Here is a 57,671-nt window from a genome sequence, read left to right as displayed (position 1 = left end):
AGCATTTTAGCAATTTTACTTCAATAATCTTTTAACTTTTTAATTTTATTCTTGTTGCTTTTTAAACTATATTTGCACTTATTTAGAACGAATCTATATTATTATGATACAGGTATCTGATATAGCCAAAAAGAAAGTCATTGAATTGATGCAAGAAGAAGGATTTGATACTGCTACTGATTATGTAAGAGTTGGTGTTAAAAGCGGTGGTTGTTCTGGTTTATCATATGAATTAAAATTTGACAAAGAACAAAGCGAAAATGACAAGGTTTTTGAAGCCAATTCTATCAAAATAATTGTAGATAAAAAAAGCTTCTTATATCTAGTTGGCACTACCCTAGATTATTCAGGAGGACTTAATGGTACAGGGTTTGTATTTAAAAACCCCAATGCAAATAGAACATGTGGATGTGGCGAAAGTTTTTCACTTTAAAAAATAATGATGAGTAAATACACAGAAGACGATTTAAAAAAAGAACTAGAAACCAAAGAATATGAATATGGATTTTATACGGATATTGAATCTGATAAATTCCCTATTGGATTAAATGAAGAAGTGGTTAGAGCTATTTCTAAAAAGAAAAACGAGCCTGAATGGATGACAGAATGGCGTTTAGAATCTTTTAGAATTTGGCAAAGTATGACAGAACCAGATTGGGCTAATGTTACTTATCAAAAACCAGATTTTCAAAATATTAGCTATTATGCAGCTCCTAAGAAAAAGCCAGAACTTGAAAGTTTAGATCAAGTTGACCCTGAATTATTAAAAACTTTTGACAAATTAGGAATATCTATTGACGAACAGAAAAGACTTTCTGGTGTTGCGGTTGATATAGTAATGGATTCTGTATCTGTAGCCACTACTTTCAAGAAAACTTTGGAAGAAAAAGGCATTATATTTTGCCCTATTTCTGAAGCAATTCAAAAACATCCTGAATTGGTAAAAAAATATATCGGTTCAGTTGTACCTCAAACGGATAATTTTTATGCAGCCTTAAATAGTGCTGTATTTAGTGATGGTTCTTTTTGCTACATTCCAAAAGGTGTTAAGTGCCCTATGGAGCTTTCTACTTATTTTAGAATAAACGAAGGTGGCACAGGTCAGTTTGAAAGAACATTAGTAATTGCAGACAAAGGAAGCTATGTTAGCTATTTAGAAGGTTGTACCGCACCTCAACGTGACGAAAACCAACTGCATGCAGCTGTAGTAGAATTAATAGCACTTGATGATGCTGAAATAAAATATTCAACAGTACAAAACTGGTTTCCTGGTGATAAAAATGGAAAAGGAGGTGTTTTTAACTTTGTTACCAAACGTGGGCTTTGTGAAACCAACGCAAAAATATCATGGACTCAGGTTGAAACAGGTTCGGCAATTACATGGAAATATCCGAGTTGTGTACTAAAAGGAGATAACTCTATTGGCGAGTTTTTCTCTGTTGCTGTAACCAACAATCATCAACAAGCTGATACAGGAACCAAAATGGTGCACTTAGGAAAAAATACGAAGAGCACCATAATTTCTAAAGGAATTTCTGCAGGAAAATCGCAAAACTCTTATCGAGGTTTAGTACAAATACATGCCCGTGCAGATAATGCCAGAAATTTCTCTCAATGTGACTCTTTATTAATGGGTAATGATTGTGGTGCTCATACGTTTCCATACATAGAAGCAAAAAACAAAACTGCCAAAATAGAACACGAAGCTACTACTTCAAAAATTGGAGAAGATCAGTTATTTTATTGTAACCAACGTGGCATTGACATGGATAAAGCAATTGCTTTAATAGTTAATGGATTTAGTAAAGAAGTTTTAAATAAATTGCCGATGGAATTTGCCGTTGAAGCACAAAAATTGTTAGAGATTAGTTTAGAAGGTTCTGTAGGATAAAAAACGGTAATAGAACAATAAATTACATTTAAAACAGTATACCAAACTAGTTTTTAACTAATTACAAAAAACATTAAACAATAGAAATACATATAATAAATAATAATGTTAAAAATAAAAAATTTACACGCCAATATAAATGATAAAGAAATTCTTAAAGGAATTGATTTAGACATAAAAGCAGGAGAAGTACATGCTATAATGGGACCAAATGGATCTGGTAAAAGTACATTAGCTTCTGTGATTGCTGGTAAAGAAGAATATGAAGTTACTAAAGGCAATGTTATTTTAAACGGAGAAGATTTAGATGATATGGCCCCAGATGAAAGAGCTCATAAAGGTATTTTCTTATCTTTTCAATATCCAGTAGAAATTCCTGGTGTTTCGGTTACAAATTTTATTAAAACAGCCATTAATGAAACACGTAAAGCCAATAAACAAGAAGAAATATCTGCTAAAGATTTATTGAAAAAAATTCGTGAAAAAGCAGAGTTATTAGAAATTGATAGAAAATTTTTATCTCGTTCATTAAATGAAGGGTTTTCAGGTGGTGAAAAAAAGAGAAACGAAATTTTTCAAATGGCTATGTTAGAACCCAAATTGGCTATCTTAGACGAAACCGATTCTGGTTTAGATATAGATGCTTTAAAAATTGTTGCTAACGGAGTTAATAAATTAAAAAACAAGGATAATGCCATTATTGTAATTACGCATTATCAACGTCTATTAGACTATATCATTCCTGATTATGTACACGTTTTACATCAAGGAAAAATTGTAAAATCTGGAGGAAAAGAACTTGCCTTAGAGTTAGAAGAAAAAGGGTACGATTGGTTAAAATAAAATTATAAACTCTTTAAAAACAACACTAAAGGCCATTATTAATGGCTTTTAAGAATAGTGAAATAAAGATAATTTATAAAATTTCTTGTAACAAACCAATCTCAAAATTATACCGATCTTTTGATACAGAAAGCGACTTAACTCTCTCACAAAAGGTAACCGTATAAAATAAAAAAATCCTAATTAGGATTTATTAAAATAAAAAATCTAAATATACAAGGAGATAAGTTTTGAGAAAACTCTTAAAATTTTAAATCCTAAATTTAAATCTTAAATTTTCATGAGTTTAACCGAACATTTAACAGCTGCTTTTCTCGCTTTTGAGAATAAATTTAGTGCAGAGCATAACGAAAAGGTAAACGAAATTAGATCAAACGCTTTTACCCATTTTGAAAAGATGGGTTTTCCCTCAAAAAAAGATGAAGAATGGAAATACACCTCTTTAAAATCTCTATTAAAACATGATTTTAAAGTTTTTCCAAAAGTTCAAAACACCACCGAATTTAAAGAAGTAAAAAAGTATTTTTTACATGAAATAGATACATACAAAATAGTATTTATTGATGGTGTTTACAGCTCATTTTTATCTGAAACAACTCATGACGGATTTGATATTTGCTTACTTTCAGCAGCACTTGCAAAACCAAAATATAAAATGGTTATCGACCATTATTTTAATAAAATTGCTAAAAAAGAAGACAGTATTACTTCTTTAAATACGGCTTTTTCTAAAGAAGGTGCTTACATTAACATTCCAAAAAACACTGTTGTTCCAAAGCCTGTTCAAATTTTACATTTTACAACAGGAACAGTATCTGAAGTATTAACACAGCCACGTAATTTAATAGTTGTAGGAGAAAATGCTCATGTACAAATTGTTGAACGTCACCAAAGTTTGACCGACAATGTGGTTTTGACGAATTCTGTTACCGAAATTTTTGCCAATAAACGTTCTATTATTGATTATTATAAGATTCAAAATGATCTAAAATCAGCATCTATAATTGATAATACTTACATTAAACAAGCTCAACAAAGTGTTGCTTCTGTTAATACATTCTCTTTCGGCGGTAATTTAACACGTAACAATTTAGAATTTTATCATGAGGGAGAATACATAACCTCAAACCTTAATGGAATTACCATAATTAAAGACAAACAATTAGTTGATAATCACACCCTTGTAAATCATAAGTTTCCAAATTGTGAAAGTCACGAGTTATATAAAGGAATTTATTTTGATGCATCAACAGGTGTATTTAATGGAAAAGTAATTGTAGAAAAAGAAGCTCAAAAAACCAATGCTTTTCAACAAAATGACAGTATTTTAATTGACGATAAAGCTTCGGTAAATTCTAAACCTCAATTGGAAATTTTTGCTGATGATGTAAAGTGTTCTCATGGATGTACGATTGGCCAACTTGATGAAGATGCCTTATTTTATATGCGTTCTCGTGGTATTCCTAAAAAAGAAGCAAAGGCTTTATTATTATATGCTTTCGCTAATGATGCTTTGGAAAAAATTAAAATTCCAGAGTTAAAAACAAGAATTACAAAAATTATCTCAAACAAACTGGACGTTAATTTAGGGTTTGACATATAACAAAAATTTGAATTAAATAAACAAGATTTTAATATCAAAATGTCTTTTATTTATGTTTCTTCTCTAGAGAAGAAACATAAATTTTACTAACCTACATTGAAGTGACTTGGTTTAATTTATAGCTACCAACACTTCTTTTAAAAACGTGTTAAAATCAAACGCATTATCATTATTAGTCAACCCCATTCTTACAATAACCAAATCTTTTGAAGGCACAATAAAAACTCGCTGCCCTTGATAACCATTAGCTGAATAAATATCTTTTGGTACGTCAGGATATTTACCCCCAGCATTTAACCAAAAATGTCCTCCATATTCCCCATTTGATCCATTTGTAGGTGTTTTAACATAATCAACCCATGTGGTATCAAAAATTTGTTCTCCATTCCAATTGCCTTTGTGCAAATAAAGCAATCCAAATTTAGCCCAATCGCGTGTGGTTGCCCAACCATAAGACGAACCTACATAGTTACCAGACATATCAGTTTCTATAAGCATAGAATGCATGCCTATTTTGTCAATTAGGGCTGCATACCAAAAATCTAAATATTCTTGATGTGTATCAAATTGCTTTCTTAAAATTCCAGATAATAAATTAGTTGTTCCTGAAGAATAATTCCAACTTTCATTGGGTTTCCCCACCAACGGTTTTTCTTCTTGAATTTTAGTCATATCATCTGTTAAAAACAACATCCTTGTAACATCAGATATGTTTTTATAATCCTCTTCCCACGCCAACCCACTATTCATGTGTAATAGATCATTGATTGTTATAGCAGCTCTATCATCATTTTTCCAACTCTCTATTGGAGCTTTATCATTGATATTTATTTTTCCTTGTTTTTGTAAAATGCCAAATAACGTTGCGGTAATACTTTTAGTCATTGACCACCCTAAAAGTTTAGAATCTTTATCAAATCCATTGGCATATTTTTCTGCAATTATTTGATCTTTATAAATTACAAGAACTGACCTAGTTTGTTTTATCTTGTTATTATTAAACATACTGTCCACAGCAGTTTCTAATAGGTTATAATTTACATTTTCAAAAACAGTATCCTTTTGAGGTAAATTTCCATAAGGAAAAGGTAGTTTATTTTCAGTAATATTACGTTTTGGAACTAAAAATTCTGAATTCTCATCTGCATTTTTTGGAACCAAAACAGCCCCTAATCCTTCTCTATAAATAGCCTTTCTAGTTAACAACCCAAATACAGAAGCTGTAGAAAATTTCTCTTCTTTATTTACCTTATCAGTTGCCAAATTAATCGGTGTAAACGAATTATCTACTTCATCTGTATATTGAATATCTCTATTTGCTAAAAAAACAGATGATGCCATATTTTTAGAAGAATATCCCGCAATAATATTTAATTTAGGGTAATTGGTATAAACAGCGTAAATGGCCACCAACAACGCAACTAAAAAGAGGTATTTAAGAACTTTTTTCATTTATAATTTTTTATTTCGCCTTAAAAATAGCACTTATTTTGTTGGTTAAAAAAATAAATTATACTTTTGTTAACCATTTAGTTAAATCGTTTGGTTAATTATGACTATAAAAACAAAAAACACGAATACTGAAACAGACATATTAAATGCAGCTAAAAACGTTTTTCAACGAAAAGGAATGGATGGAGCAAGAATGCAAGAAATTGCAGATGAAGCAGGTATAAACAAAGCTCTGTTACATTACTATTATAGAAGCAAAAAATTACTCTTCGAAGCTGTTTTTAAAAATGCTTTTAAACTTCTTGCTCCACAATTAAACAATGTACTAAATGACGACTCCGATATTTTTGAAAAAATAAAAAACTTTACAGATAGCTACATTTCATTTGTATTAAAACATCCCTATTTGCCTAATTTTATTATTAATGAGCTAAATAGAAATCCTGAATTTGCACAAAAACTAACCGAAGACAAACACTTTCCAAGCTTTGAAAAATTTAAAAAACAAATAAACGACTGTATTACTGCCAAAATAATTAGACCTCTCACTCCTGAGCAATTATTTATAAATATAATTTCTTTAAATGCCTTCCCTTTTATTGCTGCTCCACTACTTAAAGGTTTAGCAGACATAAGTGATAAGGAATACAACGTATTAATTGAGAAACGAAAAAATGAAGTGGCTGAGTTTATTATCAATGCTATAAAACTATAATTATGAAAAAAATAAACCTAATTATTATTTTACTAGTACATGTAAACATAACGGCTCAAGACCTATTACTGGAAGACTGTTACAAATCGGCAAACATAAACTATCCCTTGGCAAAACAACATGATTTATTAGCTAAACAAAGTGCATTAGCTATTGAAGCAATAAAAACTGAAAAATTACCAAGTATTGATTTTGCAGGACAGGCTACATATCAATCAGACGTTATTGAATTCCCTTTTAGCCTTCCTAATACTAATGTTGACCCTCTTAATAAAGATCAATATAAGGCTACCATTACAATGAATCAACTTATTTATGCTGGTGGATTAATAGATACAAATACGGAGCTTAAATCTATTAATTTAAAAACCAAACAGAAACAAATTGATGTCAATTTATACCAATTGAAACAACAAATAAATCAACTCTATTTTTCAATTTTATTATTACAAGCAAAAGAAACCTTATTAATTGCTAAGCTTAATCAATTAGAAATAAAAATAAAGGAGGTAAAAGCAGGAATTAAATATGGAACTTTATTGCCAGCATCTGATCAAATATTAGAAGCAGAAATTTTAAAAATAAAACAATTAATAACAGAAAATAGTCTTAACAGAGCTTCATTAACATCAACTCTTTCCTCTTTAATTGGAACAGAAATTGCCAATTCAGTTAATTTTAAAAATCCAGAAATTGAAATAGATCTTACATCAGAAATAACGAGACCGGAATTAGAGGTATTTGAACTTCAAAAAGAACAAATAACTAAAACGGAACAACTTACTAAAAGACAAAAGTCACCGAAAATAATAGGGTTTGCACAAGGCGGTTATGGCAACCCCGGATTAAATATGTTAGACAACTCTTTTCAACCGTATTATATTATTGGCTTAAAATTAAATTGGAATGTATTTGATTGGAATGCCAATAAAAAACAACGACAATCTTTAAAAATTAATAAAGATATAATAGACACCGAAGCCGAAGTTTTTACTTTAAACACAACTATTGAATTAAATAAACAACTTTCAGAAATTAAAAAAATTACACAATTTATTGATGATGATAAAACAATAATCAAATTGAGAAAAAAAGTATTAAAAGCCGCAGATTCTCAATTAAAAAATGGTGTAATAACCTCATCAACTTACATCACTGAATTAACAAATTTATACGAAGCTGAAAATAATTTAAGTACACATCAAATTCAATTACTACTAGCAAAAGCCAATTACTTAGTCATTAAGGGTAAATGACACTATTATGATTAAAAAAACATTTAGCAAAATAAAGAGTATAGCTCAAAATAACGAGCCATAACTATTAAACAAAAATAACATGAAATTTATAAAATTAATAACCGCCTTCTTCTTAATTTCAACACTGTTAACCTCTTGTAATGGTGAGGATAACGCCGATGGTTATGGCAATTTTGAAGCAACAGAAATCACAATCTCAGCTGAAAACAATGGTAAGCTAATGCAGTTTGATATTAATGAAGGTGAATTGCTTCAAAAAGATGAATTTATAGGTTACATAGATACCATACCATTACATTTAAAACGAGAACAATTGCTAGTTTCAAAATCAGTTATAGCCTCAAAATCTAAAGGTGTTTTGTCGCAAATTAATGTATTAAAAGCCCAACTAAATACCGCAAATACTAATAAAAAAAGAATTGAAAACTTAATTAAAGACAATGCTGGCACTCAAAAACAACTGGATGATGTATTAGGACAAATAGACGTTATTAAAAATCAAATTAGAAGCGTAGAAATTCAAAATGCACCTGTTGTAAATGAAATTAAAAGTGTTGATACTCAAATACAACAAATTGAAGATCAAATTTCTAAATGTAAAATTATTAACCCAATAACAGGAACAGTTTTAACCAAATATGCCGAACCCAATGAAATAACAACTTTTGGAAAACCTTTATACAAAATTGCAGATTTAAAAACTATGCAGTTGCGTGTTTACATTAGTGAAACACAACTATCCAACCTTAAAATAGGTCAAAAAGTTACGGTAAAAATTGATAGTGACAATACAATGAAATCATACGAAGGCACTATTAGTTGGGTTTCCTCTGAAGCAGAATTCACACCAAAAATAATTCAGACTAAAGAAGAGCGTGTTGCTTTAGTATACGCTATAAAAGTAGATGTAGCAAATGATGGAAATTTAAAAATTGGTATGCCTGCAGAAATGTGGTTAACAAACAACTAATGGGTTTAAAAGTAAATAACATATCAAAATCTTTTAAAAAAGTAAACGCATTAGAGCAGGTAACTTTTCATATAAAACCAGGGGAATTATTTGGTCTTATTGGTCCAGACGGAGCTGGCAAAACAACTTTATTTAGAATTTTAACTACTCTTTTAATTGCAGATAAAGGTAGTGCAACAGTTGCAGGATACGATGTGTTAAAGGATTATAAAAGCATTAGAAATAATGTGGGATATATGCCTGGAAAATTCTCTTTATATCAAGATTTAACCATTGAAGAAAATCTAACATTTTTCGCGACAATATTTGGTACCACTATTGAAGAAAATTACAATTTAATCGAAGATATATATGTTCAAATTGAACCTTTTAAAAACCGTAGAGCTGGAAAACTTTCAGGAGGAATGAAACAAAAATTAGCTCTATGCTGTGCTTTAATTCACAAACCAAAAGTATTATTTTTAGATGAACCCACCACAGGCGTAGACCCAGTTTCTCGTAAAGAATTTTGGGACATGCTAAAACGACTTCAAACAAAAGGAATTACCATGCTTGTTTCTACACCTTATATGGATGAAGCCGCTTTGTGTGATAGAATAGCTTTAATTCAAGAAGGAAAAATATTAGAAATTGACACTCCAAAATCCATTGTAAAACATTATCCAAAACCTATTTACAATGTTACCGCTAACAACACGTATAAAGTGATTACTAGTTTAAATATGTACCCATTTAATCATAGTGTGTATCCTTTTGGAGAACATGTTCATTACACTGATAAAAGAGACTCTTTTAATATAAAAGAACTACATAATTATCTTGAGCAAAACGGATTAAAAAACATAACCATACAAAAAACTAAAGCTACCATAGAAGATACTTTTATGGAATTAGCCAGATAAATTAGCCTTAAAAAACAAGACATTAAAACGAATATAGTTTTTACAAAATGAGCAATAACAATGTCATAAAAGTAAAAGATTTAACCAAAATGTTTGGTGATTTTATTGCTGTAAATGCCATAAATTTTGAAGTAAAAAAAGGTGAAATTTTTGGCTTTTTAGGAGCTAATGGAGCAGGAAAAACCACAGCAATAAAAATGCTCATCGGAATTTCACATCCAACTTCTGGAAACGCAACTATTGCAGGATTTGATATTTATAAAAACACAGAAGACATTAAGAAAAACATTGGTTATATGAGTCAAAAATTTGCCCTTTATGACGATTTAACCGTTAGAGAAAATATTACTTTTTTTGGTGGTATTTATGGCCTTTCTAGAAAACGCATTAAAGAAAAATCAACTACTTTAATTAAAGAATTAGGTTTAGAAGATGTTTCCAAAAATTTAGTGGGTTCACTTCCCTTAGGTTGGAAACAAAAAATAGCTTTTTCAGTAGCATTGTTACACGATCCTAAAATTGTTTTTTTAGATGAACCTACTGGTGGTGTTGACCCAATTACACGCCGTCAATTTTGGGAAATGATTTACAAAGCAGCACACCAAGGCACCACCATTTTTGTAACTACTCATTATATGGATGAGGCCGAATATTGTGATCGTGTTTCAATTATGGTAAATGGTAAAATTGAAGCTTTAAACACACCTAAGAAGTTAAAATCTCAATTTAATGTAGAAAGTATGAATGATGTCTTTTTAAATCTAGCAAGAGGATGAAAAGGTTTATAGGTTTTGTAAAAAAAGAATTCTACCATATTTTTAGAGATAAACGCTCTTTGTTTATTCTATTTGGAATGCCTATTGCTCAAATATTACTGTTTGGTTTTGCTATTACTAACGAAATTAATAATGTTGATATCGCTATATTAGACCATTCTAAAGATGCAACAACAAAAGAAATAATTAATAAAATTTCAGCTTCTCACTATTTTAGCATCAATCAAATTATTGAAAAAGAATCAGATATTGAACCTATTTTTAAAAAAGGAAAAGTAAAAGCTGTTTTAAGTTTTGAAAAAGATTTTAGCAAAAAATTAATTACACAAAATCACTCAAACATACAAGTAATTACTGACGCTACAGACCCAAATACGGCCAATACTATTAGTAATTATGTTAATGCAATTCTTCAAATTTATCTAAAAGAACAAAATAAAAACCACACATCAGCTTACCAAATAATAGCTCAAACACGCATGGTTTATAATCCTGAATTAAAAAGTGTCTATATGTTTGTTCCTGGTGTAATGACCATGATTTTAATGCTAGTTTCTGCCATGATGACTTCCATCTCTATTACACGAGAAAAAGAATTAGGCACCATGGAAATTCTATTAGTATCACCTATAAAACCATTTCAAGTAGTTATTGGAAAAGTGTTTCCTTATATTTTTCTATCCATAATTAATGCTATAACCATCATTTTATTAAGCCTTTTTATTTTTAAAATGCCCATACAAGGGAGTCTATTTTTATTAGGATTAGAAAGTGTTCTATTTATCATTACATCGTTGGCTTTAGGCATACTTATTTCTACCATTTCTGCAACCCAACAAACTGCAATGATGATATCGTTAATGGGACTTATGCTTCCTGTTATTTTATTGTCTGGATTTATTTTTCCTATTACAAGCATGCCAGTTCCAATGCAGATTATCAGCAACATAATACCTGCAAAATGGTTTATTATAATAATTAAAGGAATTATGTTAAAAGGTGTAGGACTGCAATTTATTTGGAAAGAAACCCTCATCTTATTGATAATGACAACATTCTTTATTGGGTTAAGTATCAAAAAATATAAAATTAGATTGGAATAATGAAGAAGCTAGGATACATCATTCAAAAAGAATTCAAGCAGATATTTAGAAATAAAGCCATGTTGCCAATTATTTTTGTAATGCCTCTAATTCAACTTTTAATTTTGGCAAATGCAGCAACTTTTGATGTAAAAAATATTAAGTTTGGATATATAGATAATGATCGTTCTTCAACATCAAGAGCATTAATTGAAAAGTTTAATGCATCTTCTTATTTTAATATAGTTGCAAATTATCCTGCACAAAAATTAGCAAAAGAATCCATGCAAAAAGGACATGTTGATGTACTCTTAGAAATTCCAATCCATTTTGAACGCGATTTACAGAATCAAAAATACAATTCGCTTGGCGTAACCGTAAACGCTATTGATGGTGCTGCAGCAGGTGTTGAAAACGTATATATTACCCAAATAATTCAAAGCTTCAACAAAAAACTAAAGATAGATGTAACACAAGCATCTGACCATTTACAAGTTCAACCTTTTAACATTACCACAATACCTTCTTTTTGGTATAATAAAACCTTAAACTATAAAACCTTTATGGTTCCAGGTATATTGGTTCTATTAGTTACTATGATTACCTTATTTCTGTCGGGAATGAATATTGTTAGAGAAAAAGAAATTGGCACTTTAGAGCAAATAAATGTTACTCCAATTAATAAAAGTCAGTTTATTATTGGTAAACTATTTCCTTTTTGGATAATAGGTTTGGGCTTACTTACCATAGGTTTACTCATTGCAAAACTTGTTTTTAATGTACCCATGGTTGGTAGTTTAGCGTTAATGTATTTTTACACGTCTATTTACATTCTAGTAGTTTTAGGTATCGGGTTATTTATTTCTAACTTTACCGACACCCAGCAACAAGCCATGTTTATTGCTTGGTTTTTTATGGTTATTTTTATTCTAATGAGTGGTCTTTTTACACCTATAGAAAGTATGCCAAAATGGGCACAATACATCACTGAATTTAACCCTATAAAATATTTTGTAGAAGTAATGCGTATGGTAATGTTAAAAGGAGCTGGCTTTAACGATATTTTACCTCAATTTTTAAAAACCTTAGCTTATGCAACTATTATGAATACTTTAGCGGTTTACAGTTATAAAAAAACCAATTAATCCCAATTGATTTTGTAGTTTTGTATTTAGAATCATTCTAAAAAACAAACATGTTAGACATTCAAAAAGTAAGAACTGATTTTCCTATTCTAAAACGAGAAGTTAACGGATATCCATTGGTATATTTAGATAATGCTGCCACCTCTCAAACTCCGCAAGTTGTTATTGATGCTATTGTTGATTATTATAGCAATTACAATGCAAACATCCATCGTGGCGTGCATACCTTGAGCCAAGAAGCTACTGATGCCTATGAGCAAGCCCGACAAAAAATACAACTTCATTTTAATGCCAAGCATGCTCATGAAATTATTTTTACTTCAGGTACAACACACGGTATAAATTTAGTTGCTAACGGATTTTCATCCTTACTGAAAAAGGGAGATGAAATCATTGTTTCTGCATTAGAACACCATTCTAACATTGTACCTTGGCAAATGCTTTGCGAACGTACTGGAGCAGTTTTAAAGGTAATTCCAATGAATGATAATGGCGAGTTGATAATGGATGTTTACAAAGATTTACTCTCTAACAAAACAAAATTGGTATTTGTAAATCATATTTCTAATGCTTTAGGAACCATAAACCCAATACAAAAAATTATTGATTTAGCCCATAATAAAGGTGCTGCTGTTTTAATAGACGGAGCACAAGCCTCTCCGCATATAAAAGTAAATTTACAACAATTAAATGCCGATTTTTATGTTGCTTCAGCCCACAAAATGTGCGGACCAACAGGCGTTGGAATTCTATACGGAAAAGAAGCATGGCTTAACAAACTACCACCTTACCAAGGAGGTGGTGAAATGATTGCCGAAGTTACTTTTGAAAAAACTACCTATGCAGATTTACCGCATAAATTTGAAGCAGGAACACCTAACATTTGTGGTGGAATTGCTTTTGGTGTTGCCATTGATTACATGAACAACATTGGTTTTAATAACATTGCCAATTATGAAAACGAATTGCTAAAATACGCTACCGAAAAATTATTAGAAATTGAAGGTTTAAAAATTTATGGTCCTGATGTTTTGGGAGCTAAAACATCTGTAATTTCTTTTAATATTGAAGGCATTCATCCTTATGATATTGGGTCAATTATAGACAAACTGGGTATCGCTGTACGTACTGGACACCACTGTGCCCAACCTATAATGGATTACTTTAAAATTCCAGGAACCGTTAGAGCATCTATTGCTTTTTATAACACCAAAGAAGAAATTGATAAACTGGTAGTGGCGGTAAAAAGAGCGAAAGAGATGTTGAGTTAAACTTAGTAATTAAACTCCTCTTTTACCTGAAACTTATTTAACTTAAAAGTATTTATAGAATTTATAAACCTCAAATAATTACGGTTTAAACCGTAATTATTTGAGGTTTTTTATTCAATATTTTGCGGTTAATTTTTCTTTTTTTTTTTAATAAAAAATTAAATTGCCTAAGAATTACTTGTTTCTTTTTGATTTAAAGAAAAATACAAAATCATAAAAAACAATTATAAAAACCTCCAGTTGAGGTAAATAAATAAAGATACGCTTAAATATGTTTAATTTAAAACCAGTTGCCTATGTAAGTTAACCAGCCCCACTGGAGAAAGTACGAATTTATATTTTTTTGGTCAGAAAATGCCTCCTCAAATGTTAAAAAAGATTTTCATTAAAAACCCAGAAAAATTTAATTTAAAAATCTTATTAAGATGAAAAAAATAATGCTAGTAACAATATGTGCTATTAGTGCTTTTACTTTACAAGCTCAAACTACACAAACGGAAAATATTGATGCCTGTGCGGAACAGGCATTAAGTCTTTTAGAGACTTATGAATATGAAATAGGTGAAGAAGTTGATGATGACACCGCGACAGATATTTTAAACGCAATGTATGCCGTATGCTGGTGTGAAACTAGTGATATTCCTGATCCAAATTGTCCTGGCTTATAATTTAAAATAGGGATTATCTTTTCTCTAAACGATAATCCCTTTAAAAACAATTAATATGAGAATATTATATATAACTATTATTTTTTTATTATGCTTTTCTAGTGGATTTAGTCAAATAGAACAAGCTGTGATTAATTATGGCGTAAAATTTTCAAATAATAAAAAGGACTCCCTTAATAAAAAAAATTCATTGGCTTATGAAAAGTTTAATAAAATTGTGAAGCAAGCCGAAAATATTGAGATGGAATTAATTTACAAAAATGGTTCATCATCTTTTGAAAATGCAAAGGCAATGTACGTTGATGATAATCAAAATTTACTTATGAAATTAGCAATTTTATTCTCAAAACTAAGAGGTAATTATTACGCAAAAGTAAAAGATAAAAATGTAATATTAGAAAAAGAATTTAATGGGACAAATTATTTGATTTTATCTAATTTTAACAAATATCAATGGAAGTTGGGTACAGACGTTAGAAAAATTAGCGGATTTTCTTGCTACAAAGCGACTACAATTAAAACCTATATATCTCGTAAAGGAAATATCGTTGAAGTCCCAATTACAGCTTGGTATACACCAGAAATACCTATTGCATTAGGGCCTAAGGATTATGTTGGACTACCTGGTTTAATTTTATCTATATCCGAAGGTAAGATTACTTATTATGCCACTAAAATCGATTTAAAAGCTAACAAAGTAAATGTGCAATTTCCAAAAAAAGGAATAAAAATTACTGAAAAAGAATTCGAAAAATTAACTGATGGTACCACTAAGGCATGGATAAAAGAAAGACAATAAATGAAGTAACTTCCTTAATCTATGATATTTGTGAAGCTAATTAATTAAAACTTAGTAAGAGATGAGATAATTATCTCATCTCTTTTGAATAAAATTATAATTATGAAAATATATAAATTGGTATTGCTTTTATTGTTTGTCAATCAAACTTTCTGTCAAGTTGATCATGGATCAATAAATTATAAATTTACTGTTATTGATAATATATTAGATAGTACTACTATCTCAAAAAAGGATAATAGTGCAATGTTAAAGTTTGTAAATAATAGTATAAAAAAAAATTCTGACAAAATAAACTTCAAATTAGAGTTCAATAAGAATGAATCATACTATGAAATGATTGATGAATTAATTGATGAAAGTGACAAGAGTTATAAAATTGCCTTAGCATTAAGTCAATCAAAATGGAGTTACTATATCAATGTAGCAGATAATGAAAAACTAGAACAAAAAAATGCTTTTGGGCAAAACTTTATCGTTAAGTATAATTTATCTGATTTAAAATGGAAATTATTAAAAGATACTAAAAAAATAGATGGCTATAATTGCTATAAAGCAACATCGGTAAAAATTACGAAAAACAGTAAAGGCACTTTTGAAAAACCAGTAATTGCATGGTATGCTCCTGAAATACCAATTAAGTTTGGACCAAAAGGTTATGGTAATTTACCAGGATTAATTATGGAGTTACAAGAAGGAAATTTGAATTATTACGCATCAAAGTTAGTGTTTAATCCGAAGAAAAAAACTACTGTTAAAAAACCTAATAAAGGCAAACTAGTTACAAAAGACGAATTTGACAAAATAAGTGAAAGATCTGGTAATTGGGATAAATAATCATTAATACTTCAAAAACGGTAAATACAATTATTATTTCAATATAAATGTTCAAAATAAGAATAATATTATATCTCTTTTTTTTATTGTGTACAGTTTCTATCTATGCACAGACTATTTTTGGAAAAATTACTGATACTATACAAGCCCCCTTACCTTACACCAACATAATCGCTAAACCGTCATCAGAAAATGTAGCCATGGCATTTGCTATAACTGATGAAAAAGGCAGGTATAAATTAGAGTTGCAAGCAAATGAAAGCTATACAATTACAGTTAGTTATTTGGGGTTTCAGCCTTTTAGTTTTGAAGCTAACCTTACTAACGATAGTACAAAAAACATTCAGTTAAAACCATCTACAAACGAACTTGATGAGGTAATTGTAATACAGGATATTCCTGTGCGGGTTAAAGAGGATACAATTACCTATAAAACGGATGCCTTTACTACTGGTACTGAACGCAAATTAAAACAAGTGCTTAAAAAATTACCCGGTGTAGAAGTGGATAAAAACGGTGGGGTAACCGTAATGGGTAAGAAGGTAAATAAACTATTAGTAGATGATAAACCTTTTTTTGGTGGTGGTACAAAATTAGGTGTAGAGAACATTCCCGCCGATGCCGTAGATGGTGTTGAAGTAATTGATAATTATAATGAGGTAGCCATGCTGAAAGGACTTTCGGATAGTGATAAAATGGCAATGAATATCAAATTGAAGAAAGATAAAAAACGATTTCTTTTTGGTGATGTTGAAACTGGTGCTGGTACAGAAGAACATTATTTGGTTCACCCCAATGTATTTTATTACAGTCCAAAAACCAATGTAAATTTTATTGGTGACTTAAATGATATTGGTGTAAAATCATTTACCATAAAGGATTATTTAGATTTTGAAGGGGGCATCGGCAAAATGATGAGTGATCCAAGTTCTTATTTTCAACTCTCAAACAATGCCTTTTCAAATTTTTTAAGCAATCAAGATATAAAAAGTGGTATTAATAAATTCGGTGCTGCAAATATTAGTCAAGAAATTGGTTCTAATTGGAATATTTCTGGATATAGTATTTATTCAAATACCAAAAACCAAACTCAAGTTGAAACTCAAAATCAATATTTGATCGAAAATGAAGAAACCATTGAGAATAAAATTGTCAATGGGAGTACGGATAATTCATTTTTTTTAGGAAAGCTGTCCTTGGACTATGCTCCTAGCTATAACGATGATGTATCTTATTCTGGTTTTTTCAAATCATCTAACAATAATGATTTTGATGGAATATCTTCAGTTACTCCAAATTTAAGTACAAATCTGGATTCTAGAACAGAAAACAAAACCATTACCGTTAAACAAAATGCAGAATGGCATAAAAAACTATCTAGAAAACATACCACTTCGTTAACGGTAAACTATCAATATGATAAAAGTAACCCGAATACCAATTGGCTAACCAACCAACCCATTTTACAAGGGCTGATTCCTATACAAAATGATAATGAATATAATATCAATCAAATAAAAAGTTTAAAACTACACAACCTTAGTTTACTGTTTAAACATTATTGGGTACTCAACAGAAGCAATCATATTTACACAACAATTGGTAATAATATTTTGGATGAAGAGTATATTACTAATGAATTTCAAGAATTAACCAATGGCTCAATTAACAACTTTAATACTGCTGACTTTGGTAATGATTTAAATTATAGAATTAACGACTTTTATATGGCAATGCAACACAAGTTTAAAGTTGGAATTGTCGAGGTAAAGTATGGTACTTCGGCACATTATTACCATTGGAAAGCCAATCAATCCACAAATACTCATAAAAATAAGTGGGTTGTACTACCTAATTTTTTGACTAAAGTTGAATTTAGCAGTTCTGAAAAAATAAGGTTCAATTACAATCTAAAAAGTAGGTTTTCTGATGCTCCAAAATATGCTAATAAATTTCAGTTGGTAGGTTATAATGCAATAACAAGTGGTAATGAAAACTTAGAAAACGAACTCTACCATTCCGCAAGTTTATTATATACCAAATTTAGTTTGTATAGAGGAATAATTATAACTGGTTCGGCAACATTTAATAAAAAAGTTAAAAGTATCAGAAATCAACTGCAGTTGCAAGGAATTAATCAATCTTCTACGCCTATTTTAACAGACAACCCTGAAACTAGATGGATGTTTTTAGGTGGAGCTAGAAAAACGATAGGAAAATTTACTGTCAAGGCAAATACTAATATAATGCTCTCCGAATATTTTCAAGAGGTAAATAGTGTATTATCAAAAAATAAATCAAATTCAACAGGTTTTGGTTTGGAATTGGGTACAAACTTTAAAGAGTGGCCGAATGTTGAAATAGGTTTTAAAAAGAATTATAGTAACTTTTCTTCTGAAAATTTAACTTCAAAATTTACAAATGAAAATCCTTATATTAATCTTGAATATGATTTTTTAAATGGGTTTATCTTTGAAGCAGATTATTCAAGCAATACGTATAAAGACAATAACAATCAAAAAAATAATTACGAAATTGCCAATGCTTCGCTATTTTATCAAAAAGAAGATAGTGCTTGGGGTTTTAAAATTAGTGGCACCAATATTTTAGGAGCAAATTATAAAAATAAAAATTCATTCTCTGAATATATTATTTCCGACCAAAGAACCTATATTTTACCTAGAATTTGGTTGTTTTCAATTACTTATAAATTATAACTACTTCCTCCCAAAATCTGCAGGAATTTCGCCCCACGCTTTGGTTTCCCATTTTAAAACAGGTGTGGAATAGGTATTTTCTTTTAACCACTTTTCGGCACGTTTTACAAGTTCAAACAACGGTTTGTTTTCATCCGTAATTTGTAAGTTGGTTTGGCATTGTCCCTTCTTTACCCAACTTATAGCAATTCTAGAATCGGAATAGATAGGTAAATCAATCTTTTTTTGTTTTAAATAACCCAATCCGTGTACTAAAGCTAAAAATTCACCAATATTATTAGTACCTTTTTCAAAGGGGCCTTGAATAAATAATTGTGATCCTGAATGCGTTTCTACACCTCTATACTCCATTTTACCAGGATTACCACTACATGCAGCATCTACAGAAATAGATGGTACTATTGGCTTTCCTATTTTTTTTAACTCTGCTTCTGAAAGTTTTATTTTTTTTGTGTCTTTTCCTTTATAGTCTTCGTAATTTCCTTTTATGGCTTTCTCTGCCTCCTCTTTTGAAGCAAAAGATTTATATTGAGCTCCTGCAAAACCATCAATCTGCTTCTTACAAGTATTCCAAGAAGAAAAAACACCAGTTTTCTTCCCTTTCCACACTACATAGAATTTCTTTTTTGCCATTGTTAATTACAAATTAAATTAGAGTATAAACACCTAAGAGCTACACTCCGTATTTTCAACACAAAATATATTTTGTTTCTTGTTAATCTCTCAAAGAGACAATTCCATTATTGAACTTGGTTGTTAAGAATTACTTTCTCAATTACTCTAGGAAAATGTTCGTATTCCAATTGATGTACTTTTTTAGCAACATCTTCAAAAGTATCTTGTGCATCAACCTTAACTTTTGCCTGAAATATAATTGCTCCTTCATCATAATTTTCATTTACATAATGTATAGTAATTCCTGTTTCTTTCTCTTTATTGTTAATAACAGCCTTGTGTACAAAATCTCCATACATTCCCTTTCCACCATATTTTGGTAATAATGCAGGATGAATATTAATAATTTTACCCTCAAAAGCATTAATTATTTTTTCAGGAATTTTCCATAAAAAGCCAGCTAAGACAATTAAATCTGCATTATTCTTTAAGACATTTAACACCTTGTCAGTATTAAAAAAATCGTCTCTATTAAAACTAAAGTTACTGATATTCAACCTTTCACATCGCTCTAAAACTTTGGCATCTTTCTTGTTTGAAAGCACTTGTGTAACAATAACCTCTTTACTTTTTTGAAAATATTTAATTATATTCTCTGCGTTAGTTCCAGAGCCTGAGGCTAAAATAACAATTCGTTTCATGCTGTAATTTGTTTTTTGTCACACAAAAAAAAGAATTATTATTAACAATTACTGAGGAATAATCTAAAAGTTAAACAAATTTTTTTAAATTAGTCCTCATATTTTAGTGGCAAATAGGATATTTCAATTAAAGTTTTATATTTTTGCCCAAATTAAATTAAAAATTAGAAAATTATGTCAGACATTGCATCAAGAGTAAAGGCTATTATCGTTGACAAACTAGGCGTTGACGAGAATGAAGTAACTAATGAAGCTAACTTTACTAACGATTTAGGAGCAGATTCTTTGGATACTGTAGAGCTAATTATGGAATTTGAAAAAGAATTTGATATTCAAATCCCGGACGATCAAGCAGAAAATATTGGAACTGTAGGTCAAGCAATCAGCTATATAGAAGAAGCTAAAAAGTAATCAAAAGATACTTAACTTATAAATTACGAGCAAAACACCTAACAGTGTTGCTCGTAATTTTATCATCATCAATCATCGAACCTTTCTTATTCATATGGAATTAAAACGAGTAGTTGTAACTGGACTAGGGGCTTTAACACCAATTGGTAATACTGTTGACGAATACTGGAAAAATCTAGTAAGCGGCGTAAGCGGAGCTGCACCAATAACCCATTTTGACGCAACTAAATTTAAAACTCAGTTTGCATGTGAAATTAAAAACTTTAATCCCACAGATTTTTTTGATAGAAAAGAGGCACGTAAAATGGATAAATTTACGCAGTATGCCATGGTTGCCTCTGACGAAGCTATATTAGATTCTGGATTGGATTTAGATACCATTAACAAAGAGCGTGTTGGCGTAATTTGGGGAGCCGGTATTGGAGGTCTTGAAACTTTTCAAGACGAAGTTTTAAATTTTGGAAAAGGAGATGGTACTCCTAGATTTAATCCTTTCTTTATCCCTAAAATGATTGCTGATATTGCCCCTGGTAATATTTCAATCAAAAATGGATTTATGGGACCAAATTACACCACAGTTTCTGCTTGTGCATCATCCGCAAATGCGATATTTGATGCTCTAAACTATATCCGTTTAGGACATTGTGATGTCATTGTAACTGGTGGTAGTGAAGCTGCCGTAACCATGGCAGGCATGGGAGGTTTTAATGCCATGCATGCATTGTCTACAAGAAATGAAAGTCCAGAAACTGCTTCTAGACCTTTTGATGCTACCAGAGATGGATTTGTATTAGGAGAAGGTGCCGGAGCTATTGTTTTGGAAGAATATGAATATGCCAAAGCACGAGGAGCGAAAATCTACGCCGAAGTTATCGGGGGTGGATTATCTTCAGACGCTCATCATATGACAGCACCACACCCAGAAGGTAAAGGTGTAATAGTAGTGATGAAAAATTGCTTAAATAATGCAGGGTTAAAGCCCGAAGAAGTTGATGCCATTAATACACATGGTACTTCCACACCATTAGGTGATGTAGCTGAGCTAAAAGCTATTAAAGAAGTTTTTGGAGATCATGCAAAAGATATCAACATCAACTCTACAAAATCTATGACAGGGCATTTATTAGGTGCTGCTGGGGCAATTGAAGCCATAGCATCAATTTTATCAATTGAACATGGTATTGTACCTCCTACAATTAACCATGCAACGGTTGACGAAAATATAGATCCAAGTCTAAATTTAACACTTAATAAGGCTCAAAAAAGAGATGTTAAAGTTGCCATGAGTAATACTTTTGGTTTCGGTGGTCATAATGCTTGCATAGTTTTCAAAAAGCTAGACGCTTAATAATTAAAATGAGTTTTATTAGTAACATCTTAAAATCTCGATCTGAACAAGACGAGAAATTTTTGGCTTCAATTCGAAAAATAATAGGATTTAGACCTAACAACTTAAAATACTATAAAAGTGCATTTACGCATAGCTCTGTAAAAAAAACTACTGAGACAGGAGCTCCTTTAAATTACGAAAGATTAGAATTTCTTGGCGATGCCATTTTAAGTTCTACCATAGCAGTCTATTTATATAAAGAAATACCAAATGGTTCTGAAGGAGATTTAACTCAATTACGTTCTAAAATTGTAAGTAGAGAACATTTAAATGAAATTGGAAAAGACTTAGCTTTAATTAACTTGATAGATAGCAATGTACCAAAGAAAAATTTTGGCAACAACGTACATGGTAATATGTTTGAAGCATTGGTTGGAGCTGTTTATCTAGACAAAGGCCATGATGTTTGTGATAAATTTATAAATAGAAAAGTTATTGAACCTTATGTAGACCTTGAACGTTTAGAAGGTAAAATAACCAGCTATAAAAGCGTATTAATAGAATGGTGTCAGAAAGTAAAAAAACACATTAATTACGAAGTTTACGAAGACACAGGAAACGATACAATAAAACACTTTAGTGTAAAATTATTTATAGATAATAAAATATTATCTAAAGGACGTGCTACTTCTAAGAAAAAAGCAGAAGAAATAGCATCTAAACGTGCTTATTACAGATTACAAGATGTGATATCCATATAACTTACACTATAACGATTTCGTTAAAACATTCTCTTAATTATAAAACAATCGTTATTTTCGCATAAATAGTTTTACTTATGTCTAAAATACTATCATTAGGATTTGAATTTGAACATGATTACATCCTAATAGGCATTAATAGTACTCTAGAAGATTATCGATTGGCTTATTTCTTAAATCGAGAGTTTAACATAAAATTAAATTGCAAACCAGAAGGGCTGTGCTTTAATGATAAAGATTGTTCTTTTAGTTTTTATGATTATGAATGTAATACTAGCTTTAGTTCATGGTCGTTATTAGCGAATAAGCAAATACATACATCAGCAAATGCAAATGCAAATAATTTGTTTCATGAAGATACTAAAACAAATTATTTAATTAATGAAAAAAAGGAAGTAGATTTTTTTCTAAAAATAGATGGAGACATTGATTTGGAAGAATCTGAACTTACCAAAAAAATAAAAAATATAAAAGGAGTAATAACCTCATACATTATTAATCCACAAAACTTAAAATCAAAAGATTATTTAATTTTTTAACCTATGCGAAAACGTAAAAAAACAAAAATTGTAGCAACATTAGGTCCTGCCTGTGATACTTACGAGATTATTGAAGAAATGATGACCGTTGGTGTTAATGTTTTTAGAGTAAATTTTTCTCATGCAAATTATGAAAATGTTGCTGAGAAAATAAAAATGATAAGAGAAATAAATAAAAAATTAGGTTATAATGTAGCTGTTTTAGCGGATTTACAAGGTCCAAAATTACGAGTTGGTGTTATGGCTGAAAAAGTAAAATTAAATAAAGGCGATAAATTTATTTTTACTACTGATGAGTGTGAAGGAACTAAAGAAAGAGCCTACATGACCTATCAACAATTTCCTAAAGACGTAAAACCTGGTGAAAAAATATTAGTAGATGACGGTAAATTATTATTTAAAGTTATTAGTACTAATGGTGAAAATGAAGTAGTAACTGAAGTTTTACGAGGTGGTAAATTAAAATCTAAAAAAGGTGTTAACTTACCAAATACCGCAATTTCACAACCTGCACTTACTGAAAAAGATAAAAAAGATGCTCTTTTTGCTATAAAAATGGAAGTAGATTGGATTGCCCTTTCTTTTGTAAGACATGCTGAAGATTTAATTGAATTAAGAGAGTTAATTACTAAACATTCCGATTTTAGAATTCCTATCATGGCTAAAATTGAAAAACCTGAAGCTGTTGCTAGAATTGGTGGTATTACACCTTATTGTGATGGTTTAATGGTTGCTAGAGGCGATTTAGGTGTAGAAGTTGAAATGGAAAAGGTACCTTTAATTCAGAAAAAATTAGTGCTACAAGCTAAAAAAGCAAGAATTCCTGTAATTATTGCTACTCAAATGATGGAAAGTATGATTACAAGTCAGGTTCCTACTAGAGCTGAAGTAAATGACGTTGCCAATTCAATTATGGATGGTGCTGATGCAGTAATGTTATCAGGAGAAACATCAGTAGGTGAATTCCCTATTGAAGTTATTCGTAAAATAAGATCTATTATTGAAAATGTAGAAGACTCACCATTAATTACGAGATCTGAATCATTTATTAGAAGTGTAAACGAACGCTTTATCTCTAAAACAATCTGTTATCAAGCGGCTAAAATGGCTGATGATATTGGTGCTTCTGTTGTTACTACATTAACAAATAGTGGGTATACTGCATTTCAAATTTCTGCATGGAGACCAAAATCACATATCTTAGCTTTCTCAAATAATAGAAGAATATTAGCAATGCTAAATCTACTTTGGGGTGTAAAAGCTCATTATTATGATGAGATGAAATCTACTGATGATACCATAGACGACATTAATACAGTTGCTGTAAACAAAGGTTATGCAAAGCAAGGTGATTACCTTATTAACATCACTTCTATGCCAGTAAAAGCACACGGAATGGCAAATACTATGAGAGTTAGCCAAATAGAATAACTACATCTTAACCCTCCCTATAAAAAGGGAGGGTATAAATACACAATGCTATAAAATAAGGATAATCTCTAATATTTAGAATTTGTTTTAATGAAAAGAGTATTACTTGGAATTGGTATTGCATTTGTCGCTTTCTTTATCCTTAGATATTTTGAAAATAAAAAAGACGACAAAGCAATTTTGTATGAAAACTCTATGTTACTTCAAGAGCAGATTAAAAATGTAGGGAAACTTATTGTAACAGAAGGGCATTTTAGTGAAGTTTTTAATTATAAAAATTCTAAAGCTCTATTTACAGATTATTTTACCGCTGACAAAAAAGCCTTAGTAGTTGTTAATGCAGATGTTACTATTTCTTACGATTTAAGTAAAATTGAATACCAAATTGATGAAGAAACAAAAACACTACATATACTTAGTATTCCAAAAGAACAAATATCTATTAGTCCTGACTTAGAATACTACGACATACAAGCTGATTATTTTAATCCTTTTGGTGCTGACGACTACAATAAAATTAAGGAAACTATAAAATCTTCTCTGATTAAAAAGTTACAGAAATCAGACTTACAAAAAAATGCAAAAACACGTTTATTAGAAGAGCTTAGTGATTTCTATATCTTAACCAATCAATTGGGCTGGACATTGAAGTATGAGGAAAATACTATTTCGAATAAGGAAGAGCTTTTTGAGTTGGAACTTAAAAAATAAATTAGCAGTCTTCAGTCCACATTTTTTCAGCTCCTGTAAGGTTTGAGCGTTGGCTGAAAGTTTGAAAAACCTGACAGATAGATCTTACAGTCATTATTCATAAATTTCCTGCCAAAACTCACTATAAAAATTTACAGTTTCTAATAAATCTTTATGGTTGCCACTTGAGGTGATTTCTCCATTTTCCAACACGTAAATACGGTCGGCGGTGTTTTTTAGAGTGTGCAGACGGTGTAAAATAAACAATACGGCAATATCCTCTTTTAATTGAGATAATAGTTGGATCGTAAATTTTTCCGTATTTCTATCCATGGCAGACGTGGCTTCATCTAAAATTAAAAACTGGGGTTTTTTGTAAAGTACTCTTGCCAAGGCAATAATTTGTTTTTGTCCGCCCGAAAGATTGATACCTTCTTCGCCCAACAGCGTAGCGTAGCCCTGTGGCAGTTCAGCAATAAACTTTTCAAAACCGTTTTCTTGGCAGAATTTGATGACATCTTCGGGATTGTCTTCGCTTCCCAATAAAATATTGTCCAATACATTGCCGCTAAAAATATTTATTTCTTGTGGTATAACACCAACAATATTTCGCCAATGCTCTGTTGAAATATTTTTAAGCTCATATTCACTATTGACGATTATCGTCCCATTTTCAAAAGGATAAAATTGTTGTATAATTTGCCCCAACGTACTTTTACCACTACCACTTTCGCCTACTACTGCTACAAAATCACCTTTCTTGATTTATAAATTGATATTTTTTAGCAATTGGCTTCTTCCTGCAAAGCGAAATGAGAGGTTTTTGATTTCTAGGGATTGGAAAGACTCTATGTTGAAACCTTTTTTGCTATCCGATTCTAATGATGTAAATTCAAACATTCTGTCAATAGCAATTTTAGCCTCTTGAATTTGAATATTTGCCATAGCTAAATTAGAGGTTGAATTCATTAAAATTCCCACCAACTGTAAAATTGCAATGATAACGCCAGCCGTTATGCTACCTTCTATAATTAGATAAATGCTAAAAGTTATAGTACCAATAATAAAAATGCTTGAAATAAGGTCATTGACAACGCCGAAATTCAAACTTAATTTGCTCAAATTATAAACCGCTGTTTGAAAAAATTCGTAAACAGCATTTGTTTTGTTTGAAAAAACAGACTCCTTATTGTTGGCTTTTATCGTTTCAATTCCGTTGATTGTGTCAATGTAATTGCTTTCGTTTTTGGCGTAAGCCTGCATTGTTGAGCGTTGTGCTTTTATAATCTTTGGATTAAAATAAAAGACAATTATACCATAAATGGTAATCCATAATAACGTAATATAGCCGAGCCTTTTGTCATAACTAAATATCGCAATAGTCGTTACAAATATCATTAAAATATCAATCATTATATTTCCGATAATATTAGCAACGGTCCGTTGAATTCTACTTGTATCGTTCATTCTGGCAACCATATCGCCAATTTTACGAGTGTCAAAGAACAATTTTGGTAGTTTTAATAAATTACCATAGAAATATCCAATCACTCTTATATTAAAATCTCTGCTCTGTCTTATCAAAAACAAACTTCTAATATAACCTATAAAGGCAGTAATAAGGAAAAGGAAAAATAATAATGCAACACTTGAATATATTTTAAAACTGTCTTTAGAAGGTAGTAGAACATCAATTAGTTTTTGCGAATATACAGCCGTTGCCAAACTCAAAATAGCCAACAAAACACCTAATAGTAAAGCCATAGAAAGCAGATTCATATCTTCTTTAACATAGTGTAACAGCCATGCTGTTTTTTGCTTTCTTGTTTGCTTTTTCTTTGGTAAATTTTCGGTAGGCTTACATAGCAACAAGGCTTTGGATTGCCATATTATATCCAATTCTTCTGATGAGATATATTCTGTTTTTGCATTTGAAGGGTTACTGATTAAAAAAGCATCCTTTTTGTTGTTATAACCAAAACACACAATATAATGTTGTAATTCGTTTTCAATGAGTATGTGCAGTATGGTTATCTCTTTGGTTTCTTTTAAGATTTCTATGGTAGCCTCAAACCCTTTGGTTTCTAAACCAATTTTATTTGCACATTGCAACAAACCCAGCATGGTTGTGCCATTAGAGCTGGTACCACTATATTCTCTTAATCTTTCTAAAGAAGCATCACTATCAAAATAATTAAGTATGGTTTTTAAACAAACAACACCACAGTCGGATTGGTCTTGCTGTTGATTGTGGGATTTACTCATTGTACAGTGTAAGCTCTAGTTCAAGTGCTAAAAGAAAATCTCTTTTTTCATGCATTTTTTTTGCATCTAAAAGCACCCACTTTTCAGTTGATTTTGGTTTAGCAAATAATTTAGCAAGGCTAAAATCATCACTAGGGATATTAGAGAATACTAGCCCCGGTCTATTTACTTTTTTGACTATAACATTTCCGTTTGTATCAAGCTCGCCAACCATTTCAACTGCAATAAATAAACCTTCAACATCATAAATAATAAATTCTTCTGATAAGTCAACTTCAATATTCTTATCGGATTTTTCACTACAATTTATGATAATAGGTTTTGTTAAAAGCGGTTTGTTCGGTAAGTTGTCTTTTATGGAAAATAGCATTAGCTTAATGATACTGTTATAATTGGGTGTTTTTTTATGTTCTTTATAGTAAAAAGATAAACTTTTATTTGTGCGTATTGTAATTTTATTTACAAAAGCCTTTTCATTTTTTGCTGGTTTTAAAAGCATTCCAATTTGAAAATCCGCTTCTGGGTACCACATAAGTTTATTTTTTTTGAAGCCTACTTTTTTTATAACAGGTTTTTTTGTAGATAAGTTAATATCATCTAACTGCTCAAATTTGGGAGGTAAATAGATGGTATCTTTTAGGTTTTTAACTTTTTCAAGGATGGTTTTATATCCCAAGCAAGAAATGCTAATACTATCATTTAAACTAATGTTACTTAGTTTAAACAACCCTTGCTCATTACTGTAAAAACCACTATTGTCTTTAATCATTAATACGTTGACATATGCTATTGGTTCTTTTGACAAAGAATCAATGATGGTATAACTTTGAGAATAGCTAAAATTATAAATAACTAAAGCTAGATATAAACATAGTCTGTTAAGTTTTATTGATCTCAATAATTGCTTTTGAAGATTCATAATATAAGTATACATTAAAGGAGGGTAGTTATACCCTCCTTATTAAAAATTAGCACGCTGCCCCTTCAGTGACAGGAGTTTTATTGAACTTGATCCAAAACATTCTATAAGATTTGGTACAATTCCTATAACAACTTCCAGCAATTTCGTAGGTATCACCACAAGTCTTGTCATTCCCCCAAAACTTACCTCCCTCAAGGTTTTCTAATTTTTCTAAAGATAATTCTTTCATAATTTTTAAAAGTTTAAATTAATATTAAATTTTTCTTATTTTTTGTGAAGGTTATACAAGTAAACCTCTTCTATCTAGGCCTAAAATTGATAGCTAGTTAAAATTCATTTCCATTACCATGGCAAATGCAAACCAAATGACAACACCTACTCCATACGTTTTTGCTGTAAACAGCAAAGATTTTATGTAATTCTTTTTAATTACTGTTTTTATACCATAAGCCAATAATAAAATAAAGACAAGATGTGTTACACTTATTGTATCTAATGGCATTAACAAATAAGACGGTACATCCTGCTCATTAATATAATCGGTTATATATAGTTTATCTTCAATACTTTGTAAAGAGGCTACTGTAAATGTTAGATTGCTAAATTTTACCCAACAAATAACAACTATTTGTACAATAACAGTTACCAAAAAACTCAAGGTAACAGCCTTTAACACCTCTTTAATTTTTACTTTATAGTTAAAAAACAACAAACCTATATTTAAACATATAAAGCAACCAATAAATTGCAAAATGGTAAAAACCCCTTCTTGTAAAAATTTCATGTAAAAACTACTTCTTTGCTGGTTCAAAGCTTCTGTCCGTACTTCTTCATTAGTAAACCTATAAATCTCTTCCATATAACTTAGGGTCATAAAATATTGTAAAAGAAATACAAGTATTATCAGTATAGGTATTACCCAAAACCATTTTTGGTAATTCATTTTCAATAAAGGATGTTCTTAGAAAAGAAAACTAGAAATATTATTTTAAACTAGGTTTCCAATACATTACTTAATGTATTGAAGCTAAATTATAAAAAGGAATTTCAATAGAGCCATACAATTGGTAAGGTAAAACCGTCCAATTATATAAAACCTCTCTCTCGGGCAATTCTCAATAATTCTTTATTGCCATTGGTTTTAATGTTAAAAATCCTTTTAAGGTGTCTTTTTCTTTTTTCGATACCTGCCATTTCTAAAGGTAAAATATTGGGTAGCTCCTTTATCTGACAACCTAAAGAAAGTTGATAAAGCAATTGTCTATCAATTTTATCAATTACAAAATTGTCATAGTTATTATTGTTTAATAACTTTAATATAGAATTGCTATAGTAAAAATTGTCTGTAATTACGGACTTTATTGCTTCTGTAATCTCATTAGGGCCTGCTTCACTTTTAATCATTAAAGCCATAGGTTTTATATTTTTGAGAATAGTATAAAGGCGATAGTTGTCATTTAAGGAAGTATTTATTATTATTTTAGATTTGGGTAGCAATTGTTTTATTTTCACTCCTAAATTTTCTCCAGATAAAATTTGTCCATCTTTAGAAGCTGGTAATTGGATATCTAAAAAAATAATATCAATTGGCTTCTCATTACATGACTTAATTTTATGAAATGCCTCATCACAATTAGTTGCTACATCAATTTGAAATTTAAAATCGACATCGGCATTCTCTAAGATTAATTTGTAAGCATTGATAATTAGCTTATGATCTTCAATAATTAAAACTTTCAGGACTTTCTTCATCTTATGCTATTAAACATTGTAGACCAAGCAATTTAAGAAATTTAAAAGAAATTACATGTATGTTAACATTACTGGTAGTAGGGAAAATCCTTACTTTTTTAGTAAAAAAAGTAATAAAACTATTCTTCCTTCAATAAACTCGTAATAAAATACACTTCAAAAGCTAAAAAATAAAGATAATACTTTGCAGCTATTATTGTTCTGATAGTTCTTGTTTTTTTATGTAGAAAGGAAGGAGTGTAGTTTGTTACAAAATCTTTTTCATATCCTTTTCTAACAACGTTAACCCATCTTTTATTAAATGAGCAATGGATTTATTTCCCGCTAAGGTTTCAAGATAGTTAATGATGTTCTTTTTAAATTGAGTATTTTCTTTATACACCAATTCCACAATTTCTAATGGCAATAACCATTCATTAGGAAATTCTAATTTTAGAATAATAAAAATTTCTTCTAATCTTATGTAATTGAGTTTTCCTTTTTCTCTTATTTTACGAACTTCACCATATAAATCGTGTAATTTTTTATCCTTTTCAGTATATGATATTTTTTGTGTTTTTTCCTTTGGAGGCTCAAAAGATAAGCCAAAATTCTCTGCATCTGCCACTCCTGAATAAGCCGAAATTACTTCTTTGCCAACAGCCATATCATAAATACCCCAATCTGGATGAAACAATAAATTTTCTTTATGTTTTACCGTACAATTTTTAAAAGAAATTAGAATAATTTTACCTTGTAAATTTCGTTTTCCGGTAATAATCTCACCTGATACAGAAATTTGTCCTTCAAATTTTAGATGTACTACTTTTCCTTCATAGATACCATAAGCCTCCAAATCTGTTGGAGACATATCTTCTATAGCAATATTTATTCCTTTTAATTTACCAATAGGAGAACCGAAACCATCTGCATGTTGCGTTATTCCATGTCCAATCAGCTCTTTATTCTTATAAGCCAAAGCTGTTTTATCAATAGTTTTAACATAAACAGGGTTTTCATTTTCATCAGCAATTACTTCATTAAAATTACCTGAAATTTGAATGCCTGTACTCAACTCAATAGTTCCTAAGTTTTTAGAATCTATCAATTTTTTAATTCCTTTTAATCCTCCATTACGCAAGGCCATTTTATTGGCATATTCTTCTAATACCAAACTTAAATGAGCAAAATCTGGAGTTACAAACAATTGTGGTTGTGGTTTTGTAATATCAAAATCTGTATCTGCAGCTTCAATAGAATAAGGTACTTTCTTAACTTTTTTACTCATACACCATTGGCTTTCTCCAATAGATGACAACAAACCTGCTCCATAAATTTTAGGATTTTCTACGGTACCAATCAATCCATACTCTACCGTCCACCAATGTAAATTTCTGATTTTAGCCATCTCACTAAGCTCCGTCATACTTTTAGCAACTTCTGCAACCCTTTTGTCAGCTTTAATTATTTCATTTTTATCTGTATTTGGATTCTCTTTAATGATAGATAAATGACGAATAGCTTCATACAATTCATAATCTTTAGAAGAGGAAATTGCCTTGCTTCCTATTTCACCGAAACGCCTTAAGTATTCGGCATATTCCGGATTTGCAATAATTGGGGCATGCCCAGCAGCTTCATGAATAATATCAGGAGCTGGTGTATATTCTATATGATTAATTGTTCTGATATCAGCGGCTATTACTAAGGTATTATACGCTTGAAATTCCATAAAAGCATTGGGAGGAATAAAACCATCTACCGAAACTGCTGCCCAACCCAATTCTTTTAAAATACGATTCATTCCTTGCATTCTAGGAATGGTATTTACTGAAATACCTGCTTTTGCCAATCCAGGAATGTAAGATTTATGTGCAACTTTAGCCAAATAATCAATGTTTTTACGCATTACATACCGCCAAACTGCCTGATTTTGATACGTATACTCATTATACGGTTGGCGTATTACAAAAGCTTGTAAATGTTTGGGTAGTCTTGCAATTATTTTGTTGGACTTAAAGTTCATTACTCACATAACTAATTTTCTCCCGTAAAGTTAATCATTTTTAGAATGTATAATTTAAATCGCTTTTTAAATTAATTGTATCTTTAGTCCGACAAAATAAAAGTTAATTATTATGAGAGGTAGAAGTGGATTTAAAATTAGATTGCTTATTGGAGCTGGTATTATTTTGTTTACCCTATTTAATTACTACTCAAAACGTGAAACAAATCCTTATACAGGAAAAAAACAAAGTATTGCTTTAACTACCGAACAAGAAATTACATTAGGCTTAGAAAGTTTTCCACAATTAACAGAACAATATGGTGGGCTACATCCTAGTCAAAAAGATCAAAATATAGTAGATAGAGTAGGAAATACATTAGTAAATAGCAGTATTGCAAAAGAAACTCCTTATAATTTTGATTTTCATCTGTTGCGAGACCCTGAAACCATCAATGCTTTTGCATTGCCAGGTGGACAAATTTTTATAACCTATGCCTTGTACTCAAGATTACAAAACGAAGATCAATTGGCTGGCGTTTTAGGTCATGAAATAGGTCATGTTGTAGGTAGACATTCTGCAGAACGAATTGCCAAACAAGGATTAACCCAAGGAATAATTTCTGGTGTTTTAGTTGGCGGTGGTGATGGTACAGGACAAATGGCTGCTATGATTGGCAATGTTATTAACATGAAATATGAACGTGGTGATGAACTAGAAAGTGATGAGCTAGGAGTTAAATTTATGTTAGATGCTGGCTATCAACCTGAAGAAATGATAGGCGTTATGGAAATTTTAAAAGAAGCTGCTGGACCAAATAAAGTACCTGAAATGCAAAGTACACATCCAGATCCTGAAAATAGAATGGAGAAAATTAAAGAAGCTATTGAAAAGTATAGAAAATAAATTATGGGCTTTAGAGTGCTAAAAATAGCATTAAGCCACAACTCTAATTCCTATTAAAATTAAAACGTATAAAACAAAAAAAAGCGAAATGATACCATTTCGCTTAAAAGAAGTCTATTTTAACGAGTTAAGAATAACTGAAATCTATTTTCGTTTTGCCTTTCTCTCAGCTTTTTGAGATTTTAAAGCCTCTTCAATAATTTTATAAGTATCATGTGCCTTTGATATTTTAGCGTATTTTAAGGCTGTGTATCCTTTATCAGATTTAGCTTTTAAATTGGCTCCGTTAGCAATTAATAATTTTACAACATCAACTCTATTATACCTAGCGGCATACATTAATGGTGTCATTCCTACAGATTTTTTATCAATATCAACCCCTGCCTCTATCATACTTTTTACAGCTTTATAATCTCCTGTAGTAATTAATTTACAAAAAGCGTCTACATTGGTACTATAAACAATATTCAAATCCATATTGTTTGTTTTAATATGAGTTCGATACTTTTCAGAATTAACGTTTTTAGTAGTATCTTTGATAGGATTAGCATTTGCTGTTAATCCAAGAACAAGTGCTGATAATAAAATTAAATTTTTCATAATATATTTAGTTTTAAGTTACATAATAAAGACGACGTCATTCTCCATTTCGTTACTTTATTTGTTTCTAATTAACCAAAGTTTAACCGTTTCTTAAAAAAATGTTAGCACTTTTAATATAGTGTTAAATTAACTATAACGTTATTGTTATTAATTGGCTACTTGTACTTATTTCCCTTGAAAAATACTTAAATTTGTAGTTCATTTTAATGAACTGATTTAAACCAGTTCTAAACTAAATTTTAGATATCATGAACAAGAAAGTCATTTTAATTATCCTTGATGGATGGGGTAATACTCAAAATCCTGAAGTATCAGCAATAGCACAAGCAAATACACCTTTTATAGATTCACTTTTAAAAAAATATCCTCATGCTAGCTTAAGAACTGATGGGTTAAATGTTGGTTTACCAGAAGGGCAAATGGGAAACAGTGAAGTTGGTCATATGAATTTAGGAGCAGGACGTATTGTGTATCAAGATTTGGTTAAAATAAATAAAGCTGTAGAAAATGGAACAATGGCAGATGAAGAAGAACTTAAAAAAGCCTTTACCTATGCAAAACAAAATAATAAAAATGTACATTTTGTAGGATTGGTTTCTGATGGTGGTGTTCACTCTCACATAAATCATGTTAAAGGTCTAGTTACCGCTGCTAATAAATTTGGATTACACTCTTACGTCCATGCTTTTACAGATGGTAGAGATGTAGATCCTCATTCTGGTAAAGAATTTATTGGAGATTTAAACAATCATCTATCAAAAAACAATGCCCAATTGGCATCAATTATTGGTAGATATTATGGTATGGATAGAGACAAACGATGGGAACGAGTTAAACTAGCTTACGATGCCATGGTTAACGGTATTGGTAAAAAATCGCACAATGCAGTGGAGGCTATCCAAGAAAATTATGATGAAGGTGTTACTGATGAGTTTATTAACCCAATAGTTATGGTTGATACTAATGAGCAACCAATTGCTACCATTAATGAAGATGATGTTGTTATTCTATTTAATTTTAGAACAGACCGAGGAAGACAGATAACAGAAGCATTGTCACAAAAAGATTTTCCTGAATATAATATGAAAAAGCTAAATCTTTATTATGTAACAATGACCAATTATGATGATAAATTCAAAAATGTTCATGTCATTTACAATAAAGAAGATTTGTCAAATACTCTAGGGGAAGTATTAGAACAAAATAATAAAAAACAAATAAGAATAGCAGAAACAGAAAAATATCCTCATGTTACATTTTTCTTTTCAGGAGGTAGAGAAGATGAATTTGTTGGTGAAAAACGATTAATGTGTCCATCGCCAAAAGTAGCTACTTATGATTTGCAACCTGAAATGAGTGCAAATGATATTACTGCTGCAATTTTACCTGAATTAGATAAACAAGAAGCTGATTTTATCTGTTTAAATTTTGCTAACACAGATATGGTAGGTCATACCGGTGTTATGTCTGCAGCAATTAAAGCTGCCGAAACAGTTGATAAATGTACAGGACAAATTATTGAAAGTGTTTTAAAGAATAATTATACTGCCATTATTATTGCAGATCATGGAAATAGTGAAACTATGATTAATGAAGATGGCTCTCCAAACACAGCTCATACTACTAATCCTGTTCCAATTATAGTAGTTGATAAAGATATTAAATCCGTTAAAGATGGTATTTTAGCAGATATTGCTCCTACCGTTTTAAAATTGATAGGTATCGAAAAACCAGAAGTAATGGATAGAGAATCATTAGTTTAAACCTAGTAAATGAAGAAAATAATTTTTATTGTTGTTTGCATTTTTACCTTTAATTTAAATGCTATTGCACAACAAAAAGTAACTATTTCTAAACCAAATTATTTAGAAGGTATTATTACACAAAGTACTTTTAAACAAAAACCTTACGCAAATTGGTTCAATAGAAATTATGACAGTTATAAACCAGATGAAACAATAGTTAAAAAAATAAAAAAACATCTGAAAGGTGTAACTATAAAAGCATTTATGGGGACTTGGTGTGCGGATAGCAGACGCGAAGTTCCCCATTTTTTTAAATTAATGAATGAAGCTGGGCTAAACGAGAACAATTTAGTAATGATTGCAGTTGATTATAGAAAAAAAACAACAGACAATCTTCAAGAAGGGCTAAATATTATTAGAGTGCCTACCTTTATTTTTTATAAAAAAGGAAAAGAAATAGGAAGGTATGTAGAATATGCCAAAGAAAGTTTAGAAAAAGATATCTTAAAAATATTAAAAGAAGAACCTTATAAACATTCATACGACAGAAGTTAGTTCAAAATACTATAACACATTAAAAAACAGCATGTTTTAGTTTTGTTTTTATATCAAATAATATTGTTTTAGATTTGCACAAACTTTAATAATTTTAAATGATACCAAAGGATCCTCTAATAATTGCAGTTGACTTTGACGGTACAATAGTAGAAGATGCTTACCCGAAAATAGGGAAGCCAAAAATGTTTGCTATTGAAACCTTAAAAGAATTACAAAAAGATGGACATAGATTGATACTCTGGACTTATCGTTATGGAGAACGTCTTCAAGAAGCTGTTGACTTTTGTGAAGAGAATGGTATAAAGTTTTATGCGGTTAACAAAAATTACCCAGAAGAAAAATTTCAAGGAAAAGTAAGTCGTAAAATAAATGCCGACTTATTTATTGATGATAGAAATATCGGAGGTATGTTAGGCTGGGGCGAAATCTACAAAATAATTAAAAACAACCCTGATGCCAAAGTGCCAAAAAAGAAGAAAAAAAGCTTTTGGAGATTTTAAATAGATGCTATTATTTTACTGATTATACGTTATTCTTTTAAACAGATAAAAGAATAGAGTATCTTATGTCTTTTTACATTCTATTTTTTAATTTACCTTTGCACTTTATACTTATATAATGATTAAAATAAAAACCAGAGAAGAAATTGAATTGATGCGAGAAAGTGCATTAATTGTTTCTAAAACATTAGGCATGTTAGCCAAAGAAGTTAAGCCTGGCGTTACCACTTTACAATTAGATAAATTAGCAGAAGAATTTATTAGAGACCATGGAGCTATTCCTGGTTTTTTAGGACTTTATGATTTTCCAAACACCTTATGTATGAGTCCTAATGCACAAGTAGTTCACGGATTTCCAACAAATGAACCTTTAAAAGAAGGAGACATTATCTCTATAGATTGTGGTGCCTTAAAAAATGAATTTTATGGAGACCATGCATATACTTTTGAAGTTGGTGAAGTTAGTGACGACATAAAAAAGCTATTAAAAGTTACTAAAGAAAGTCTATATATTGGTATTCGTCAGTTTAGAGCAGGCAATCGGGTTGGAGATGTTGGTTATGCAATTCAAACCTATTGCGAAAACCATGGTTATGGTGTAGTACGCGAACTTGTAGGTCATGGTTTAGGGAAAAAAATGCATGAAGGTCCTGAAATGCCAAACTATGGAAAACGAGGTAGAGGAAAAAAATTTAAGGAAGGAATGACCGTAGCTATTGAGCCTATGATTAATATGGGAACTCACAGAATTAAGCAACTTAAAGATGGTTGGACAATATTGACTAGAGACGGACAACCCTCTGCACATTTTGAACATGATGTTGCCATTATTGATGGAAAACCTGAATTACTTTCTACATTTAAATATATTTATGAAGCTTTAGGTATTGAAAGTGATGAAGAAGACGAGTTTAGAGCTAAGAATTTAGTAGATTAATTGTAAAAAATTGTCTATTGTTGCTAGTCGTATTAACCTAGCAAATAAATAAAATTGATTTACTAGTAAAAAACTAAAATAGTTTTAGAACCTGACCGATATTGCAACTTTTTAAATATATACTCAACACTATTCCCAGACCCATATTAATTAAAATAAGCTATTGGGTTCGTCCTTTATTTGCTCTTTATTTAAAAGGTTCAACTTATACAGATCCTATAGACGGCAAAAGTTTTAGAAAATTTTTGCCTTACGGATATGGCACTCAACGCCCTAATGTACTTTCACCAAGTACACTATCTTTAGAACGTCATAGACTTCTCTGGTTATATTTGCAAAACGAAACGGATTTTTTTGACAATTCAAAACCTAAAAAGGTGTTGCACATGGCACCTGAACAATGCTTTTTAAAACGTTTTAAAAAATTAAAACATATAGAGCTTATCACGGCAGACCTCTACTCGCCTATTGTTGATGTTAAAGCTGATATCTGCGATCTTCCTTTTGACAATGATAGTTTTGATGTCATATTATGCAATCATGTCTTAGAACACATCCAAGACGATAAAAAGGCAATGCAAGAACTCTATAGAGTATTAAAACCTGGAGGAATGGGAATATTTCAAATTCCACAAGATTATTCACGTAAAACTACTTATGAAGATTTCAGTATTACCTCTCCTGAAGAACGAGCTAAACATTTTGGACAATATGATCACGTTCGCGTTTATGGAAGTGATTATTTTGATCGATTAAGAGCTGTTGGGTTTGGAGTAAAAGAAATTAATTATTCAGAAAAATTATCTACAGAACAAATAGATAAATACCGTTTGATGAAAGATGAGATATTGCCAGTGTGTATAAAGTAACCTATAACTCTTTAATATCATCTGCCACAATCCAGCCAATTTTACCGTCGGCTATTTTAATTTTTTTCCAGTTATCCAGACTTTCCAATACTTTTACTTTTGTACCTTCGTGCAATTCGAAACTAACTTCACTAGAAACCGTTGGTGCCGTTTTCACCTCTGTTTGTTGAGCAAAAACTATAGCTTCTTGATTTGACTTTACATACTTATAATTTTGATAAGCTATTGCAATCATTAAAACCGTCAGAAAAGCACTAATAAAGCTTGAGGCAAAATAAAAACGTTTGCTTGCTGTACTATACGAAAAGTGATATAATAAAAATAATACGGCAAATAAAAAAGATAAGCTAACCGCTATCCACGCCCAAGTATTATAGCTAAATTTTAAAATAATACTATCGTTTATTTTTTGCCATATTGTTTTCGGTAATGGTTCTATATTATCTAAAGTCATACGTTGTGCAAAAGCCAAATTAAATTTAGCATCAGCATGATTAGGACTTTGTTGCAACACTTTCTCATAATAATAAATAGCAGGAGCCACTTTATTCATTTTATAATACGTGTTTGCAATATTATATAAGACGTCATCTGAAGTTATATTATGCTTTTCAATTTCTTTATAAAGTTCTAAAGCCTCACTATATTTTTCGTTCTGATATAATTTATTGGCTCGCATAAATAAGCTGTCTACTTGTGCTGCAAAAACACCTGTAGAAGATAATAACAATATAACTAAAACAATATTTTTCATCTTATAATTGTTTATCTATTTTAACAATCACCTTTCTAGCGGTTTCATATTCTTGCTGCATCATAACATTAGTTGTTGGTGTATAACGAGCATAATCACAACTGTCAAATACTTTTATAAACTCATTAATAGTACTTTCATCTACATTACGATCTAATAGAATTTCTCTAATTTTATCTTTACTAATATCAGTTGTTTCAACCTGTAATTTAGCTTTTAAATAATTATGCAAGGCTTTTTCTAAAGCTTCATAAAAATTCTCTTTATTACCTAGTTGTTTTTTAGCTTCTGATAAATACTTTTTAGCCAACCTGTCCGCTTTACGACGTTTATTTCCAACAATATCACTATCACGTTTTTGTTTTCTATATCCAATAAAAATTCCTAACGGAATAGACAATAGCGGAATAATCATCAACAGATAAAACAAGTTAGATTTAAAAAAATCTTTCGAAGTAATTCTTGGCGTTAAATCAGCACTTGTACTTATAAAATGAATATCTTGTGCGTTGCTAATAACATTTCTTTTAGTTGTAGTTACTACATTACCATCCGTTGCTTCTTTACCTTCTGGAGCATTAATAATTATAGCATCTGAAGTAATAGTTTTATACGCTTTATCTTTTAAACTAAAATAAGAAAAGGTTGTTGGCGGAATTTTATATTTACCTCTAAATTGAGGTACAACAGTATATTCATCAGAAATAGTTCCTGAAAACCCACTTAAAGAAGCCCTTATACTTTCTTTGTGTTCAGGTTCATACTTTTCGAGACCTGATGGTGTTTCAATTTTTGGCATCACCAGCATTTTAAGGTTTCCTTTACCTGAAATTTCTACTTTAATTTGAGCAACATCATTAGCCTTTAATTCATTTTTATTGGTAGAAACTCTAAAATTAAAATCTCCAACAGCTCCTGTAAAGTCAATAGGCTGATTTTCGGTAGGCAATGGCTTAACATTAATTATACGCTCTCCTGTTGTAGCTGTAAAATTAAAATTTCTAGTCATCATATTTCCAAATAAATCTCGTCTACCAGTAGGCACTCCAGCTCCAATTTCCATTTCTAAAGGACTTATGGTTAGTTTACCTGATTTCTGTGGAATTAACACTACCTTACGCAATATTGCATAACGATGTGTTCTTCCTTGAAACGTACCTTCTTTAGAGTCTGATTGATTTACTTCAATATTTTGACTCCAAAAACCATTAAAAGACGGTGACTCCGTTTCTCGGTAATTTCTAACATTAACCTTATTAACGTCAACATAAATTTTATACACCACAGATATACTTTCACCAACATAAGGATTAGAATTTGAAACCTCTGCAACCAAATGAATATTTTGTGAAGCTATATACTTAGGATCATTGGGATCTTTAGGAATTTCAACCGCATCGGTAACTGTTATTTTTACGGTATTGGTTTTTATAATAGTATCATCCAATTCAATACTAGCAGAAGGAATTACTATGGTTCCTTTTCTTTTCGGTTCAAGCGTATATGAATAGGCCATTTCAAAAGACTTTTTACCATTAAATGATGAAAAACTTGTGGATTGCATTGGCCCTGCTAATACCTTAAAATCTTTAAAATCTGGAGGTGTAAAATTATCCCCACCTTGTTTATTAATGGTAAAAGTAATACGCAAACGTTCATTTACACCCAATCTATCTTTACTTACAGTAGCCTTAAATGAAGTTTCTTGAGCAAGTATAGATTGACTTAGTGTAAGAAATACTACTAATATGTTTACTTTTTTAAACATTTACTTTTAATTTCATTAGAAAAGATAGCTTAGTACAAACAGTATTACCAATCTTTTTCTTGTTTTACTTTTTTCCCTTTAGATTTTTTTGCATTTATTTTTTTCTGCGTTTTGTTCTCTTCATTATTCATGGCTTCTAACAGTTGCTTAACTTGCTGTGGCGATAACTGACTAGGATTTGGTTTTGGTTGTTTTTCATCTTTATCATTATCGCCTTGGTCTTGGTTTTTATCCTTGTTCTGATCTTTATTATCGTCCTTTTTATCATCTTTGTTATCTCCTTTATTGTCTTTATCCTTATCTTTATTTTTATCGTTTTCGTCTTTATTATCCTTATTCTCTTTATCCTTGTCTTCATTTTTATCATTCTGCTTCTTATCCTTGTCTTTATTTTCGTTATCGTCTTCTTTCTGATTTTGCTCGTTTTTCAATAATTTCTGAGCCAATGCTAAATTATAACGTGTTTCATCATCTTTAGAGTTATTACGTAAAGCATTTTTATAAGCTTCAATGGCTTGTGCATATTGCTTTTCTTTTAATAATGCATTGCCTATATTATGAAAAGATTCTGCTTTGGTCAATTTATCTTTAGCGGTTTTTGAAACCAATTCATACATGGGTAAAGCTTCTTTATATTTATTTTGTTGATAAATAGCATTCCCTAAATTATAACTAGCTTTTTCATAATTTGGATTCTGTTCTAAGGCTTTTTTATAATTAGCTTCCGCTTCAACATAATTTTGTTGTTCATACAATTCATTACCAGATCTGATTAACTCCTTTACCTCTTTTTCAACCTTTGGCTGTTCATCTTCTTTTTGAGCGAAAACAGCTATACTTTGTACTAGTATAATAATCATTAAAATCCTCTTCATCCTATTTTTCTTTTCGTTCGTTAAACAAATTAAGTTTTTGAATCCATTTTGTTTTTTTATTAAACATTAAGGCATCAAAGACTAAAAACAAAATACCTAAACCTAAAAACCATTGAAATTGGTCTTTAAAATCAGAAAACTGTTTGGTTTCAAATTCCTTTTTATCTGCTTTTAAGAGCAAATCGTTAATATAATCAACGGTTTCTGTAGTATTTCCTCCATAAATATATTCTCCATTTCCTTCAGTTGCAATCTTTTTCAAAGTTTCGTCATTCATCCTTGTAATTACTACTTCTCCTTCCCTATCTTTTTTATACCCAACCAGAGTACCATTTCTTTTTACTGGAATTGGTCCTCCATCTGCATTTCCAATACCTATTGTAAATATTTTAACGCCTTCTTTAGTAGCCTCTTCAGCAATATAACTTACGTTTTCTTCATGATCTTCACCATCAGAAAGTAAAATTAGATACCTATTGGTTTGTTCATCATCATCAAAATAACTTTTACCTAGTTTTAAAGCTTCGTTGATAGCGGTTCCTTGCGAAGAAACCATATCTGGATCAGCATTTTGTAAAAACATTTTAGCAGCAGCCTGATCTGTAGTAATGGGCAATAAAGGATAAGCATTACCCGCATAAATAATTATTCCAACTCTATCACTACCCAACTTATCAATAATTCTTGAAATAATTTGTTTAGATTTTTCTAATCTATTCGGTGCTACATCTTCCGCCAACATACTCTTAGAAACATCTAATGCAAAAACAACATCTACTCCTTCTCTTGTAATTGTTTTAAGTTTTGTTCCCATTTTAGGATTTACCAAAGCAATAATTAAAAAAGACAATGCTAATGCAACCATTAATGTCTTAAAAAACGATTTAAATGGCGATATTTCTGGACTTAATTTCTCCAACAAACCACTATCAGCAAATAATCTTTGCTTGCGTTTTTTCCATAATGAAACAAACAAATACGCCAAGAAAAGCACTGCAATAACAGTGAAGTAATAAAAATATGTCTTTTCTTCTAATTGATACACTCTAATAATGGATTTAATAGTTGTTTAACCGTTTCTTTAATTATGTTTGGCCAATTTATATACTAAATAAAACTTCTAAATACTGTATAACGCAATAGCATTTCAAACAAAACCAAAAAGCCTCCCAATAAAACTAATGGACGATATTTCTCTTGGTAATTATAGTATTTAAACTCTTCTATTTCTGTTTTTTCTAATTTATTAATTTCATCATAAATTGACTCTAGCTTTTCATTATTTGTTGCTCTAAAATATTTTCCTTCCGTTTCATTTGCAATATATTTTAACAAAGCTTCATCAATTTCTACAGGTTGCATTCTAAAAATTAAGCGTCCATCAATATCTCTTGCTACCGGAAATTCTGCCGTTCCATTGGTTCCTATTCCAATCGTATACACTTTAATATTTAACTCTTTAGCAAGTTCTGTTGCTGTTTTCGGATCTATAAATCCTGAATTATTAACTCCATCTGTCAATAGAATAATAACCTTACTTGAAGATTTACTATCTTTTAATCTGTTTACTGCAGAACCTAATCCCATTCCTATAGCTGTACCTCCATCTAAATCTCCCCAATTTAATCTGTCAATAGAGTTGAGAACAATCCGTTTATCACTAGTAATAGGAGTTTGCGAAAAACTCTCACCAGCATAAACTACAATTCCAATTCTATCATTAGGTCTTTGATTTACAAAATCTTTAGCAACAACTTTTAGGGCTTCCAAACGATTTGGACGTAAATCTTTAGCCAACATACTTGCAGAAATATCAATTGCCATAACAATATCAATACCACTTGTAGTTTTTGTTTTTGTACTAACTTCAACATTTCTGGGTCTTGCCATTGCCAATATCAGTGCAGATAATGCTAACAATCGTAACACATACAACATTGGTTTTAATTTTGCCAAAACTGAAGTTTCTTTAAACCCTTTAACACTTGAAATGGTTAATGTTGCTTTGTCCTTTTTACGTACAAAAAAGTACCAAATTGCCAATAATGGTATCAGCAAGAATAACCACAAAAATTCAGGATTTGTAAGTTCTAAGTTATTCCACAGCTTCATCTTCTTTCTTTGTTTTAGGGTGTAAAACTTCAATCAATTCTCCTGCATCATTTCTATGCAACTCTATTTCATTTGATAAAGGAACGTACTTTGCAAACTTGACTAAATCAGCATCTTTTAGCAATTTTTGTAACTTTTTTAAAGTTGTATCAGGAATATCTAATGAACTCGATTTATTAAAATCAGTAATGGTTTCCATTAATTCATTAGTGGTTGATTCTAATGCTGGTATATTTAATTCACGTTCTATGTACGATCTAACAATATCCGTCAACTCTACATAATACTGTTTTATTTTATTTTTTTGCCATAGCTGTTTATTATCCAGTTCTTTTAGGCGTTTTAAAGCCAAATCGTAAGGTGGAATTTTAGCTTCAATCTCTTCTATTGTTTTTTTCTTTCTAAAGACAAAATACAACACAATTGCAAGCACAAGTAAAATGCCTAATAGCCACCATAAGTAATTTTTAAAATCGTCAAAAGTATACGGTTCATCTTGAACTGCCTTTATTGGATACATATTTTGTTTTAAGGTGTCTACCGCTACAGTAGCAACATCAACCTTAATTGAATCTGTCAAATACTCTTGACTCCAAACAGTAATTTTTTGCTGTGGAATAGTATAACTTCCACTATCAAAACTTGTTAATAGGTACTTTCTAACTAGTCTATTTTTTAATGTGTCTATGTTTAAATCTTCTACTACTTCAATTTTACCTGTAGGGTCTAATTTTAACTCAGGAAAAGTGACTCCTGTTTCAACATTTTCTACCGTAATTTGATAGTTAATTTGTTCTCCTATTCTAATTTTTGTAGTATCTGCTTTTACAGATACTTTAGGTTCTAAAGGCTCTTTAATTTGGGCATTAGTTATAAAAGTGACTAGTAAAAATAAGGTAAAAAATACCCCTTTTATTCCTTTTAAACCTGTGTTAAAAGATTCAGAAACATGCTTCAATAATGGAATTTTTTTTACAATTATGTTATCTTTTTTATTCACTAAGCTCCTTTACGTTTAAAATATCCTAATAATTTCTTTACATAACTTTCATCAATACGTGTATTGATGATTCCTGCACCACTTTTTCTAAAAGTATTTTCAAACTGATCAACAGCTTTTAAGTAATGTGATCTATAATTATTTCTTATTTTTTTTGAGGATGTATTTACCAAAAGTGTTTTTCCTGTTTCCGCATCTAACATAGGCACCATACCTAATGAAGGTAAATTCTCTTCAAAACGATCATAAACCCTTATTCCAGTTACATCATGTTTTCTAGCTACAATTTTTAAGGCATTATCATAATCATCATCCATAAAATCAGATAACATAAAAACGATAGCCTTTTTCTTCATTACATTAGATAAATATCTTAAAGCCTGATTAATATCTGTTTTTTTACTTTTTGGTGTAAACTCAATTAATTCTCTAATAATCCGTAAAACATGTGTTTTACCTTTTTTAGGAGGAATAAAAAGTTCTATTTCATCAGAAAATAAAAGTAACCCTACCTTATCGTTATTCTGTATTGCTGAAAAGGCTAAAGTTGCACTAATTTCTGTGATGGTTTCACGCTTAAACTGTTCTATTGTACCAAAAAACTCAGACCCACTAACATCAACCATCAATACCATGGTTAATTCTCTTTCTTCTTCAAAAACTTTAACAAAGGGTTCGTGATATCGAGCAGTTACATTCCAATCAATAGAGCGAATATCATCACCAAATTGGTATTGGCGTACTTCAGAAAAAGTCATACCTCTCCCTTTAAAGGAGCTATGGTATTCTCCTGAAAATATATGATCAGACAACCTACGTGTCTTAATCTCAATTTTTCGAACTTTTTTTAGTATTTCTTTAGTATCCACTTTTTTTCGGTCTGCAGTTGACAGTCTTCAGTCAGCAGCCATAAGTTGACAGTCAAAATAATTGATGACTGCAAACTGAAGACTTATTTTAAGGTACTTCTACTTCGTTTACAATTTTATTAATAACATCAATTGAGGTGATGTTTTCCGCTTCAGCTTCATAAGTAATACCAACTCTATGACGAAGTACATCATGTACAACAGCTCTAACATCTTCTGGAATTACATAACCTCTATGTTTAATAAAAGCGTAACATTTAGATGCCATAGCTAAGTTAATACTACCTCTTGGTGAAGCCCCATAGCTAATTAATTGTTTTAAGTCAGGTAGTCTAAAGTCTTCTGGAGAACGGGTTGCGAAAACAATATCAAGTATATATTTTTCAATTTTCTCATCCATATAAACCTCCTTAACAGCTTCTCTGGCTGTTAGTATTTCTTCTAAAGTAACAATGGGATTAACTTTTTCAAAGTTTCCACTTAAGTTATTCCGCATTATTAACTGTTCTTCCGCTTGTTTAGGATAGTCAATAACTGTTTTTAACATAAAACGATCCACTTGAGCTTCCGGTAAAGGATAGGTTCCTTCTTGTTCTATTGGGTTTTGAGTAGCCATTACCAAAAATGGCTCTGGAAGTTTAAATGAGGTTTCACCGATAGTAACTTGATGTTCTTGCATGGCTTCTAACAAAGCTGATTGAACTTTGGCTGGAGCTCTATTAATCTCATCTGCCAAAACAAAGTTTGCAAAAATTGGTCCTTTTTTGATAGAGAAATCATTCTCTTTCATGTTATAAATCATCGTACCAACAACATCGGCCGGCAACAAATCGGGTGTAAACTGAACCCTACTAAATGAACCTTTTACAGCTTTGGCTAGCGTATTAATTGCTAAGGTCTTGGCAAGTCCAGGAACACCTTCTAACAAAATGTGTCCATTCCCTAATAAACCAATCAATAAACGTTCCACCATGTGCTTCTGACCAACGATAACCTTTTTCATTTCTAGCGTTAACAAGTCAATAAAGGCACTTTGCTTTTCAATTTTATCGTTGATGGCTCTAATGTCAACAGTTGGGTTTAATTCTTCCATTCGCTAATTTAAAATTATAACTATTTTTTTCGATAACAAACTTAGCATTTCAACAAAGGCTAAGTTGTTAAAATTTGGTTAAAATAAAGGGATACAAAAGAAATTGGGAATAATTTAAGTTGATTATTCTAAAAATGTTAAAGTTTTGTTTAAGTATATAAAAACATTAATACTAATACTGTTCTTCATCATTTGGAAAATCACCCGATTTCACATCATTGATATAATTCTTTAATGCTCCATCCATTTCACTGTATAAATCTAAATATCTACGTAAAAAACGTGGGCTAAATTCATGATTCATGCCTAACATATCATGAGTTACTAAAACTTGACCATCAACACCGCCTCCTGCACCTATTCCTATAACTGGAATACTTATACTTTCAGCTACTTCTTTAGCTAATTTTGCAGGAACCTTCTCTAAAACCAAAGCAAAACATCCTAATTCTTCTAACAATTTAGCATCTTCTTTAAGTTTTTCTGCCTCTTCGTCTTCTTTTGCTCTTACACTATAGGTTCCAAATTTATAAATGGATTGTGGTGTTAACCCTAAATGCCCCATTACTGGAATACCAGCAGAAAGGATTCTAGTTATGGATTCAGAAATTTCTTTACCGCCTTCAATTTTTATTGAATGTGCACCAGATTCTTTCATTATTCTTATAGCGGATTCTAATGCATTTCTTGAGTTTCCTTGATAACTACCAAAAGGCAAATCTACAACTACTAAACACCGCTCAACAGCTCGTATTACTGAAGAAGCATGGTAAATCATCTGATCTAAAGTAATAGGCAATGTGGTTTCATGACCCGCCATAACGTTAGATGCAGAATCTCCAACTAAAATTACATCTATACCAGCGTTATCAATAATTTTTGCCATGGTATAATCATAAGCTGTAAGCATGGCAATTTTTCTATTGTTACGCTTCATCTCTACTAAAGATTTTGTTGTAACTCTCTTATAAACTTTTTTTGCTGTTGACATTTTTTAAGGTTTGATATCTATAAATAAATACGACAATTTTACAATTTATAGAGTATTGTTAATTCTGCATCAAAAATAAGTATAAAAAAAGATTTAAGATTTGAAATTTTTGAATAATAATAGCTAAAAGAGAAAAAATTAAGAATCCTAAAAACTAAAATTTTCACCAATCTGGTTTATTAGTTTAGTATAAGATACACCCATTGTTATAAAACAATAAACTACTGAATTTCAGCACTAAAAAAATAAGATTACTTTTTTTACATATAAACCTCTCAATACCGCTTCAAAACCGTACAAACTTTTGAAACTATTAAAAATTAAAAAAAGAGAAAAAATTATTATTTATATTCAGTCTAAATAATAATAAATTATATATTTGCACCTTATTTGTAATTAATCTAAATAAGAATTGAAAACATTACAACTACTATACCTGTCTATTTTTATCTGTTTAAACAGTTTTGGTCTTACAACAGACAATGATAATCTTATGAGCCTTTCAGGTAAAGTAACCTATAAAAGTGGAGCCCCAGTAGATATGGCTTTAATCTATATTAAAAAAATTAACAAAAGCACCTATACAGACGAAAACGGAAACTTTATCTTTTCTGACATACCTCCAGGAAAGTACTCAGTATTCATAAAAACATTTGAAGCTGAAGGCATCTACATAAATGTTGATTTAACTGTTAAATCTGATCATATCACAATAGTTCTAGAAAACGATCAGGGTGTTGCTCTTGATGATGTAACGGTGGTTAGTAAATCAAAAGGAAAAATAATTAAAGAAAAGGGATACGCCATAGATGTTGTAAATACTCAAGAAATGGCTATTCAAAATTTACAATCGACAGAGCTTTTAAATAGAACTTCAGGCGTTAAAATTCGTCAAACAGGCGGGCTTGGCTCACACACCCACTTTAATTTAAATGGCCTTACAGGTAATTCTGTTCGCATATTTATTGACGGAATTCCAATTAGAAATTATGGTGAATCTTTTTCTTTATCAAGCATTCCACCTGCCATGATAGAAAGAATTGAAACGTACAAAGGCGTTTTACCTGCACATTTATCTGAAGACGCATTAGGTGGTGGTATAAATATTGTTCTTAAAAAAAGCATTGGCAATCACTTAAGTGCTTCTTATTCTTATGGTTCATTTAACACCCATCAACTAAATGTTGATGCTGGATATAGAAACCCTGAAACAAATTTTAATGTAGATTTTTCAACATTTTATAACAGTACAAACAATAACTATAAAGTTTGGGGAGATAATGTTTACGTTGTTGATCCTAATACAGGAAAAGTAACTTATGTAAAAGCAGAACGTTTTCACGACGATTATGCATCTAAAGGAATTAAAGCCAATATTGGGTATACCTCAAAAACTTGGGTCGACGAAATTACCCTTGGATTAATGATTTCTGATATGGATAATGACATACAAACTGGACCAACAATGGACATCGTCTATGGTCAAAGAAGAAGCAAACGCGATAGTAAAATGGTATCTTTAAAATACAATAAAAAAGATATTTTTATCGAAGGCTTGTCTGTTAAAACATTCACATCCTATTCACACACCAACAGAAAAGTAATAGATACTGTACCGGTGATGTATAACTGGTTAGGCGAAATTATTAGAGATAATGATGGTAATCCAATCAATTGGCAAAACAATGGTGGAGAAGCTGGAGATGCAACTCTAGAAAACAATAAAGAAGTAACTATTGCTAACAGAACTGGTATTTCATATCAATTTCATCCTCAACATGAAATAGGAGTAAATTATTTCTTTAACCGATTTACCAGAGATGTTAACGATCCTTTACGTCCAGAATCAATACAAGATTTATCTGATACACGGCACCTAACCAAACAAATAACCAGTTTTACATATAATAGCAATTTTTTTGAAAATAAGTTAAAAACAAATCTGTTTTATAAATATTACAAACAACATGTAAAACTAGTAGACCGCTTAAGAGAAAACAATGAAATTATAGCTGTAACAAGTGAAAAGAAAATTGACTTTAACGGTTATGGATTTGCAATATCTTATGCTCTTTCACCAAAAGTTACTTTACTATCATCTGCAGAAAAAGCTGTAAGAATGCCTGGAGACTCAGAGCTTTTAGGGAATACAAGTAGCGGTATTGAACCTACTATTGATTTATTACCTGAAACAGCTAACAACTTTAATTTAGGCTTTCTTTTAGGTACTTACTTATTAAAAAAACATAGTTTTAATTTAGAAGCTAACTTTTTTATAAGAGATATTAGAGATTTAATTATTAGAGGAATTAGCAATAGCATTTCTGATACTTATGGCTATGAAAATCTAGGAAAAGTTAAAAGTTCAGGTTTTGATGTTGAGCTAAAATACAACTACAACAATCGTTTATTTGTAACAACAAATTTTTCAAATTTTAATGCTCGTTACAATTTAAAATATGATAATAATGGCGTTGAATATGGCCATTATGGTGATAGATTACGAAATACACCCTACCTCACTTCTAATACTTATGTAGAATATAAGTTTACAGATTTTATCAAAGAAAATTCTAGACTATCTATAAACTATAATTTCGGATACACGCATGAATTTTTTAGAAATTGGGAAAGTTATGCAAGCACAGGAAAAGCTTACATACCAACACAAGCTTTACACGATATTGGAGCATCATACACAGCTCCTAACAATAAAATTACCTTAAGCTTTAACGCCAAAAACATTACTAACGAACAAGCATTTGACAACTGGGCTATGCAAAAACCTGGTAGAGCTTTTTATGTAAAATTGACTTATAGACCAAAATTTTAATATATAAATTAATATTATGAAAACCAATTTAATATCAATAAGCAAATCTTTGCTATTATCAGTAACCCTAGCAGGTTCATTATTTATGAGTTGCGACTCAAGCGACGACCCCCAGGAAGAAGTATTTCCTGTAGGAAATCAAGAGTTTTACAACGTAGCTTTTGGAGTGAGTTCAGAAGGCAACTCTGGTACTTATGCACAAGCTTTTACAGATTTATCAAATGGTAGTATTTCATTTGATGGAGAAGGTTTTGAAGTACCTTCAGTACGTACAGCAAGAATATATGGTTCTCCATCAGGTAAATATTTATATAACCTCAGTTATGGTGGCGGTTTTTTATATAAATATGAAATTCAAGGCGGATCTAATTATGTTCAATTAGAAGAAACTAATGTACAAATAGCAATGGGTACAGCATACCCAAGATGGACAGTATTAAATGAAGACGAAGCTCTTGTTCACAATATAACAACTGAACATATTTTTGAAGACGATGTTTATACACACACCAAAGCTACAGCTGTTTTACAACGTGTTGAATTGGCTGATTTATCTTTGGCTGAAAAATCAGAACTTGCACTACCTCAGACAGAAGATGGTTTACATATTTGGCGTATAGATAACCCAACCATCCAAGGTGGTAAAGCATATTACGGCGTAGCTAAAAGAGGTTACGACCCTAATACTGATGAAAATATTAATACCACTGACTATAAAGCAACCACGTTGGTAGTTGATTATCCTTCTTTAGAAAACCCTATGTTACTAGAATCTGAAGTTGCACAAGGTTCTACATATGGTTATCGTGCACCTGTTTATCACACCGATGAATTAGGAGCTATTTATCATTTAACAGCTGAACCAGCTAAAATTATTAAAATAGAAAACGGAAGTTATGATAATTCGTACCAATTGGATTTATCATCTGCTTTAGGAATGACTAAAGTTGGAGCTAACGGTTGGTATTATGTAGGTAATGGTATTGGATATGTTCCTTTTTACGATGCTACAGTTGGTTCTGGAAGTGACACAACAACTCCTTGGGGTGTAGCTAGAATAGATTTATATAATAAAACTGCAGTAAAACTAAACTTACCAGAAAATTTATGGATGTGGTATTACCAATCTGGTGTTTTAGCAAAAGATGGTAATTTTTATATGGCTATTGCTCCTCTTGGAGAAACTGGAAATATTTACATGTTTGATCCTCAAAGTACATCACCAGACGGATTTACAAAAGGTGCCGAACTTGATAGTGGGGCGGACTCTTTCTATTTAGGAATCTATTAAATAATAATATCTTCGCTGCCCGATTTTAAAATCGGGCAGTATCTTTAAACTCACATTATGAAAAAATTAATTACATTAACTATATTACTTGTTGCCAGTACAATTACTGCACAAGATTCAAATATTTTTTGGAATAGAGATTTTTGGAAACCGACTGTTACCCTAAAAAAAGTACAAGAACAAATTAAGGCTGGTAACAATGCTACGACATCAAACCCTAACAATTTTGATGCTACAGTTTACGCCATTTTAGGCAATGCACCTGACAATGTAATTAAATACTTACTTAGTTTAGAAGGAAATGATGTAAATAAAATTACCCATGACGGACGGACATATTTATTCTGGGCGGCTATGAAAGGAAATATATCAATAATGAAATATCTTATTGATAATGGTGCTAAAACTGATGTAATTGATGATAAAGGGAGCTCTGTGTTACTTTTCGCTGCTGGTGGTGGTCAAACAAATCCTAAACTTTACAATTTACTGTTAGCTAATGGTGCTACAATTAACGAAACCAATCCAAAAGGAGCCAATGCTTTACATCAATTAATTGGTAAAGTAAAAACTTTAAACGAACTAGATTACTTTATAAACAAAGGATTAAAACTTTCTGATATTGATAAAGCCGGACTAAATACAATAGACTATGCTGCTCGTTCTGGTAATAAAGATATTATTGAACAATTGATAAAAAAAGGAATCTCTTATAAAGATACCAATACCGACGGTGGTAACGCTTTTTTGGAAGCTGCTACAATTGGCCGTGGTGGCGGAAACAACTTAGCATTTTTTAAATACTTAGAAAGTTTAGGTATTAACCCTAACATTACAAATAAACAAGGAATAAACCCCATTCATAAATTAGCTGCAGGTAATAAAAATGTTGCCATATTTGATTATTTTATAGAAAAAGGTGTTGACCCAACCAAAGCTGATAATGAAGGAAATACAGCTTTAATTAATTCCGCTGGAAGAAATAGTTTAGACGTTATTACCTATTTTCTTTCAAAAAATGTAACTATTAATGCTAAAAATAAAGAAGGAAAATCGGCACTTACCAATGCCGTTGCAAATAACTCACTAGAAGCAGTTGCCTTCTTAATTAATAAAGGTGCTGATATTAATGTTATTGATAAAAACAATAATAACCTTGCCTATTATCTTATCACTTCTTATTCCAAAAGAAACAAAAAACAATTTGAAGAAAAATGGAACTTATTAGCTAAAAAAGGGTTGAATATGTTGCACCTTCAAAAAGAAAACAACACCATTTTACATTTAGCAGTTACCAAAAATGATACCGATTTATTGGATAAAATAAGTAATTTAAAGGTTGATGTAAATGCTAAAAATAGTAATGGATTAACTGCGTTACATATTGCTGCTATGACAGCAACTGATACAAAAATAATTAAACATCTAATTGAATTAGGAGCCAATCCAACTGTTTTAACTGATTTTGAAGAATCTCCTTATGACTTGGCTTTAGAGAATGAGTTTTTAGATAAAAAAGAGATTGAATTTTTAAAATTATAACTCTTACAAGTTTAATATAATTTACAAAAGGCTTGTACCCATAAAAACAATAAATATTTACTCATGAAATTGAAATTATTTATAATAAGTTTGGTAAGTATACTAACATTTACTGCCCTCAGTCCAATTTCTAAAAGTACTTCTTACAAATGTATGATTCAGCTTATAAATTACGAAGGTGAAGGTGCTTACATTGTTGTTTCTCTTTTAGATCCAGAAGGAAACTATGTTAAAACCCTAAATGTAATTGGTGATGACAAAGAATGGTATCACGATTTAACAAATTGGTGGTCGTATTTTGAGAATTCTTCTGAATCTATTGACGCCATTACTGGAGCTACAATTAGTGGTGGCCAACGTACCATAAAAGTTATTAAAATAGAGGATGACAAGCTAAATAAAGGCTATAAAATACGTTTTGAAACTGCTGTTGAAGATCAAAAATATGTAGCTGATGATGTCACTTTTGAATTGACTTCTGAGAGTGTAAAAAGTAAGGTAGACGGCACAGGTTATATAAGATATATACGCATGTTGCCACAAAATTGAGTTTGCACTATTCAGTAGTAGTCAGCAGTTTTTTTCATAGTGTCCTTTGTGAACTGCCTTTGTGTCCCTTGTGGTAAAAACAAGTTAAAAATAATTCGTATAAATATATTCATAAAGAAGTAAAGACAATAAATTAAAATTATGACCATTTCAATTTGGAGATATAGTCATCTTGCTTTGGCTATATCTTCTTCTATTTTTATCTTATTGGCTTCCTTAACAGGAATTATATTAGCTTTTGAACCTATTTCCAATCGGGTTCAAAAGCAAACAATATCTAATTTAGATGAAATTTCAGTGGCTGAAATTACAACAACACTTCGTGAGAATTATTCTGAAATAATCTCTGTAGAAATTGATAAAAATGATTGGGTAACCGCATCTGTTATAGATGATGATGGCAATAATCAAATTTTTTATATTGACCCTTTAACTGGAAAAAATATAGGAACACCTACTGAAACACACCCTATATTTCAATTTGCTACAAGTTTACACCGTTCGTTATTTTTAAAAAGTATTGGTCGTTTTTTTGTTGGGTTAACCTCTTTTTTACTTTTTTTAATTAGCATAACGGGCATTTTTCTAATCTTTAAAAAACAAGGTGGCTTTCGTGGCTTTTTTAAACCAATAGTCAAAGAAAAATTTAATCCGTATTATCATACCCTTTTCGGAAAATGGTTACTGATTCCAATTGTTATAATCACAATAAGTGGAGTTTATCTTTCTTTAGAGCAATTTTCTATAATTTCAAAAACTAAAATAGTACATCAAGAAGATACGCTATTTGCCGAAGAGCCTGTTTTACCATTATCGGAATTCGATATTTTCAACAACACAAAGTTATCTGATGTCCGGAAAATAGAATTCCCTTTTGCTGAATTTCCTGACAGTTATTTTTTATTACAATTAAAAGATAAAGAACTATTAATAAATCAATTTAATGGTAATATTGTTAGCGAGGTTAATTATCCGTTTACAGCCATTATTTCTTACTATAGCCTTATCTTCCACACAGGGCAAGCTAGTATTATATGGAGTATTGTCTTATTATTTGCATGTATTGGCATATTATTTTTTATGTATTCAGGATTTAGTATTGCATTACAACGTAGAAAATCAAGAATTAAAAATCGTTATAAAAAAGACGATTGTGAGTACGTAATACTTATCGGATCAGAAAATGGAAATACATTTTACTTTGCCAATGCTCTACATTCAGAATTAATACGGCTTGGTAAAAAGTCGTATTTAGCAGAATTGAACAGCTACAGCAGCTACAAAAACATGCAACATTTGGTGGTAATGACGGCAACCTACGGTGCAGGTGAAGCACCTACAAATGCTAAGAAATTTAAAGCATTACTACAAACGCATCAACAAGGCAAACCCTTTGATTATTCTGTTGTTGGTTTTGGCTCTTTAGCCTATCCTGACTTTTGTAAATATGCTTATGATGTTGATGAGTTGTTGGAGGCTCACCCAAATAGCAACAAAATTGATGATGTATTTACTATTAATAATCAATCGTTAGAATCTTTCAACCAATGGTTATTAAAGTGGAAAGAAAAAGAAAATTTAGAGATAAGATTACCTGAAGCGATACTTTCAAAAAAGAAACGAAAAACCTATACATTTGAAGTTATAAAAAACACAAAAGCAAATAAACAATCTGATAACACTTTTTTGATTCAGCTAAAGGTTACCTTGGGTAAAGTAAGGTTCAAATCAGGAGATTTACTATCAATTACTAGTGATAAAGACCAGAGAGAACGTCTCTATTCTATTGGCAAATGGGATAGAAACACCATTTTAATTAGTGTAAAATTGCACGATAGAGGTTATGTTTCCAATAAACTTAATGACCTTACTGTGGGCGACAAACTAACTTGTGGCATTGTAAAAAATAAAGATTTCCGACTCCCAAAAAAAGCAAAAAACGCTGTGTTTATTGCTACCGGAACTGGTATTGGCCCCTATTTAGGCATGATGCATGAAAACAACAAAAAAGCTGTCTTACAACTCTATTGGGGCGGCCGCACAAAAGCTTCATTTGAATTGTATAAAAAAGAAGTAGCAACCTATATTAACAATGGAAACTTACAATCACTACACTTGGCATTATCTCAAGAGCAAGAGGAAAAGGTTTATGTGCAACATTTATTAGAAAGGGACAGTGAACACATTGCCAAAATTCTTAAAAACAAGGGTGTCATAATGATTTGTGGATCAGTAGTCATGCAAAAAGACGTTACGGATACACTCAATGAAATTTGTAAAAAACACTTAAACAAACCATTAAGCTATTACCAAAATAAAGGGACTGTATTGATGGATTGTTATTAAGATTTGTTTTTATTCCAAAGTATCATTATCTTCCTTAAATATATTCGAAAAAATTAACGACACAATAACTTTGACAGGTTTATACAAAACTGATTCATGCCCATAAATTTTAAATTTCAAAAATTATGAAAAAAAACAATGGTAATTATAGGATTGTTAATTCTGTTAGTTGTTACTTCAAATTACACATCGCTAAAAACAGTTTTTAAAGGACTTCCAGTATATAATTTTGCAACGGAACAAAATAAGTTTAAAAGTGTTGAAATACCATGGAAAGGAGTAAAATTTCAAAATACAGTAAACAGTTTTGAAAAGTTTGAAAAGGAAAATCTTAACACGAATGATTCCATTTTGTATAGAACTTTTAAAATTAATCCATTAAAATTTTGGAATTGGCACGAATACATTACACATCCAAGATATAAGTTGCCTTATAAATCAAAAGAGAATTAAAATAATTAAGGCTTAGCTTGAGGATAAATTTCTAAAATCACGTTATTTTCTTGGTTAAAACATGTGGCGTTACCACTGAATATATTCAATTAGTACCCGATTATGCTGAGTCATAAGCACTAAGGAGAAAATTTCTTATATTTATTCATCCTTGCTTAGAAGGAAATCATGTAGCCTTAATATATGACTCTAAAATCACTTAACTTTTCTAAAGAATGATTAAAAGGAATGGCACATTACAGACTTTAACAACAATTGTAATGAATAGAACCAGTTTAAAAAATAGTATCTTTATACTACTAATTGTTCTCGTATCATCTTGCAGTAAAAATAATGATACGGTTGAAGAAAATAATAATTATAAAATTATCTCATTGCTATATAATGATTTAGCAAAGCCAATCGAACCTGTATTTCCACCACCCCCTCCTGATAGTTTAAACTATGTATTCACTTCAAAAGATTCTACCAGAATTGACTCCCTCATAAACAAGATTAAAGACGAAAGATCAAAAAGAAGATTTATTGTAGCCATTGATTCATTACTAAAACCTTACCCAAATGTTTCTTTAAATAATATTGATAAAAATTGTAGTGATTATACAAACATATTGTCAAAATTACAACAACAAAAAGATACTCTTAAACTAGATATTTCTAGCATTGAAAATAGTAGAAATGATTCAACAATTTATTTTAAAAAAGAATTATTAACTGAAGATAGTAAAGATTTTTTTGAGTTTGA

54 protein-coding genes are annotated in these 57,671 nt (G+C 30.6%); 35 read left to right on the top strand and 19 right to left on the bottom strand.

What is annotated here, in order from left to right:
* Positions 1–103 precede the first annotated feature (103 nt).
* From EGM88_RS14950 to sufD, 4 genes are all read left to right on the top strand, one after another.
* Positions 104–433, top strand: a complete 330-nt coding sequence (locus tag EGM88_RS14950) for a HesB/IscA family protein (RefSeq protein ID WP_123899225.1) — start codon at positions 104–106, stop codon at positions 431–433.
* A gap of 9 nt (positions 434–442) precedes the next feature.
* Positions 443–1,891 carry a Fe-S cluster assembly protein SufB gene (gene sufB / locus EGM88_RS14945; protein ID WP_123899224.1) on the top strand — a complete coding sequence of 483 codons (1,449 nt, stop codon included), beginning with the start codon at positions 443–445 and terminating at the stop codon, positions 1,889–1,891.
* A 105-nt stretch (positions 1,892–1,996) separates the two neighbouring features.
* A complete protein-coding gene (gene sufC / locus EGM88_RS14940; protein ID WP_123899223.1) occupies positions 1,997–2,734 on the top strand; it encodes a Fe-S cluster assembly ATPase SufC in 738 nt (245 codons plus the stop codon).
* Positions 2,735–3,014: 280 nt separating this feature from the next.
* A complete protein-coding gene (gene sufD, locus EGM88_RS14935; RefSeq protein ID WP_123899222.1) occupies positions 3,015–4,337 on the top strand; it encodes a Fe-S cluster assembly protein SufD in 1,323 nt (440 codons plus the stop codon).
* 111 nt (positions 4,338–4,448) lie between these two features.
* Here the strand turns inward: sufD and EGM88_RS14930 are convergent, their stop codons facing one another.
* Positions 4,449–5,789: a serine hydrolase domain-containing protein gene (locus EGM88_RS14930; RefSeq protein ID WP_123899221.1), complete on the bottom strand. Its 1,341-nt coding sequence runs from the start codon at positions 5,787–5,789 to the stop codon at positions 4,449–4,451.
* Between the two features lie 100 nt (positions 5,790–5,889).
* Here EGM88_RS14930 and EGM88_RS14925 point away from each other — a divergent pair, with 100 nt between their 5' ends.
* From EGM88_RS14925 to EGM88_RS14870, 12 genes are all read left to right on the top strand, one after another.
* The gene (locus EGM88_RS14925) at positions 5,890–6,504 is read left to right on the top strand and encodes a TetR/AcrR family transcriptional regulator (protein WP_123899220.1); all 615 of its coding nucleotides are present in this window, start codon (positions 5,890–5,892) and stop codon (positions 6,502–6,504) included.
* A gap of 2 nt (positions 6,505–6,506) precedes the next feature.
* Entirely contained in the window at positions 6,507–7,760 is a 1,254-nt protein-coding gene (locus tag EGM88_RS14920; RefSeq protein ID WP_123899219.1) for a TolC family protein, read from the top strand.
* An 82-nt stretch (positions 7,761–7,842) separates the two neighbouring features.
* Positions 7,843–8,733, top strand: a complete 891-nt coding sequence (locus EGM88_RS14915; RefSeq protein ID WP_123899218.1) for an HlyD family secretion protein — start codon at positions 7,843–7,845, stop codon at positions 8,731–8,733.
* Positions 8,733–9,635 (top strand): ABC transporter ATP-binding protein, encoded by a 903-nt coding sequence (locus EGM88_RS14910; RefSeq protein WP_123899217.1) that lies wholly within the window; start codon positions 8,733–8,735, stop codon positions 9,633–9,635. Before EGM88_RS14915 ends, EGM88_RS14910 begins: the two co-directional genes overlap by 1 nt.
* Before the next feature lie 47 nt (positions 9,636–9,682).
* Positions 9,683–10,411 carry an ABC transporter ATP-binding protein gene (locus tag EGM88_RS14905; protein WP_123899216.1) on the top strand — a complete coding sequence of 243 codons (729 nt, stop codon included), beginning with the start codon at positions 9,683–9,685 and terminating at the stop codon, positions 10,409–10,411.
* A complete protein-coding gene (locus EGM88_RS14900; RefSeq protein ID WP_123899215.1) occupies positions 10,408–11,514 on the top strand; it encodes an ABC transporter permease in 1,107 nt (368 codons plus the stop codon). The genes EGM88_RS14905 and EGM88_RS14900 overlap by 4 nt, the downstream gene beginning before the upstream one ends.
* A complete protein-coding gene (locus tag EGM88_RS14895; RefSeq protein ID WP_123899214.1) occupies positions 11,514–12,638 on the top strand; it encodes an ABC transporter permease in 1,125 nt (374 codons plus the stop codon). The genes EGM88_RS14900 and EGM88_RS14895 overlap by 1 nt, the downstream gene beginning before the upstream one ends.
* Positions 12,639–12,688: 50 nt before the next feature.
* Positions 12,689–13,909 carry an aminotransferase class V-fold PLP-dependent enzyme gene (locus EGM88_RS14890; RefSeq protein WP_123899213.1) on the top strand — a complete coding sequence of 407 codons (1,221 nt, stop codon included), beginning with the start codon at positions 12,689–12,691 and terminating at the stop codon, positions 13,907–13,909.
* Positions 13,910–14,334: 425 nt separating this feature from the next.
* Entirely contained in the window at positions 14,335–14,577 is a 243-nt protein-coding gene (locus EGM88_RS14885; RefSeq protein ID WP_123899212.1) for a hypothetical protein, read from the top strand.
* 55 nt (positions 14,578–14,632) lie between these two features.
* Positions 14,633–15,376, top strand: a complete 744-nt coding sequence (locus EGM88_RS14880) for a GLPGLI family protein (RefSeq protein ID WP_123899211.1) — start codon at positions 14,633–14,635, stop codon at positions 15,374–15,376.
* A 102-nt stretch (positions 15,377–15,478) separates the two neighbouring features.
* The gene (locus tag EGM88_RS14875; RefSeq protein ID WP_123899210.1) at positions 15,479–16,213 is read left to right on the top strand and encodes a GLPGLI family protein; all 735 of its coding nucleotides are present in this window, start codon (positions 15,479–15,481) and stop codon (positions 16,211–16,213) included.
* Positions 16,214–16,260: 47 nt separating this feature from the next.
* Positions 16,261–18,930 (top strand): TonB-dependent receptor, encoded by a 2,670-nt coding sequence (locus tag EGM88_RS14870; RefSeq protein WP_123899209.1) that lies wholly within the window; start codon positions 16,261–16,263, stop codon positions 18,928–18,930.
* On the opposite strand, the gene EGM88_RS14865 is transcribed toward EGM88_RS14870, so the two are convergent.
* Both EGM88_RS14865 and purN read right to left on the bottom strand, forming a co-directional pair.
* The gene (locus tag EGM88_RS14865; RefSeq protein WP_123899208.1) at positions 18,931–19,563 is read right to left on the bottom strand and encodes a ribonuclease H1 domain-containing protein; all 633 of its coding nucleotides are present in this window, start codon (positions 19,561–19,563) and stop codon (positions 18,931–18,933) included.
* 107 nt (positions 19,564–19,670) lie between these two features.
* Positions 19,671–20,246: a phosphoribosylglycinamide formyltransferase gene (purN, locus tag EGM88_RS14860; protein WP_123899207.1), complete on the bottom strand. Its 576-nt coding sequence runs from the start codon at positions 20,244–20,246 to the stop codon at positions 19,671–19,673.
* A 174-nt stretch (positions 20,247–20,420) separates the two neighbouring features.
* Between purN and EGM88_RS14855 the strand changes: the two genes are divergently transcribed.
* From EGM88_RS14855 to EGM88_RS14830, 6 genes are all read left to right on the top strand, one after another.
* Positions 20,421–20,657 carry an acyl carrier protein gene (locus EGM88_RS14855; protein WP_117883955.1) on the top strand — a complete coding sequence of 79 codons (237 nt, stop codon included), beginning with the start codon at positions 20,421–20,423 and terminating at the stop codon, positions 20,655–20,657.
* Positions 20,658–20,751: 94 nt separating this feature from the next.
* Entirely contained in the window at positions 20,752–22,005 is a 1,254-nt protein-coding gene (gene fabF, locus EGM88_RS14850; RefSeq protein ID WP_123899206.1) for a beta-ketoacyl-ACP synthase II, read from the top strand.
* An 8-nt stretch (positions 22,006–22,013) separates the two neighbouring features.
* Entirely contained in the window at positions 22,014–22,748 is a 735-nt protein-coding gene (rnc, locus tag EGM88_RS14845) for a ribonuclease III (protein WP_123899205.1), read from the top strand.
* Positions 22,749–22,825: 77 nt separating this feature from the next.
* Entirely contained in the window at positions 22,826–23,287 is a 462-nt protein-coding gene (locus EGM88_RS14840) for an IPExxxVDY family protein (RefSeq protein WP_123899204.1), read from the top strand.
* A 3-nt stretch (positions 23,288–23,290) separates the two neighbouring features.
* Positions 23,291–24,718, top strand: coding sequence for a pyruvate kinase (pyk, locus tag EGM88_RS14835; RefSeq protein ID WP_123899203.1), 1,428 nt, complete (start codon positions 23,291–23,293; stop codon positions 24,716–24,718).
* Positions 24,719–24,808: 90 nt separating this feature from the next.
* Positions 24,809–25,429, top strand: a complete 621-nt coding sequence (locus tag EGM88_RS14830) for a DUF4230 domain-containing protein (protein WP_123899202.1) — start codon at positions 24,809–24,811, stop codon at positions 25,427–25,429.
* A gap of 93 nt (positions 25,430–25,522) precedes the next feature.
* Here the strand turns inward: EGM88_RS14830 and EGM88_RS14825 are convergent, their stop codons facing one another.
* From EGM88_RS14825 to EGM88_RS14800, 6 genes are all read right to left on the bottom strand, one after another.
* Entirely contained in the window at positions 25,523–26,173 is a 651-nt protein-coding gene (locus EGM88_RS14825; protein WP_123899201.1) for an ATP-binding cassette domain-containing protein, read from the bottom strand.
* Positions 26,174–27,673, bottom strand: coding sequence for an ABC transporter transmembrane domain-containing protein (locus tag EGM88_RS14820; RefSeq protein ID WP_123899200.1), 1,500 nt, complete (start codon positions 27,671–27,673; stop codon positions 26,174–26,176).
* The gene (locus EGM88_RS14815; RefSeq protein ID WP_162497593.1) at positions 27,666–28,571 is read right to left on the bottom strand and encodes a carboxypeptidase-like regulatory domain-containing protein; all 906 of its coding nucleotides are present in this window, start codon (positions 28,569–28,571) and stop codon (positions 27,666–27,668) included. Before EGM88_RS14815 ends, EGM88_RS14820 begins: the two co-directional genes overlap by 8 nt.
* Before the next feature lie 346 nt (positions 28,572–28,917).
* The gene (locus tag EGM88_RS14810; RefSeq protein ID WP_123899198.1) at positions 28,918–29,469 is read right to left on the bottom strand and encodes a hypothetical protein; all 552 of its coding nucleotides are present in this window, start codon (positions 29,467–29,469) and stop codon (positions 28,918–28,920) included.
* Positions 29,470–29,681: 212 nt separating this feature from the next.
* Positions 29,682–30,347 carry a response regulator gene (locus EGM88_RS14805; protein ID WP_123899197.1) on the bottom strand — a complete coding sequence of 222 codons (666 nt, stop codon included), beginning with the start codon at positions 30,345–30,347 and terminating at the stop codon, positions 29,682–29,684.
* Positions 30,348–30,594: 247 nt separating this feature from the next.
* Positions 30,595–32,352, bottom strand: coding sequence for an aromatic amino acid hydroxylase (locus EGM88_RS14800; RefSeq protein ID WP_123899196.1), 1,758 nt, complete (start codon positions 32,350–32,352; stop codon positions 30,595–30,597).
* Positions 32,353–32,464: 112 nt separating this feature from the next.
* Here EGM88_RS14800 and EGM88_RS14795 point away from each other — a divergent pair, with 112 nt between their 5' ends.
* The gene (locus tag EGM88_RS14795) at positions 32,465–33,238 is read left to right on the top strand and encodes a M48 family metallopeptidase (protein WP_123899195.1); all 774 of its coding nucleotides are present in this window, start codon (positions 32,465–32,467) and stop codon (positions 33,236–33,238) included.
* Positions 33,239–33,382: 144 nt separating this feature from the next.
* Here EGM88_RS14795 and EGM88_RS14790 read toward each other — a convergent pair whose 3' ends face one another.
* Complete coding sequence (locus tag EGM88_RS14790) at positions 33,383–33,838, bottom strand: ankyrin repeat domain-containing protein (protein ID WP_238988460.1); 456 nt, start codon at positions 33,836–33,838, stop codon at positions 33,383–33,385.
* Positions 33,839–34,089: 251 nt separating this feature from the next.
* Between EGM88_RS14790 and gpmI the strand changes: the two genes are divergently transcribed.
* The 5 genes from gpmI to EGM88_RS14765 all read left to right on the top strand — a co-directional run bounded on the left by gpmI (position 34,090) and on the right by EGM88_RS14765 (position 38,450).
* The gene (gpmI, locus tag EGM88_RS14785) at positions 34,090–35,604 is read left to right on the top strand and encodes a 2,3-bisphosphoglycerate-independent phosphoglycerate mutase (RefSeq protein ID WP_123899194.1); all 1,515 of its coding nucleotides are present in this window, start codon (positions 34,090–34,092) and stop codon (positions 35,602–35,604) included.
* A 9-nt stretch (positions 35,605–35,613) separates the two neighbouring features.
* Positions 35,614–36,141 (top strand): thioredoxin family protein, encoded by a 528-nt coding sequence (locus EGM88_RS14780; RefSeq protein ID WP_123899193.1) that lies wholly within the window; start codon positions 35,614–35,616, stop codon positions 36,139–36,141.
* A 98-nt stretch (positions 36,142–36,239) separates the two neighbouring features.
* On the top strand, positions 36,240–36,644 hold the full coding sequence (locus tag EGM88_RS14775) for a BT0820 family HAD-type phosphatase (protein ID WP_123899192.1): 405 nt from the start codon (positions 36,240–36,242) through the stop codon (positions 36,642–36,644).
* A 118-nt stretch (positions 36,645–36,762) separates the two neighbouring features.
* Positions 36,763–37,581 (top strand): type I methionyl aminopeptidase, encoded by an 819-nt coding sequence (map, locus tag EGM88_RS14770; protein WP_123899191.1) that lies wholly within the window; start codon positions 36,763–36,765, stop codon positions 37,579–37,581.
* Between the two features lie 98 nt (positions 37,582–37,679).
* Positions 37,680–38,450, top strand: a complete 771-nt coding sequence (locus EGM88_RS14765) for a class I SAM-dependent methyltransferase (protein ID WP_123899190.1) — start codon at positions 37,680–37,682, stop codon at positions 38,448–38,450.
* Position 38,451: 1 nt separating this feature from the next.
* Here EGM88_RS14765 and EGM88_RS14760 read toward each other — a convergent pair whose 3' ends face one another.
* The 9 genes from EGM88_RS14760 to panB all read right to left on the bottom strand — a co-directional run bounded on the left by EGM88_RS14760 (position 38,452) and on the right by panB (position 47,912).
* Positions 38,452–39,204, bottom strand: coding sequence for a tetratricopeptide repeat protein (locus tag EGM88_RS14760; RefSeq protein ID WP_123899189.1), 753 nt, complete (start codon positions 39,202–39,204; stop codon positions 38,452–38,454).
* A gap of 1 nt (position 39,205) precedes the next feature.
* Positions 39,206–40,972, bottom strand: a complete 1,767-nt coding sequence (locus tag EGM88_RS14755; protein ID WP_123899188.1) for a BatD family protein — start codon at positions 40,970–40,972, stop codon at positions 39,206–39,208.
* 44 nt (positions 40,973–41,016) lie between these two features.
* Positions 41,017–41,832 (bottom strand): tetratricopeptide repeat protein, encoded by an 816-nt coding sequence (locus tag EGM88_RS14750; protein ID WP_238988459.1) that lies wholly within the window; start codon positions 41,830–41,832, stop codon positions 41,017–41,019.
* Between the two features lie 16 nt (positions 41,833–41,848).
* On the bottom strand, positions 41,849–42,892 hold the full coding sequence (locus EGM88_RS14745) for a vWA domain-containing protein (RefSeq protein ID WP_123899186.1): 1,044 nt from the start codon (positions 42,890–42,892) through the stop codon (positions 41,849–41,851).
* 62 nt (positions 42,893–42,954) lie between these two features.
* On the bottom strand, positions 42,955–43,959 hold the full coding sequence (locus EGM88_RS14740) for a vWA domain-containing protein (RefSeq protein ID WP_123899185.1): 1,005 nt from the start codon (positions 43,957–43,959) through the stop codon (positions 42,955–42,957).
* Complete coding sequence (locus tag EGM88_RS14735) at positions 43,943–44,959, bottom strand: BatD family protein (RefSeq protein WP_238988458.1); 1,017 nt, start codon at positions 44,957–44,959, stop codon at positions 43,943–43,945. Before EGM88_RS14735 ends, EGM88_RS14740 begins: the two co-directional genes overlap by 17 nt.
* A complete protein-coding gene (locus EGM88_RS14730; protein ID WP_123899184.1) occupies positions 44,959–45,828 on the bottom strand; it encodes a DUF58 domain-containing protein in 870 nt (289 codons plus the stop codon). Before EGM88_RS14730 ends, EGM88_RS14735 begins: the two co-directional genes overlap by 1 nt.
* Positions 45,829–45,916: 88 nt before the next feature.
* Positions 45,917–46,921 carry an AAA family ATPase gene (locus EGM88_RS14725; protein ID WP_123899183.1) on the bottom strand — a complete coding sequence of 335 codons (1,005 nt, stop codon included), beginning with the start codon at positions 46,919–46,921 and terminating at the stop codon, positions 45,917–45,919.
* Between the two features lie 172 nt (positions 46,922–47,093).
* Complete coding sequence (gene panB / locus EGM88_RS14720) at positions 47,094–47,912, bottom strand: 3-methyl-2-oxobutanoate hydroxymethyltransferase (protein ID WP_123899182.1); 819 nt, start codon at positions 47,910–47,912, stop codon at positions 47,094–47,096.
* A 412-nt stretch (positions 47,913–48,324) separates the two neighbouring features.
* Between panB and EGM88_RS14715 the strand changes: the two genes are divergently transcribed.
* The 7 genes from EGM88_RS14715 to EGM88_RS14685 form a co-directional block, all read left to right on the top strand.
* Complete coding sequence (locus EGM88_RS14715; protein WP_238988457.1) at positions 48,325–50,745, top strand: TonB-dependent receptor; 2,421 nt, start codon at positions 48,325–48,327, stop codon at positions 50,743–50,745.
* Positions 50,746–50,761: 16 nt separating this feature from the next.
* Positions 50,762–52,036 (top strand): hypothetical protein, encoded by a 1,275-nt coding sequence (locus tag EGM88_RS14710; protein ID WP_123899181.1) that lies wholly within the window; start codon positions 50,762–50,764, stop codon positions 52,034–52,036.
* A gap of 57 nt (positions 52,037–52,093) precedes the next feature.
* Positions 52,094–53,578, top strand: coding sequence for an ankyrin repeat domain-containing protein (locus tag EGM88_RS14705; protein ID WP_123899180.1), 1,485 nt, complete (start codon positions 52,094–52,096; stop codon positions 53,576–53,578).
* A 63-nt stretch (positions 53,579–53,641) separates the two neighbouring features.
* Positions 53,642–54,127 (top strand): DUF2271 domain-containing protein, encoded by a 486-nt coding sequence (locus EGM88_RS14700; protein ID WP_123899179.1) that lies wholly within the window; start codon positions 53,642–53,644, stop codon positions 54,125–54,127.
* A gap of 141 nt (positions 54,128–54,268) precedes the next feature.
* Positions 54,269–56,473: a PepSY domain-containing protein gene (locus tag EGM88_RS14695; protein ID WP_123899178.1), complete on the top strand. Its 2,205-nt coding sequence runs from the start codon at positions 54,269–54,271 to the stop codon at positions 56,471–56,473.
* Between the two features lie 138 nt (positions 56,474–56,611).
* Positions 56,612–56,926: a hypothetical protein gene (locus EGM88_RS14690; RefSeq protein ID WP_123899177.1), complete on the top strand. Its 315-nt coding sequence runs from the start codon at positions 56,612–56,614 to the stop codon at positions 56,924–56,926.
* Positions 56,927–57,141: 215 nt separating this feature from the next.
* Positions 57,142–57,671, top strand: a 530-nt coding sequence (locus tag EGM88_RS14685; protein WP_148084095.1) for a hypothetical protein, incomplete at its 3' end; no start/stop codon positions are given.

This window comes from Aureibaculum marinum, from assembly GCF_003813905.1.
In the GTDB taxonomy this organism is placed as follows: domain Bacteria; phylum Bacteroidota; class Bacteroidia; order Flavobacteriales; family Flavobacteriaceae; genus Aureibaculum; species Aureibaculum marinum.
This window is presented reverse-complemented; position numbering and strand designations above follow the sequence as displayed.

What these genes read in the sequence shown, in the direction of transcription:
- EGM88_RS14950 (WP_123899225.1), top strand. Translation starts at nt 104, where the DNA reads ATGATACAGGTATCTGATATAGCCAAAAAGAAAGTCATTGAATTGATG.
- EGM88_RS14700 (WP_123899179.1), top strand. Translation starts at nt 53,642, where the DNA reads ATGAAATTGAAATTATTTATAATAAGTTTGGTAAGTATACTAACATTT.
- EGM88_RS14890 (WP_123899213.1), top strand. Translation starts at nt 12,689, where the DNA reads ATGTTAGACATTCAAAAAGTAAGAACTGATTTTCCTATTCTAAAACGA.
- sufB (WP_123899224.1), top strand. Translation starts at nt 443, where the DNA reads ATGAGTAAATACACAGAAGACGATTTAAAAAAAGAACTAGAAACCAAA.
- EGM88_RS14800 (WP_123899196.1), bottom strand. Translation starts at nt 32,352, where the DNA reads ATGAACTTTAAGTCCAACAAAATAATTGCAAGACTACCCAAACATTTA.
- EGM88_RS14725 (WP_123899183.1), bottom strand. Translation starts at nt 46,921, where the DNA reads ATGGAAGAATTAAACCCAACTGTTGACATTAGAGCCATCAACGATAAA.
- EGM88_RS14880 (WP_123899211.1), top strand. Translation starts at nt 14,633, where the DNA reads ATGAGAATATTATATATAACTATTATTTTTTTATTATGCTTTTCTAGT.
- EGM88_RS14910 (WP_123899217.1), top strand. Translation starts at nt 8,733, where the DNA reads ATGGGTTTAAAAGTAAATAACATATCAAAATCTTTTAAAAAAGTAAAC.
- panB (WP_123899182.1), bottom strand. Translation starts at nt 47,912, where the DNA reads ATGTCAACAGCAAAAAAAGTTTATAAGAGAGTTACAACAAAATCTTTA.
- gpmI (WP_123899194.1), top strand. Translation starts at nt 34,090, where the DNA reads ATGAACAAGAAAGTCATTTTAATTATCCTTGATGGATGGGGTAATACT.
- EGM88_RS14900 (WP_123899215.1), top strand. Translation starts at nt 10,408, where the DNA reads ATGAAAAGGTTTATAGGTTTTGTAAAAAAAGAATTCTACCATATTTTT.
- EGM88_RS14830 (WP_123899202.1), top strand. Translation starts at nt 24,809, where the DNA reads ATGAAAAGAGTATTACTTGGAATTGGTATTGCATTTGTCGCTTTCTTT.
- EGM88_RS14905 (WP_123899216.1), top strand. Translation starts at nt 9,683, where the DNA reads ATGAGCAATAACAATGTCATAAAAGTAAAAGATTTAACCAAAATGTTT.
- sufC (WP_123899223.1), top strand. Translation starts at nt 1,997, where the DNA reads ATGTTAAAAATAAAAAATTTACACGCCAATATAAATGATAAAGAAATT.
- EGM88_RS14820 (WP_123899200.1), bottom strand. Translation starts at nt 27,673, where the DNA reads ATGAGTAAATCCCACAATCAACAGCAAGACCAATCCGACTGTGGTGTT.
- map (WP_123899191.1), top strand. Translation starts at nt 36,763, where the DNA reads ATGATTAAAATAAAAACCAGAGAAGAAATTGAATTGATGCGAGAAAGT.
- EGM88_RS14930 (WP_123899221.1), bottom strand. Translation starts at nt 5,789, where the DNA reads ATGAAAAAAGTTCTTAAATACCTCTTTTTAGTTGCGTTGTTGGTGGCC.
- EGM88_RS14780 (WP_123899193.1), top strand. Translation starts at nt 35,614, where the DNA reads ATGAAGAAAATAATTTTTATTGTTGTTTGCATTTTTACCTTTAATTTA.
- EGM88_RS14840 (WP_123899204.1), top strand. Translation starts at nt 22,826, where the DNA reads ATGTCTAAAATACTATCATTAGGATTTGAATTTGAACATGATTACATC.
- EGM88_RS14760 (WP_123899189.1), bottom strand. Translation starts at nt 39,204, where the DNA reads ATGAAAAATATTGTTTTAGTTATATTGTTATTATCTTCTACAGGTGTT.
- EGM88_RS14805 (WP_123899197.1), bottom strand. Translation starts at nt 30,347, where the DNA reads ATGAAGAAAGTCCTGAAAGTTTTAATTATTGAAGATCATAAGCTAATT.
- EGM88_RS14750 (WP_238988459.1), bottom strand. Translation starts at nt 41,832, where the DNA reads ATGATTATTATACTAGTACAAAGTATAGCTGTTTTCGCTCAAAAAGAA.
- EGM88_RS14920 (WP_123899219.1), top strand. Translation starts at nt 6,507, where the DNA reads ATGAAAAAAATAAACCTAATTATTATTTTACTAGTACATGTAAACATA.
- EGM88_RS14810 (WP_123899198.1), bottom strand. Translation starts at nt 29,469, where the DNA reads ATGACCCTAAGTTATATGGAAGAGATTTATAGGTTTACTAATGAAGAA.
- rnc (WP_123899205.1), top strand. Translation starts at nt 22,014, where the DNA reads ATGAGTTTTATTAGTAACATCTTAAAATCTCGATCTGAACAAGACGAG.
- pyk (WP_123899203.1), top strand. Translation starts at nt 23,291, where the DNA reads ATGCGAAAACGTAAAAAAACAAAAATTGTAGCAACATTAGGTCCTGCC.
- EGM88_RS14895 (WP_123899214.1), top strand. Translation starts at nt 11,514, where the DNA reads ATGAAGAAGCTAGGATACATCATTCAAAAAGAATTCAAGCAGATATTT.
- EGM88_RS14695 (WP_123899178.1), top strand. Translation starts at nt 54,269, where the DNA reads ATGACCATTTCAATTTGGAGATATAGTCATCTTGCTTTGGCTATATCT.
- EGM88_RS14795 (WP_123899195.1), top strand. Translation starts at nt 32,465, where the DNA reads ATGAGAGGTAGAAGTGGATTTAAAATTAGATTGCTTATTGGAGCTGGT.
- fabF (WP_123899206.1), top strand. Translation starts at nt 20,752, where the DNA reads ATGGAATTAAAACGAGTAGTTGTAACTGGACTAGGGGCTTTAACACCA.
- EGM88_RS14710 (WP_123899181.1), top strand. Translation starts at nt 50,762, where the DNA reads ATGAAAACCAATTTAATATCAATAAGCAAATCTTTGCTATTATCAGTA.
- EGM88_RS14740 (WP_123899185.1), bottom strand. Translation starts at nt 43,959, where the DNA reads ATGAAGCTGTGGAATAACTTAGAACTTACAAATCCTGAATTTTTGTGG.
- EGM88_RS14885 (WP_123899212.1), top strand. Translation starts at nt 14,335, where the DNA reads ATGAAAAAAATAATGCTAGTAACAATATGTGCTATTAGTGCTTTTACT.
- EGM88_RS14865 (WP_123899208.1), bottom strand. Translation starts at nt 19,563, where the DNA reads ATGGCAAAAAAGAAATTCTATGTAGTGTGGAAAGGGAAGAAAACTGGT.
- EGM88_RS14690 (WP_123899177.1), top strand. Translation starts at nt 56,612, where the DNA reads ATGGTAATTATAGGATTGTTAATTCTGTTAGTTGTTACTTCAAATTAC.
- EGM88_RS14705 (WP_123899180.1), top strand. Translation starts at nt 52,094, where the DNA reads ATGAAAAAATTAATTACATTAACTATATTACTTGTTGCCAGTACAATT.
- EGM88_RS14790 (WP_238988460.1), bottom strand. Translation starts at nt 33,838, where the DNA reads ATGAAAAATTTAATTTTATTATCAGCACTTGTTCTTGGATTAACAGCA.
- EGM88_RS14755 (WP_123899188.1), bottom strand. Translation starts at nt 40,972, where the DNA reads ATGTTTAAAAAAGTAAACATATTAGTAGTATTTCTTACACTAAGTCAA.
- EGM88_RS14775 (WP_123899192.1), top strand. Translation starts at nt 36,240, where the DNA reads ATGATACCAAAGGATCCTCTAATAATTGCAGTTGACTTTGACGGTACA.
- sufD (WP_123899222.1), top strand. Translation starts at nt 3,015, where the DNA reads ATGAGTTTAACCGAACATTTAACAGCTGCTTTTCTCGCTTTTGAGAAT.
- EGM88_RS14870 (WP_123899209.1), top strand. Translation starts at nt 16,261, where the DNA reads ATGTTCAAAATAAGAATAATATTATATCTCTTTTTTTTATTGTGTACA.
- EGM88_RS14855 (WP_117883955.1), top strand. Translation starts at nt 20,421, where the DNA reads ATGTCAGACATTGCATCAAGAGTAAAGGCTATTATCGTTGACAAACTA.
- EGM88_RS14875 (WP_123899210.1), top strand. Translation starts at nt 15,479, where the DNA reads ATGAAAATATATAAATTGGTATTGCTTTTATTGTTTGTCAATCAAACT.
- EGM88_RS14925 (WP_123899220.1), top strand. Translation starts at nt 5,890, where the DNA reads ATGACTATAAAAACAAAAAACACGAATACTGAAACAGACATATTAAAT.
- purN (WP_123899207.1), bottom strand. Translation starts at nt 20,246, where the DNA reads ATGAAACGAATTGTTATTTTAGCCTCAGGCTCTGGAACTAACGCAGAG.
- EGM88_RS14915 (WP_123899218.1), top strand. Translation starts at nt 7,843, where the DNA reads ATGAAATTTATAAAATTAATAACCGCCTTCTTCTTAATTTCAACACTG.